Origin of the sequence: Desulfovibrio sp. Fe33 (genome assembly GCF_028532725.1) — a bacterium.
GTDB lineage: Bacteria > Desulfobacterota > Desulfovibrionia > Desulfovibrionales > Desulfovibrionaceae > Pseudodesulfovibrio.
This window is the reverse complement of the sequence record NZ_JAQKGU010000001.1, coordinates 226906-283508: the sequence shown is the minus strand read 5'-3', so window position 1 is coordinate 283508 and position 56603 is coordinate 226906. Positions and strand designations below refer to the sequence as shown.

General features: G+C 64.7%; 54 protein-coding genes (1 of these 54 running past the window's edge). 26 read left to right on the top strand and 28 right to left on the bottom strand.

Annotated features, from left to right (window positions below; genetic code table 11):
• On the top strand, positions 1-226 hold the final stretch of the coding sequence (locus tag PSN43_RS01390; protein WP_272698923.1) for a glycosyltransferase family 4 protein. Its footprint begins 905 nt before the window's first position; 226 of the gene's 1131 nt are visible here — the last part of the coding sequence; the start codon falls outside the window, past its left edge; its stop codon occupies positions 224-226.
• Here PSN43_RS01390 and PSN43_RS01385 read toward each other — a convergent pair.
• From PSN43_RS01385 to PSN43_RS01345, 9 genes are all read right to left on the bottom strand, one after another.
• Complete coding sequence (locus tag PSN43_RS01385; protein ID WP_272698922.1) at positions 223-1281, bottom strand: glycosyltransferase; 1059 nt, start codon at positions 1279-1281, stop codon at positions 223-225. The two genes, PSN43_RS01390 and PSN43_RS01385, sit on opposite strands and share 4 nt — an antisense overlap.
• A 13-nt stretch (positions 1282-1294) precedes the next feature.
• Complete coding sequence (locus PSN43_RS01380) at positions 1295-2446, bottom strand: class I SAM-dependent methyltransferase (RefSeq protein WP_272698921.1); 1152 nt, start codon at positions 2444-2446, stop codon at positions 1295-1297.
• A gap of 2 nt (positions 2447-2448) precedes the next feature.
• Positions 2449-3762: a radical SAM protein gene (locus tag PSN43_RS01375; protein ID WP_272698920.1), complete on the bottom strand. Its 1314-nt coding sequence runs from the start codon at positions 3760-3762 to the stop codon at positions 2449-2451.
• Between the two features lie 22 nt (positions 3763-3784).
• Complete coding sequence (locus tag PSN43_RS01370; RefSeq protein ID WP_272698919.1) at positions 3785-4849, bottom strand: ATP-grasp domain-containing protein; 1065 nt, start codon at positions 4847-4849, stop codon at positions 3785-3787.
• The gene (locus PSN43_RS01365) at positions 4836-5537 is read right to left on the bottom strand and encodes a metallophosphoesterase family protein (protein ID WP_272698918.1); all 702 of its coding nucleotides are present in this window, start codon (positions 5535-5537) and stop codon (positions 4836-4838) included. The genes PSN43_RS01370 and PSN43_RS01365 overlap by 14 nt, the downstream gene beginning before the upstream one ends.
• A 21-nt stretch (positions 5538-5558) precedes the next feature.
• Positions 5559-6389 (bottom strand): hypothetical protein, encoded by an 831-nt coding sequence (locus tag PSN43_RS01360; protein WP_272698917.1) that lies wholly within the window; start codon positions 6387-6389, stop codon positions 5559-5561.
• Complete coding sequence (locus PSN43_RS01355; protein ID WP_272698916.1) at positions 6386-7156, bottom strand: cytidylyltransferase domain-containing protein; 771 nt, start codon at positions 7154-7156, stop codon at positions 6386-6388. Before PSN43_RS01355 ends, PSN43_RS01360 begins: the two co-directional genes overlap by 4 nt.
• A gap of 288 nt (positions 7157-7444) precedes the next feature.
• Entirely contained in the window at positions 7445-8551 is a 1107-nt protein-coding gene (locus PSN43_RS01350) for a hypothetical protein (protein ID WP_272698915.1), read from the bottom strand.
• A 23-nt stretch (positions 8552-8574) separates the two neighbouring features.
• The gene (locus PSN43_RS01345; RefSeq protein ID WP_272698914.1) at positions 8575-9534 is read right to left on the bottom strand and encodes an NAD-dependent epimerase/dehydratase family protein; all 960 of its coding nucleotides are present in this window, start codon (positions 9532-9534) and stop codon (positions 8575-8577) included.
• Positions 9535-9753: 219 nt separating this feature from the next.
• Here PSN43_RS01345 and PSN43_RS01340 point away from each other — a divergent pair, with 219 nt between their 5' ends.
• From PSN43_RS01340 to PSN43_RS01330, 3 genes are read left to right on the top strand one after another with little or no spacing between them, the layout of a single operon-like run.
• Entirely contained in the window at positions 9754-10866 is a 1113-nt protein-coding gene (locus PSN43_RS01340; RefSeq protein WP_272698913.1) for a DegT/DnrJ/EryC1/StrS family aminotransferase, read from the top strand.
• Positions 10867-10877: 11 nt separating this feature from the next.
• Positions 10878-11657, top strand: a complete 780-nt coding sequence (locus PSN43_RS01335; protein WP_272698912.1) for a class I SAM-dependent methyltransferase — start codon at positions 10878-10880, stop codon at positions 11655-11657.
• Positions 11658-11680: 23 nt separating this feature from the next.
• Positions 11681-13081, top strand: coding sequence for a hypothetical protein (locus PSN43_RS01330; RefSeq protein WP_272698911.1), 1401 nt, complete (start codon positions 11681-11683; stop codon positions 13079-13081).
• Positions 13082-13190: 109 nt separating this feature from the next.
• On the opposite strand, the gene PSN43_RS01325 is transcribed toward PSN43_RS01330, so the two are convergent.
• The 5 genes from PSN43_RS01325 to PSN43_RS01305 all read right to left on the bottom strand — a co-directional run bounded on the left by PSN43_RS01325 (position 13191) and on the right by PSN43_RS01305 (position 18714).
• Positions 13191-13916, bottom strand: a complete 726-nt coding sequence (locus PSN43_RS01325; protein ID WP_272698910.1) for a polysaccharide deacetylase WbmS family protein — start codon at positions 13914-13916, stop codon at positions 13191-13193.
• Positions 13913-14710: a glycosyltransferase family 2 protein gene (locus PSN43_RS01320; RefSeq protein WP_272698909.1), complete on the bottom strand. Its 798-nt coding sequence runs from the start codon at positions 14708-14710 to the stop codon at positions 13913-13915. The genes PSN43_RS01325 and PSN43_RS01320 overlap by 4 nt, the downstream gene beginning before the upstream one ends.
• Before the next feature lie 28 nt (positions 14711-14738).
• Entirely contained in the window at positions 14739-15851 is a 1113-nt protein-coding gene (gene wecB / locus PSN43_RS01315) for a non-hydrolyzing UDP-N-acetylglucosamine 2-epimerase (RefSeq protein WP_272698908.1), read from the bottom strand.
• Between the two features lie 109 nt (positions 15852-15960).
• The gene (locus PSN43_RS01310; protein ID WP_272698907.1) at positions 15961-17529 is read right to left on the bottom strand and encodes a Gfo/Idh/MocA family oxidoreductase; all 1569 of its coding nucleotides are present in this window, start codon (positions 17527-17529) and stop codon (positions 15961-15963) included.
• A gap of 156 nt (positions 17530-17685) precedes the next feature.
• Complete coding sequence (locus PSN43_RS01305) at positions 17686-18714, bottom strand: elongator complex protein 3 (protein ID WP_272698906.1); 1029 nt, start codon at positions 18712-18714, stop codon at positions 17686-17688.
• A 101-nt stretch (positions 18715-18815) separates the two neighbouring features.
• Between PSN43_RS01305 and PSN43_RS01300 the strand changes: the two genes are divergently transcribed.
• On the top strand, positions 18816-20474 hold the full coding sequence (locus tag PSN43_RS01300) for an NAD+ synthase (RefSeq protein ID WP_272698905.1): 1659 nt from the start codon (positions 18816-18818) through the stop codon (positions 20472-20474).
• Here the strand turns inward: PSN43_RS01300 and PSN43_RS01295 are convergent.
• Complete coding sequence (locus tag PSN43_RS01295; RefSeq protein ID WP_272698904.1) at positions 20471-22252, bottom strand: motility associated factor glycosyltransferase family protein; 1782 nt, start codon at positions 22250-22252, stop codon at positions 20471-20473. The genes PSN43_RS01300 and PSN43_RS01295 overlap by 4 nt on opposite strands.
• 149 nt (positions 22253-22401) lie before the next feature.
• On the opposite strand from PSN43_RS01295, the gene PSN43_RS01290 reads away from it, so the two are divergent.
• From PSN43_RS01290 to PSN43_RS01260, 7 genes are all read left to right on the top strand, one after another.
• Positions 22402-22887, top strand: coding sequence for a hypothetical protein (locus PSN43_RS01290; protein ID WP_272698903.1), 486 nt, complete (start codon positions 22402-22404; stop codon positions 22885-22887).
• Between the two features lie 25 nt (positions 22888-22912).
• Positions 22913-24076 (top strand): NAD(P)/FAD-dependent oxidoreductase, encoded by a 1164-nt coding sequence (locus PSN43_RS01285; protein ID WP_272698902.1) that lies wholly within the window; start codon positions 22913-22915, stop codon positions 24074-24076.
• An 87-nt stretch (positions 24077-24163) separates the two neighbouring features.
• A complete protein-coding gene (locus PSN43_RS01280; protein ID WP_272698901.1) occupies positions 24164-25567 on the top strand; it encodes a sigma-54-dependent transcriptional regulator in 1404 nt (467 codons plus the stop codon).
• A gap of 209 nt (positions 25568-25776) precedes the next feature.
• Positions 25777-26280 carry a hypothetical protein gene (locus tag PSN43_RS01275; protein WP_272698900.1) on the top strand — a complete coding sequence of 168 codons (504 nt, stop codon included), beginning with the start codon at positions 25777-25779 and terminating at the stop codon, positions 26278-26280.
• A gap of 1 nt (position 26281) precedes the next feature.
• Complete coding sequence (locus PSN43_RS01270) at positions 26282-26818, top strand: MarR family winged helix-turn-helix transcriptional regulator (RefSeq protein ID WP_272698899.1); 537 nt, start codon at positions 26282-26284, stop codon at positions 26816-26818.
• A 107-nt stretch (positions 26819-26925) separates the two neighbouring features.
• On the top strand, positions 26926-27690 hold the full coding sequence (locus tag PSN43_RS01265) for a class I SAM-dependent methyltransferase (RefSeq protein WP_272698898.1): 765 nt from the start codon (positions 26926-26928) through the stop codon (positions 27688-27690).
• A 7-nt stretch (positions 27691-27697) separates the two neighbouring features.
• Entirely contained in the window at positions 27698-28930 is a 1233-nt protein-coding gene (locus tag PSN43_RS01260; RefSeq protein WP_272698897.1) for a glycosyltransferase, read from the top strand.
• Positions 28931-29177: 247 nt separating this feature from the next.
• On the opposite strand, the gene PSN43_RS01255 is transcribed toward PSN43_RS01260, so the two are convergent.
• Positions 29178-32081 carry an insulinase family protein gene (locus PSN43_RS01255; protein ID WP_272698896.1) on the bottom strand — a complete coding sequence of 968 codons (2904 nt, stop codon included), beginning with the start codon at positions 32079-32081 and terminating at the stop codon, positions 29178-29180.
• A 220-nt stretch (positions 32082-32301) separates the two neighbouring features.
• On the opposite strand from PSN43_RS01255, the gene PSN43_RS01250 reads away from it, so the two are divergent.
• A complete protein-coding gene (locus PSN43_RS01250; RefSeq protein WP_272698895.1) occupies positions 32302-32940 on the top strand; it encodes a peroxiredoxin in 639 nt (212 codons plus the stop codon).
• 109 nt (positions 32941-33049) lie between these two features.
• Here PSN43_RS01250 and PSN43_RS01245 read toward each other — a convergent pair whose 3' ends face one another.
• A complete protein-coding gene (locus PSN43_RS01245; RefSeq protein ID WP_272698894.1) occupies positions 33050-33934 on the bottom strand; it encodes a universal stress protein in 885 nt (294 codons plus the stop codon).
• Between the two features lie 114 nt (positions 33935-34048).
• Between PSN43_RS01245 and PSN43_RS01240 the strand changes: the two genes are divergently transcribed.
• The 4 genes from PSN43_RS01240 to PSN43_RS01225 all read left to right on the top strand — a co-directional run bounded on the left by PSN43_RS01240 (position 34049) and on the right by PSN43_RS01225 (position 39020).
• Positions 34049-34624: a DUF4390 domain-containing protein gene (locus PSN43_RS01240; RefSeq protein WP_272698893.1), complete on the top strand. Its 576-nt coding sequence runs from the start codon at positions 34049-34051 to the stop codon at positions 34622-34624.
• A gap of 12 nt (positions 34625-34636) precedes the next feature.
• Complete coding sequence (locus PSN43_RS01235; protein ID WP_272698892.1) at positions 34637-36829, top strand: sensor histidine kinase; 2193 nt, start codon at positions 34637-34639, stop codon at positions 36827-36829.
• Between the two features lie 147 nt (positions 36830-36976).
• On the top strand, positions 36977-37972 hold the full coding sequence (locus PSN43_RS01230; protein WP_272698891.1) for an ABC transporter substrate-binding protein: 996 nt from the start codon (positions 36977-36979) through the stop codon (positions 37970-37972).
• A gap of 127 nt (positions 37973-38099) precedes the next feature.
• On the top strand, positions 38100-39020 hold the full coding sequence (locus tag PSN43_RS01225) for a TIGR01777 family oxidoreductase (RefSeq protein WP_272698890.1): 921 nt from the start codon (positions 38100-38102) through the stop codon (positions 39018-39020).
• Between the two features lie 57 nt (positions 39021-39077).
• Here the strand turns inward: PSN43_RS01225 and PSN43_RS01220 are convergent, their stop codons facing one another.
• From PSN43_RS01220 to zupT, 5 genes are all read right to left on the bottom strand, one after another.
• On the bottom strand, positions 39078-40190 hold the full coding sequence (locus PSN43_RS01220; protein WP_272698889.1) for a DUF362 domain-containing protein: 1113 nt from the start codon (positions 40188-40190) through the stop codon (positions 39078-39080).
• Positions 40191-40394: 204 nt separating this feature from the next.
• On the bottom strand, positions 40395-41063 hold the full coding sequence (locus PSN43_RS01215; protein WP_272698888.1) for an HAD family hydrolase: 669 nt from the start codon (positions 41061-41063) through the stop codon (positions 40395-40397).
• Between the two features lie 101 nt (positions 41064-41164).
• Positions 41165-42010: a deoxyribonuclease IV gene (locus PSN43_RS01210; RefSeq protein ID WP_272698887.1), complete on the bottom strand. Its 846-nt coding sequence runs from the start codon at positions 42008-42010 to the stop codon at positions 41165-41167.
• 14 nt (positions 42011-42024) lie between these two features.
• A complete protein-coding gene (locus PSN43_RS01205) occupies positions 42025-42306 on the bottom strand; it encodes a hypothetical protein (RefSeq protein WP_269940751.1) in 282 nt (93 codons plus the stop codon).
• 134 nt (positions 42307-42440) lie between these two features.
• Positions 42441-43271 (bottom strand): zinc transporter ZupT, encoded by an 831-nt coding sequence (zupT, locus tag PSN43_RS01200; RefSeq protein ID WP_272698886.1) that lies wholly within the window; start codon positions 43269-43271, stop codon positions 42441-42443.
• A 139-nt stretch (positions 43272-43410) separates the two neighbouring features.
• Between zupT and PSN43_RS01195 the strand changes: the two genes are divergently transcribed.
• Entirely contained in the window at positions 43411-44187 is a 777-nt protein-coding gene (locus PSN43_RS01195; protein ID WP_272698885.1) for a hypothetical protein, read from the top strand.
• A gap of 8 nt (positions 44188-44195) precedes the next feature.
• Here PSN43_RS01195 and rlmN read toward each other — a convergent pair whose 3' ends face one another.
• Positions 44196-45236 (bottom strand): 23S rRNA (adenine(2503)-C(2))-methyltransferase RlmN, encoded by a 1041-nt coding sequence (gene rlmN, locus PSN43_RS01190; RefSeq protein ID WP_272698884.1) that lies wholly within the window; start codon positions 45234-45236, stop codon positions 44196-44198.
• A gap of 173 nt (positions 45237-45409) precedes the next feature.
• On the opposite strand from rlmN, the gene PSN43_RS01185 reads away from it, so the two are divergent.
• The 7 genes from PSN43_RS01185 to PSN43_RS01155 all read left to right on the top strand — a co-directional run bounded on the left by PSN43_RS01185 (position 45410) and on the right by PSN43_RS01155 (position 49822).
• Positions 45410-45778, top strand: coding sequence for a PA2779 family protein (locus PSN43_RS01185; RefSeq protein ID WP_272698883.1), 369 nt, complete (start codon positions 45410-45412; stop codon positions 45776-45778).
• A 9-nt stretch (positions 45779-45787) separates the two neighbouring features.
• The gene (locus PSN43_RS01180) at positions 45788-46732 is read left to right on the top strand and encodes a PA2778 family cysteine peptidase (protein WP_272698882.1); all 945 of its coding nucleotides are present in this window, start codon (positions 45788-45790) and stop codon (positions 46730-46732) included.
• Between the two features lie 162 nt (positions 46733-46894).
• The gene (gene yedE / locus PSN43_RS01175) at positions 46895-47980 is read left to right on the top strand and encodes a YedE family putative selenium transporter (RefSeq protein WP_272698881.1); all 1086 of its coding nucleotides are present in this window, start codon (positions 46895-46897) and stop codon (positions 47978-47980) included.
• Positions 47981-47989: 9 nt separating this feature from the next.
• Positions 47990-48208, top strand: a complete 219-nt coding sequence (locus PSN43_RS01170) for a sulfurtransferase TusA family protein (protein WP_272698880.1) — start codon at positions 47990-47992, stop codon at positions 48206-48208.
• A gap of 2 nt (positions 48209-48210) precedes the next feature.
• Positions 48211-48762 (top strand): DUF3343 domain-containing protein, encoded by a 552-nt coding sequence (locus PSN43_RS01165; protein ID WP_272698879.1) that lies wholly within the window; start codon positions 48211-48213, stop codon positions 48760-48762.
• Positions 48750-49613 carry an NAD(P)H-hydrate dehydratase gene (locus tag PSN43_RS01160; protein ID WP_272698878.1) on the top strand — a complete coding sequence of 288 codons (864 nt, stop codon included), beginning with the start codon at positions 48750-48752 and terminating at the stop codon, positions 49611-49613. The genes PSN43_RS01165 and PSN43_RS01160 overlap by 13 nt, the downstream gene beginning before the upstream one ends.
• Positions 49610-49822: a hypothetical protein gene (locus tag PSN43_RS01155; RefSeq protein ID WP_272698877.1), complete on the top strand. Its 213-nt coding sequence runs from the start codon at positions 49610-49612 to the stop codon at positions 49820-49822. Before PSN43_RS01160 ends, PSN43_RS01155 begins: the two co-directional genes overlap by 4 nt.
• A gap of 96 nt (positions 49823-49918) precedes the next feature.
• Here PSN43_RS01155 and PSN43_RS01150 read toward each other — a convergent pair whose 3' ends face one another.
• The 5 genes from PSN43_RS01150 to PSN43_RS01130 all read right to left on the bottom strand — a co-directional run bounded on the left by PSN43_RS01150 (position 49919) and on the right by PSN43_RS01130 (position 54726).
• Entirely contained in the window at positions 49919-50755 is an 837-nt protein-coding gene (locus tag PSN43_RS01150; RefSeq protein ID WP_272698876.1) for a hypothetical protein, read from the bottom strand.
• The gene (locus PSN43_RS01145; protein WP_272698875.1) at positions 50752-50982 is read right to left on the bottom strand and encodes a Bbp19 family protein; all 231 of its coding nucleotides are present in this window, start codon (positions 50980-50982) and stop codon (positions 50752-50754) included. Before PSN43_RS01145 ends, PSN43_RS01150 begins: the two co-directional genes overlap by 4 nt.
• Positions 50975-52705, bottom strand: coding sequence for a portal protein (locus tag PSN43_RS01140; protein ID WP_272698874.1), 1731 nt, complete (start codon positions 52703-52705; stop codon positions 50975-50977). The genes PSN43_RS01145 and PSN43_RS01140 overlap by 8 nt, the downstream gene beginning before the upstream one ends.
• Before the next feature lies 1 nt (position 52706).
• On the bottom strand, positions 52707-52943 hold the full coding sequence (locus PSN43_RS01135) for a hypothetical protein (RefSeq protein WP_272698873.1): 237 nt from the start codon (positions 52941-52943) through the stop codon (positions 52707-52709).
• A gap of 286 nt (positions 52944-53229) precedes the next feature.
• Positions 53230-54726 (bottom strand): sensor domain-containing diguanylate cyclase, encoded by a 1497-nt coding sequence (locus PSN43_RS01130; protein WP_272698872.1) that lies wholly within the window; start codon positions 54724-54726, stop codon positions 53230-53232.
• A gap of 250 nt (positions 54727-54976) precedes the next feature.
• Here PSN43_RS01130 and PSN43_RS01125 point away from each other — a divergent pair, with 250 nt between their 5' ends.
• On the top strand, positions 54977-56599 hold the full coding sequence (locus PSN43_RS01125; protein WP_272698871.1) for a glycosyltransferase family 4 protein: 1623 nt from the start codon (positions 54977-54979) through the stop codon (positions 56597-56599).
• The last annotated feature ends 4 nt before the right edge of the window (positions 56600-56603 follow it).

Sequence of the window (56603 nt, the reverse complement as noted above, 5' to 3'; positions counted from 1 at the left end):
CGTGCTGGCTGCGGGAGAGAGCGAAGTCTTCATCAAGCCCGGCAAAACCGGGGAACTGGTGAAGCCAGGCGACGCCGAAGCCCTGGCCTCGGCCATGGCGGCCCTGGCAGATCGGGAACGGCTGACGCGCATGGGCGAGAACGCCCACCGTTTCGCGGCCGCCCGCTTCGACCCGGACGAACACGCCCGGCGCGTCCTCGCGGTCCTCGAACGGGCCGCAGGCTAGGCCAACAGTTCCCGGTACAATCCTTCCAGCTTGCCGACCTGTTCGAGCATGTCCACCCGGCCGAAATCGGACAGGGGGGGCTTGGGCGTTTCATGGAGGACGATGTCCACCATCTGCTCCGCGTCGGCCGCATGGTAGCCGAGACCGTGCTCCACGGCCCATCGCCCGGACGTCTCGCAGTTGACCACCACCGGACAGACCCCGCCCAGCAGGTAGTCGAAGAGCTTGTTGGGCAGAGCGTTATTCAGGAAAAGCAACGTGTTCGGGTCCTTGATGTCCATGAAGTTGAACCCGGACAGCCCCCACTGGTAGCGGCTGATCTCGCGCAGCAGCTCCGCATAGGGCAGCTTGGGATGCAGATGAAAGAATTCGTTCTCCCGGTCCAGGGCCAGGTAGGTGCCCAGGTTCTTGGGATTGAAGTCCGCCGGATAGGCGTGGACATGGACCCCGGCCGCAGTCAGCTTCTCGAAAAACGGCAGGTAGTTGCGGTATTCGTAGTGCACGGAGCCCCGGTCGCGCAGGCCGCCCAGGTAGACCAGATGGTTGCCGTCGAGCTTGGGCAGGTGTTCGGCGGGAGCGGCCGTGAGCATGGGGTAGCTCGGCAGGACCAGCACCTTGTCCGAGGCGTACCGTCCGGCGGCCGCCTCGGCCATGCCCCGGCTGACATGGACCACGGCTGCCGTGTCCTCGAAGCAGCGCCGCTCGGTCTCGGCCTCGGCTCCGGCGAGCGTCTGGCGGAGTCCCCGGAAATCGTGGCAGTCGTAGACCACGGGCCTGTCCGTGTTGTCCAGCGCGGCCACGGTGGGCTCATTGGGCTCGTTGTGGCAGTGGACCACGTCGAAATCGTCCCTTTTCCGAATCAGCGCGCCCAGCTCGGCCAGGTCGGCGTAATGCGTCACAGAGGCGCAAATGTCGCGCATGTTCGGCTGGAAGTTCAACCCCTGGCAGAGCAGATGCACACGGTGGCCCCGGTTGGCGAGGGCAAAGGCCTCCTTCTCGGCCCGGATGCAGGGATCGATGTGGACGAAGAGTATGTCGAGGGTGTCGGCGCTCATAAGATTCCCCGGATCAGTTAAGTTGCGGGACGTGCACGGTTACGCCGAAGGGGCGCATCTTTTCGGCCACGGTCTCCCAATAAAGGGGGCTGATGGCCAGGGCCAGATCGGTCACGCCGAGCCCGCCCATGTCTTCCGGCCCGACCACGGGCAGGCCGTCGATATCCCGGCCCCAGGCGTTCCTGTTCTCATCCACGAAGCAGGCGATATCGTCCCCGCACTCCAGGAGCAGGTGAGCCATGGACCCGATGGGCGAGGTTCCGAAGACCGCGGCCCGCCCGCCCGCCGCTTGGGCGGATTCCACGCAGGCGCGCACGGCCTCGATGGTCGCCCGGGCCACCTTCTCGGCTCGGCGAGCGATGGCCGAGTTCTCTTCGAAACGGGAGGGCACGGGCCCTGTCGCGGGCGTCCCCTTGCGAAGGACCAGATAAAACATGACCAGGGCCGTGTCCGCGCCCACCTCCTCGAATCCGGCGTACTCCGCGAGCATACGCGTATGCGGCACGGTCATCTTGTTGACGTGGTCCGCGCAGACAAGGTCGCCGGGCAGCTTCTCGAAATCGGGCAGTTGCAGCAGGAGCAGCCCGCCCGGCTTGAGACGCGCGAGCATCCAGCGCAGGGCGTGCAGCGGATTGTCCAGGTGCTCCAGCACGGACAGGGAGATGACGCAATCGAAGGTCTCGTCCAGGGCCAGGGTGTCATAGGCCTGATTGTGGGCCGACTTGAGGGGCACGCGGCGACACATCTCGTCGAATCCGCCGCCCGGCTCGATGGCGTGCAGCTCCCAGCCGGGCCGGTCGCGGTGCACGCATTCGAGAAACGCCCCGGTGCCGCCGCCCACGTCCAGGACGGTCCCGGCCTCCGGCAGGTCCACCAGACCTTGAAAGGCTTCCCAAGCCTTCTGGTGGGAAGTCTTCACTTCCTTGGAATAGCACATGATCTGCGGCTTGGGTTTCCAGACGGCGTTGTTGTAGACCTCCGCGCCCAGCCCGCGTGTCCCGGCGGCGTTGTAAATGAACCCGCAGTCCCGGCAGCAGCGGTTCTCCAGCCCAAGGCCGTCGATGAAGAACATCTGCGACGTGACGCACCGGCCCCGATAGTCCGGAAACAGGGCGTCGTATCGCCCGGAGCCGCACACAGGACAGGTCTTGGTCGTGTCGGTCACGGCTACTCCCCGGTCCCGGAGGGCGGGAAACTCTTCCAACTGCCCTGCAAGTCCTCGATGTTGTTGTAGATGGACCAGCAACGCATACATCCGTAGTAGGCCCCGTACTCACGCAGGAGTTTGCGCTGCTCGCGCATCTTCTCGCCATTCCAGATGTCCAGGAAGGTATCGTCGTGGACGTTGCCCACCGGGTCGAGGATGCACTGCGGCAGGGACTTGATCTCGCCGTCGGGATTGATGAACAGGGTGTGCCATTGCGTCTCGCAACGGCTGCCCGGGAACTCGCCCGCCGCGTCGGACACGCAGAAATCCAGGTTGGACTCGGTGAAGTCCGGCCGGAAATGGATGCGCGTGCGGTGCGCGAACCGTTCCTCGATCTCCTTGCGCTGCGCAAGCAGGCTGTCCACGTCGATTTTCGAAATATCGATGTACTGGGCGCTGGTCTCCTCCACCGTGGCCCCGCACACGGCCGCGTGATGCGTGTTGTGGGCCTCGACCATGTTCTTGGAGATGTAGTTGAACATGAAGAAGCCGATGAACATCTCCTCGAGAAGCCCGACCTCATCCAGCGATTCGAGCAACGGCACCAATTGGTCGCAGTTCTTGTCGTTGACCGTGAAGTAGCAGCCTATCTGGAGATCGATGCCGCGTTTTTTGCGTTCCTCCACCAGGATCTGCAACCCTTCGATAATCTTGGAGTAGGCTCCCTTGACCCCGCACAGCTCTTCGTGAACAGCCGCCGGCCCGTCCAGGGAAACGCGCAGCGCGTCCACGCCCGCGTCCACCAACTGCCTGGCGTACTTGGGAAGGAGCAGGCCGTTGGTCAGCATGGAGAATTGCAGCCCCTTGCTCTTGGTATACTCGATGAACGGAATCAGGTCCCGATAGAGCAGCGGCTCCATCCACGGGATGCGGATGGTCGGCCTGAACCAGGCTACTTCGTCGATGATTCGTTTGCACAGGTCCAGAGGCAGCTCATGGCGCACCTTGGGGTCGATGACGTTGTGCTTCATCTTGGTGTTCAGATGATCCCACTCCTGACGGCCGTGGTTCAGGTCGCAATAGGAGCACTTGAAGTTGCACACGTTGTTGACGCAAAAATTGATGGTGTGCGGCGGCAGGGCGAACCCGTCGGCTGAGGTGTCGTAATAGTTGGACTGGAGCAGGTGAAGGGCCCGGCTGACCCGATAGGTGGACACGGGGAGGTCCATCAGTCCCGACACGAACTTGGCGTAGGTCCTGCGGGCCTGCCGCCCCTGATCGGTCAGTCCGCCGTCGGTCAGCCATTCACCGGGCTCTGCGTATTTGGGGATCATTGCCTCACTCCTTGGGTTGCGTTCACTTCGACTCGACCAGGCTTTCTTCCAGCCTGCGCAGAATCACGCCGCTCCCGAAGGGGAACCGCGACTCGATGGTTTCGCCGAGAACGTGTTTTCTGATTAACGTGTCCGCTTCATTGAACCCCACCATGGCTCTGAGGGACGTGGTCCCCGAGAACCTGGGGTTGATTTCGAAAAGATGCACCTCGCCGTCCACCAGCCGCAATTGGATGTTGCACGGTCCCTGCGAACCGAGCGCGGCAGCGATTTTCTCGCACGGTCCGCAGACCTCGGGGAAGGGGCCGATGTCCCCCTGGGATATGCCGCTGCTGATGACCAGGGTATCGCCCAGCTCGGCCCGGCCCGTCCGGTTGGGAACCCGCATCCGGCAGCCCAGCGAGGTCCAGGTGTGCCGCCTGAGCGCGATGGAATTGATAAAATTGCCGTCCATGTCCGAAAGCACGCCCACGGTGTATTCCTGGTCGTACCGGCCCACGTATTCCTGGGCGATGAACTCCGCACGGAAGGCGCACAGGTATTCGGCGATGGTCCGCGCCTCCTCCGGGGTCTGGACGATGAAGGTATCCACCGATCCGCCCGCGCCCGTGGACGGTTTGAAGACCATGGGGAAAACCGGCAAGTCGCGCACGTCCGCCGGGCTGGTCACGCGCACGTAGCGCGGCCCCTTGACGCCCAATTCCTCGAGCGTACGGAAGAGTTCGAGCTTGTCCATGCACCGCTCGATCACGGGCCGGGAGTTGATGGGCAGGAAAAGCCCGGCTGCCGCCACCTCCTCGCGCCGCGCGCTGAGAACCTTGAGCTCCGCCTCGGAACCGGGCAGGACCACTTCGGCGCCGTGCCTGCGGCAGGCCGCGAGGAGCGCGTCCAGGTAATCGTCCGCCCCGGCGGGAGGCAGGATGACGCTGTCGTCGCCGCGCGCCGGGCCGGTGCTCAGCCGGGTGATGTCGGCGGCCACCACGCGATAGGGAGTCCCGGCCAGGCGCAAAGCCTTGACCAACTGCTCTCCCAAGCCGCCGCCGCCCGTGCCGGTGACGAGTACGCAGGGACCGCTAGGCTTGCTCATATGGCCTCCATATCTTGCCGATAACGTCTTCGGTCGTGCGTTCGAAGCACTGCGCCACCCTCGGGTGGACCTGTTGCAGCATGGACTCGGGCGGCGTGAAAGGCAACCTGTGGACCTGGGCGTCCATGGTCTCGGGATCAAGGATGGCCAGGGAAAGCAGATCCCCGTAATCCCTTGGCATTCCACAGGAGCCGGGATTGATGATGAGCCGCCCTTGATGGCGGACCACGTAGGGCCGGTGAGTGTGGCCCATGAGCATGATGTCGCCGTCGAAATCGATGTCTGCGGCCTGGTCGGCGTTCACGTAGCGGGTAAACGGTTCCCCCGGCACGCCGTGGGTGCAGAATATCCTGCGTCCCCCGATCTCCACCGTCTTCTCCAGGCCGTTGGCCTTGACCATGTCGCCCCATCCCTTGGGCAACTCGTCCCAGGTTTTCGGCAGGCGGACTATGTCCACGGCCCACTCGGGCATATGATCCAGGCCCAGGAGCATGGCCTCGTGATTGCCCATGAGGCAATCCGCTCCGGACCGTTCCAGTTTCTCGCAGGTCTCCCGATTGTAGGGACAATAGCCTATGGCGTCGCCCAGAAACAGGAGGCGGTCCACTCCCTGCCTCTTGAGAAACGACAGGACCAGGTCCAGGCCCGGCCCGTTGCCGTGGGCGTCGCTGATGATTCCTATGCGCACCGCAAATCTCCCGCCGCGCGCCTAGCAGTGCAGCCTGTTCGACGCCGGGCCCGCGGGCCTGGCGCGAAAGGGCTCGTCCCCGGCCGCGGCCAGCTTTTCCAGCAGGATTTCCAAGCGGCTCGCATCGAGGGCCTGGCGTCTGCTCATTTGAAAGAGCGGCAGCCGCGCCAGAATGCCGTCCCCGGCTCCGGGGTCGGCCTGGCAAATAACGGCTTCCGTGGGAGAGGGAACTACCCCGTCGGCGGGTATCATGTCCATCCTGGCCGCGTAGAGCGCCCCGTCGTCCTGGTACAGGCTGTCCAGGTACTGAGAGCCGTGGGCCAACCCCTTGACCTTGGCCCGGTTCCAGAGCTCCGGGCAAACACGCTCCAGGGGCGCGACGCGGAGAGTGCCGTAACGCGGCTGGCGGATGGCCCCGTCGCAGTGGAAGCGGCTGTCCGCCACCCGGATGTTCCACAAGGGATGGGACAGGGAGGAAAAACGGATGGCCGAGACCACCAGGGGGGACGGCACGGGACGCACGCTCTCGCAGAACTGGGCGAGCCGGTCCGCGAAGATGGCCCCCTGGGCGGGCCGGATGACGACAACCTCGTTGTCCCCGTCCCCCGCCGCTCCGGCGATGGCCGTCAGCTCGGCCCGGGTGCGCTCGGCCGAGGTCATGCGCAGCTCGGGCACTCCCGGAGGCAGACTCGCGGGCAACTCCTGGGTACGCAGCACGCCGCCCAGCCGCACGCCGGGGCAATGCTCCAGGCAACGCAGGGTGTCTTTCAGGAGATGGCGCAGGATCACGGGCGAGCCGACAAGCTGCTGCTCCCTGATGTCGTAATATCCGAAAGAAATGAATGCCCTCACAATGCCACCCCGAAATCATAGAGGTTGTTGGCCGTGATGTACTCGGCCAGGGCGAAATCCTCCGGCGTGTCGATGTCCACCAGCTCCACGGGGTCGTCGATAAGCGCGTAATGAAACCAGCGCATCTGGGAGGAAAGCAGCTTCATGCCCAGGAAGCCCGCCAACAGCTTGAAGTTGACGTTGCCCCGCTCGCAGCGGATTTCCTCAGGGGACAGCAGCACGCCGTCCCGGGCGCGCACCCGCTCCAGCTCCATGTTGGGCAGGAACGCGGTGGCGCAATATCCCGCGCGGGAAAGGGCGTCCACATACCGGGCCATCTTGGCCGCGTTGCGGAAGGGCGAGGTGGGATACATCTCGATGGTCGCGTCCAGGGGATACCCCTCGCTCAGCAGGAACCGCTCGGCGTAGAACAGGGCGAAACCCGGCGACACGTCGTCGGCGCTCAGCTCGGCGGGCCGCAGGAACGGGACCTCGGCCCCGAGCTTCTCGGCGATGTCCGCTATCTCGCGGCTGTCCGTGTTGACGATGACCCGGTCCACGGGCATCGCGCGGGCCACGGCGATGGTATAGGCGATGAGCGGCAGGCCGCTGAGTTCGCGGATATTCTTGTTTTCGATGCGCGTGGACCCGGAACGGGCGGGGATGTGCACCACGGTCCGGTCCCTGGGCCCTTCCACCATGTCGGTGAAGTGCTCGATGTCGATGCCGGAGTAGCCAAAATAGGTCTCCGCTATCTCACGCTTCTGCCGGTTAACCTGTTCGCTCATGCTTCGTGCCGCCTCGTCTTTCCCGCCGCGCACGGCGTCCGGCCGTCGGGATTCGATGCTTCGTTAAATATTTTGCCGCCTTGCGAGCCACTCGGCAGCAATAATTCAAGCAAGTTGCGTGCCACCCTCCCAGGGCCGAACCGGAGCCCCGGAGAAACTGTTCATACAGTGAATGATCGTCTGCAACTCCAGCGGGTTGCGCCTTGACCGCCGGATCGGGCCGCCCGGACCGCGCCGGACGATTTTTCCGCCCCCGTGTCCAAGGGCGCGTCGAAAACCCGGCGGGGATCAGCCCCGCTCCACGATCCAGCTCGACCCGTCCCTATACGCGGTCGAAAAACCGGTTTCCGCCACCCGCGCCTCCAAAGCAGCCGGCACGGTCCCCTTGCCCGTGTGTCCGAGGAGCAGCTTGCCGCCCTCGGGGATGTGCGGGGCCAACCGCTCGAACTCATCGGCCACAAACGGCTCTGCGCATGGGCGGTGCAACAGGCAGGCGAAATGTATATCCCCCAGGCCGTCCAGCCTCTGCTCGATGAATTCCCCGCTTGTGCCGAGGAAATAGTCCACGTGCGGATATGCCCGGCACACGGACCGCGCGGCCCGAAGCGACCCCTCGTCCAGGTTGACCGTGGTGAAGGCGTCCTCGCCGGAGAGGACCTCGGCCATGGCCAGGGTGGAATAATTGCCGCCGCCCACCGTGAAAATGCTGCCGAACTCAAGCACGGTCAGCCTGCCGAAGCGCTGTTTCAGGCCGAGAACGGTGTTGTGCAGCCGCGCCCGGAGCCCGGCGTTGCACAGGGGAGCCGCGGCCAACGGGGTATCGTTGAAGAATTCCAGCACGTGCCCGTTGCCGTACTCGGCCAGGTACACGCCGTCCACCGCGGCCGGGTCCAAGTCGGCATATCCCAGGATACGTCCCCGGTCGGCCTGGTCCCGCAGGTAGGAGTTCCACAGGGACAGCGTCCAGGACGGGTCCAGGTGCGCCGCCAGGACCTCGGCCTCCCCGGCCAGGGGCAGGTTGAAGAAATTCATCAGCGCGGCCTGGGAGGCGCGGGTGGTGGCCACGGCCAAGCGGCCCCCGCGCAGTTCCCGCAGGTCCAGCGGGGGAGCCACCGGATCGTAACTCACGGTCCTGGGCAGGACTGCTTCGGGCAGGGCCGAGACGATCTTGTCGGCATAGGCCGAGGCTATTATCAGAAGATCGAGGCCGTCGGGCAGCTCGTCAGGACCGAAGACGGGATGGTCCCCGAGCCTTCCGCGTTTGAATGTGTCGGCATAGCCGAGCACGGTCACGTCGGGACGACGCTCATTGAGGGTGTATTCGAGCAGTCGGCCCCGGCCTCCGGCCCCGTAGATGACGACCCGTGCCCCCTGGGGCAGCGCGGCGACGAGCATGGCTTTCCCTCCGTCCGGCGGCGTCAGCAGTCCGGGTTCGCCCGGTAGAACTCGGCGGTGCGCAGAATGCCCTCTTCGAGGTCGACCTTGGCCTCGAAGCCGAGCAGTTCCCTGGCCTTGTCCACGCACGGCACGCGCAGTTCGATGTCCGCGCTGCGGGCCTCGCCGTAGACCACTTCGGACTTGGAACCCAGAACCCGGGTCACGGTGTTGGCCAGGCCGTAGATGGTCTGCACGCTGCGGATATTGCCGATGTTGAACGCTTCGCCGACGGCTTCGTCCTTTTCCAGACAGAGCAGGGTACCGTCGAGCATGTCGTCCACGAAGCACCAGGCGCGGATCTGGGTGCCGTCGCCGAAGATGGTGATGGGCTCATTCTTGAGCGCCTTGTTGATGAAGATTTTCATGGCTCCCTCGCCTACCTGGCCGGGGCCGTAGATGTTGAACGGCCGGACAACGGTGGCGGGCAGCCCCTGCTCGCGATGGAAGGCCGAGGCCAGATGCTCTTCCGCCAGCTTGCTGACCGCGTAGGTCCAGCGGGCCTGGCCAGCCGCGCCGATGACCGTGCGGTCGGTCTCGCGGGAAACAAAGGCCAGGGAGCCCATGACCTCGCTGGTGGAGAAGCAGACGATGCGTTTGCACCGGCCGCTTTCGGCCGCGGCGCGCAGGGTGTTGAGCGAGCCGACCATGTTCACTTCAAGCGTCTTGACCGTGTTGCGGACCACGGTGAAGATACCCGCGATGCCCGCGCAGTGGATGACATAGTCGGCATCCGAGACAGCCTTGGTCAATTCTTTGACGTCCAGTATGTCTCCCTGCACCAGGTTCAGGTTGGGATGGTCGGCAAAGGCGCATGACTTGAGCGAATTGCGGGACAAATTGTCGAAAATGGTGACCTTGTTGTCCGCCACCAGCCGCCCGGCCAGCCGGGAGCCGATGAAACCCGCGCCGCCGGTGATGCAGATGTGTTGACCCTGGATCATTGATTCACTTCCTTAATGAATGAACATTGAAACGTATCCGGATGCCAAGCATGATCCATGCCAACAAGCCGGAATCCGGCCCGAATCTTGCTGTACCTTCCGGGCGGGGCAAGGAAGCGACGCGCGTCGCCCGCTCCTTCGGCCCGGCCGGAAGCCCTCCCGTCTCGGGGAGGCATCCGCTTGAATGAATTGCAACTTGGGGATACCGTCCAAAGCACCATGCGTAAACAGGAAACCCTGATGCGGCTTATCCGCCCGTATATCGCCTTCGCCGACGTGGAGGCCGACATCCGCGCCGTGTTCGACTCGGGCATGTTCACCCGGGGAACGAACGTGGCAACATTTGCCGGGGACCTGGCCCGCTACACCGGGGCCGCCCACGCCTTTCCCACCACATCGGCCACAACCGCCCTTTCCTTGACCCTGGCCGCGCTGAAAATCGGACCGGGCCACGAAGTGGCCGTCTCGGACTACTCCTTCCCTGCCACGGCCAACGTGGTCGAGACGGCCGGAGCCACGCCGGTTTTCTGCGACGTGGACCCGGAAACCTGGAACATGGACCCGGACCGCCTTGCCGAGCGGCTGACCCCCCGGACCAGGGCCGTGATCTTCGTGGACGGTCTGGGCAATCCCACCGGCCTGCACCGGGTGCGGGAGCTCTGCCGCGAACGCGGCCTGCCGCTCATCGAGGACGCGGCCTGCGCCCTGGGCAGCTCCGAACACGGCGAGCAGTGCGGCCGGGTGTCCGACATGACCTGCTTCAGCTTCCACCCGCGCAAGCTTTTGACCACGGGCGAGGGAGGAGCCGTGACCACCGACGACTCCGGCCTGGCGAAAACCCTGGGACTGCTCCTCAACCACGGCGGCGAGATGGTGGACGGCCGCCCGGACTTCACCGCGCCCGGATTCAACTACCGCATGAGCGAAATCCAGGCTCTCATGGGCCGGGCCCAACTGCCCAGGCTCGACGCCATCATCAAGCGGCGGCAGGCGTTGCGCGACGCCTGCGCCGAGGCCTTCGCCCCCATGGGGTTGCGGCCCCAGGCCATCGGCCCGGACGTGGTCTTCAACGTCCAATCCATGGCCTTCGCCGTGCCCGACGGCATGGACCGGGACGGGCTCATCCGCCACCTGGCCGAACTCAATGTGGAAAGCACCATCGGCACCTACTGCCTGAGCGGAACGAAATTCTATCGGGGAAAATACCGGGACGTGCAGCCCGTCGCCCACCGGCTGCAAGAAACGACCATCACCCTGCCCTGCCACGACGAGGTGGACGCGGACCGGCTCATCGACGCCGTGACTTCCTTCGCCGGAACGAAACAGGGTTAGCGAGGAAAACCATGACCAACGATGACGCCACGGCCCGGAGCGTGGCCCGCTGCCTCCGGGAATTCGCCGACCGTCTCAACCCGCGCGACCAGGCCCTGTTCGAACGGGTCTACACCCCGCCCCTGTCCCGCTACGGCGACCGGCTCAAGGCCATCGGCTTCACCGGGCTGGACCGCGTCCTGGACGCCTGCTGCGGCTTCGGACAGTGGACCTTGCGCCTGGCGGAACTGAACCGCCGGGTGGACGGCTGCGACATCGCCCAGGTGCGCGCGGACATCGTCAACGCCATGGCCGACGACCTGGGCGCGGACAACATCAAGGCCGTGCAGTCGCGGCTCGAATCCTTACCCTTCGAGGCCGACACCTTCGACGGCGTGTTCTGCTACGTCTCCCTGCCCTGCACTCCATGGAAGCAGAGCCTCGCCGAGATATACCGGGTGCTCAAGCCCGGCGGACGGGTCTACTTCACGGCCAACGGGCTGGGCTACTTCATCCAGCAATGGGTGGAGGAGCCGCACAAGACCGTGCACCGCTCACCCCGCTTTTTCACCGCCCTGACCCTGCAAAACACCCTGGAGTACGAGAAGACCGGCAAAGCGCCGGAAATGGGCCAGATCGTCATCGAACAGGATGAAATGCGCAGCCATCTTGAATCCCTCGGCTTCACGGTCACGGCCATGGAGGACGAGGGACGCATAGACCTGTCCGGAGGCGCGCACCCGCCGGTCAGCTTCTTCCCCGGCGAATACCACGGCCTGACCTGCTGCTACGAGGTCGTGGCCACCAAATAAGCCTCCCTCACAGGACCCCCCACATGAGCCAACGCATCCTCATCGGCACGGCGGAAATCGCCCGGAGCACCTACAACCTGACCCTGGGGTTCCGGGAACTGGGCTGTCAGGTGGACAGTCTGGTCTACCATAAGTCCCGTCTTTACGCCGACCTGGACTACACCATGTCCGAGGTCGACTTCTTGGAGGAGACCACCTACCCGGTCAACGAATCCGGCGAGGTGGAGGCCCGCCCGCCGCAGTCCTTCTACGATTTCGTGGAGCCTTACGATATCTTCATCTGTGTATCCGGCACCTCACTGCTCCCCCGGATGACCGACCTGCCCATCCTCAAGAGGCTGGGCAAGACCGTGCTTGCCCGGCACTGCGGGACCGAGGTCCGCGACTACGAGCTGGCCAAGATATTCTGGACCGACTACGACCGGTTCTACCCCTACTACCAAAGCGACGTGGATACCCCGAGGATCGAATGCGCCTCCGAGGCGGACCTGCTCTCCCTGAGCCGTTACCACCCCGCCCTGGCCAACAAGCTGCACAACGTGCGCACCTCCGAACGGTTTGCGGACGCGGTCTTCAGCGGCCCGCCCAGCCACACCCTGGGGCTGCGCCCCTATTTCCAATCCGGCCCGCTCATCGACGTCTCCCACATCCAATGCAAGATACCGGGCCGGACAGTGCCGGTCATCCTGCACGCCCCGTCCAGCACCTTGTACAAGCAGACCGACGCCATCGTGGCCATGCTCGACGAGTTGGCCGACGAAGGACTGCGCTTCGAGCTGCGGATTCTCCAGGAAGTGCCCAACCACGAGGTCTGCCGGGCTATTACCGAGGCGGACATAATCATCGACGAGCTGTCCTGCGGCTCCGGGTTGTTCGCCTTCGAGGGCATGGCCGGAGGATGCGCCGTGCTCGGCGGCCACGACGGGATATCCTCGCCCCTGCCGCGCAACCGGCCGGTGCTGAACATCGACAAGCGCAATTTCAAGAACGCCGTGCGTAAGGTGGTCACGGACGTGCGCTTCCGCACGGACCTGGCCGAGATGGGCCGGGCCTACATCGACGCGGGCTATTCCTCGCCGCCGTCCATCGCCCAGTACATGCTCGACGCCGTCGAACGGGACCGGCAAGGACGGTGCGACCTCTACCCCACACTTTTCACGGACCGGGGGACCATTCCCGAGGGCGAGCCAATGCCCGGCTACCTGCCCAAGCGCAACCTGGAAATCCTGCTCCGTCACGGCGCGCACCCGGACACGGACCTGCACCGTCTGCTGGCTGCCGGGCTGCTGCCCGCCAACGCGGGGGAACGGTTGAACGACATCCCGCGCTGGGACATCTCCCACTTGAAAGAGGAAGGCCCGTGGGTGCTCATGCCCGAGGACGCCGACTTCGGCTCCCCGAGAAAGGTTCCCGTGGTGGAGTAGCTCCTAAAGGACGCGCGACCCGGCCGCAACGGGACGGGCGCACGCGACCTTCCGCCCGCTGAAAGCGGAACAATCGAATCCAGACCGCGAAAACGGCCTTTGTGCGGAGCTAGCCGACCAGTTCGCCCAGCGTCGCGAATCCGTCCTGAATTTCGGGGATGCGCCGGACCGCCTGTTCGAGCCATGTGCCTATGCCCGCGCCGGGGTGGCGCAGAGGCGCGACGATTTCCTCCGTCAGCTCCAGGAGCGGCGGCAATCCGGCCATGGTCGCGCGGAACCAGTCCGGGTCCGGCGTATTCAGGCAGACATGGACGGGATGGATGTCGAGAATCTTGAGCCCGGGCGCGGTCAGGCCGGGCGGGTCGAAGAAGGCCGGGTCGAGCCCGTGGCGCAGGTGCATGTTGTCGCTCCACCAGGTGGCCCCGCGCTTGAGGCCCAGGTGTTCGGCCAGCCCCAGATGCGACTGGCCGGGCATGATCTGCGAACAGTCGTAGCGCAGGCCGTGGCGCAGGAGCACCGGCCGAAGCCCCACATGCCAGAAATAACGGTGTGAACGGGTACCGATGGCTTCAGGATACAGCGACTTGAGCCAGGAGACGACGGATTCCGGGTCCGCGCCCTGGGTAGAATCCGGCAGGAAGTTCGGATGCAGGGCCGTCTCGATCCGATCCAAGCCCCGGAAATCATACGGCCCGGTACAGAAGAACGTGGCTCCGGCCCCGCCTTCCGAGAGAATGTCCAGGCAACGGTCGACCATGAACTGGGGCGCCCAGTCCGTGTCAAAGGTCAGGACCGCCTGCGGTCCGGCCGCCCATCCGTCTGTTCCGCCGCTCATCGGTTTTCCTCCCGCCACCGCCTCGCCTCGAGACAAAGCGACTTGGAGTGCTCCAACAGGGCGTTGAACCTCTCGGAGCCGTGCAGCCCCACCTGGCGGTGGTCGTGGGTCCGGGCCGAGTACAGGGTCTTGGGCACGTGTTTGAAGCGCGCCCCGTTCATGGCGAATCGCAGGTAACACTCATGGTCGTCGGCCATGGCCGTCTCGTCATAGTACCCGAACCGCTCGTGCAGGGAGCGGCGGTACAGGGTGGCCACCCCGCACAGATACCAGTCGCAGAAACAGGTGTCGAAGTCGTAGTCCGGCAACCGGAATTCGCGCTGAACGCGCATGGCGTCGTCCACGATGAACAGGTCCGAGTAGACGAAATCCGCCTCGTCCGCGTCCAACGGCGCGGCCAGGGTGGAAAACATCTGCGGGTGGCAGATGTCGTCCGAGACCACAAAGGCGCAGTATTCGCCCGTGGCCGCCCGAAAGCCCCGGTTATAGGTGGCCGTGGAGCCCCGGTTCTCCGGGTTTTGCAAATACACCACCGTTCGGCCGCGCCCGTACCGCTTGTGCTCTCGCCGCAGGATGGCGTCGGCCTCCGCGTCGTAGCGGACCGCGTGGGAGGTCATGTCCCGGTCCAGGCCGTCCATCCAGTTGCGGATGATATCCCCGGACCCGTCCGTGGAGCAGTCGTCCACGATAATCATCTCCAGGTCTTCGTAATCCTGGAAATAGACCGAGTCCAGACAGGCCTCGACATAGGGGGCGTGGTTGTAGCTGGGAATGACCACCGAAATGCGCTTCATGAAACTTCGCCTCGCGCCTGAACCGGGATCAGCCCCGGCGGAAATGATTGACCAGAATTTCGACCATGCGTTCGGCCGCCCGCCCGTCGCCGTAGGGACGGGCGTCCACGGGAACCGCCCTCTCCCCCCGGGCCAGGGATTCGAGCCACCCAGCCATGGCCTCGCGGTCCGCCCCGGCCAGGGTGTTGGCCCCAAGCTCCACGGTCTCGGGCCACTCGGTCTCCCCGCGCAGGGTCAGGCACGGCCTGCCCAGGAAAAACGCTTCCTTCTGCATACCGCCGCTGTCCGTGACCACGCCCATGGCCTCGGCCTGGAGCCGGACCATGGCCAGGTATGGCAGGGGCGGCGCGACCCGCACACCGTCCGGCGCGGCCAGGCCGAACGACTCCATGGCCCCCCTGGTGCGCGGGTGCAGAACCAGCACCACGGGCGCGGTCCGGGCCATGTCGCCCAGGCCGGCCAGGATGGCCCCCAGCCGCTCGCGCCCGCCGGTGTTGGCCGCGCGGTGCACCGTGGCCAGGAGATACTCACCCGGCGCAAGGCCGGACAAGGGCGCTTCCCCCGCCATGGCCCGCTCCCGGTAGTACAGAATGGAGTCGTACATGACGTCGCCCGCCAGGGACACGCCCCCGGCCAGGGACTCGCGCCGCAGGTTCTCCACGGCGGTTCGCGTGGGACAGAAGAGCAACGTCGAAAGATGATCGGTCAGGACGCGGTTGATCTCCTCCGGCATGGCCTTGTCGAAGCTTCGCAGCCCGGCCTCCACATGGACCACCGGGAGACGCAGCTTGGCCGCGGCCAGCGCACCCGCCAGGGTGGAGTTTGTGTCGCCGTAGACCACCACCGCGTCCGGGCGGCGCTCGGCCAGGACCCGCTCCAGCCCTTCGAGCATACGCGCGGTCTGCGACCCGTGCGGGCCGGAGCCCACGCCGAGATTCACGTCCGGTTCGGCTATCTCCAGCTCGTCGAAAAAGGCCTGGCTCATGGCGTGATCGTAGTGCTGGCCGGTGTGCACCAGGAACTCGGAGATTCCGGGTCCCCGGCCCGCCGCGTTGTGCGCGGCGAACGCGCGGGACAAGGCGGCTCCCTTGATGAACTGGGGGCGGGCCCCCACCACGGTCACGAGCTTGAGCGCGTCCATGCGGTCCGCCTACGCCTTCCGCTCCGGCCGGGCCGCGCGCGCTTCAGCTTTGATGCGGACGCGCCGCGCCTTGAAATCGATGAAGGGAATCATGCCCATTCCCTCCCGGTCACGCCTCGGGGGTTTCGGGAAAGTCGTACCGCTTGCCGCACTCGGGGCAATGGTTGTCCTCAAGCTTCACGCCGCAGTCGCAGACCCATCCGGCGAACCGGGCCGGGTTGCCCCTGACCAGGGCGTGGGCCGGGACCGGCCGCGTGACCACCGCGCCCGCGCCGACCAGGGCGTAGGGACCGATGTCGTTGCCGCAGACGATGACGCAGTTGGCCCCGAGGGTCGCCCCCCTGCCCACGCGGGTGGGCCGGGCCTGGCTCATGCGGCTGATGTCGGCGCGCGGATTAAAGACGTTGGTGAAGACCATGGACGGCCCGCAGAAGACGTTCTCCTCCAGGGTCACGCCCGAGTAGACCGAGACGTTGTTCTGAATCTTGCAGCCGTCGCCGATGCTCACATTGGGCCCCACGCTGACGTTCTGGCCCACGTTGACCTTCCGGCCGATCACCGAGCCGGGCATGATGTGAGAAAAATGCCAGACCCTGGTGCCCGGGCCGAGCCTCACGTTGTCGTCCACCACCGCCGTCTCGTGCACGAAGGGTTCGCTCTCGGGAGCGTCATCGCCGGTCTTCGCGCCCATGCTGACCAGACCGCCGTGGCGATCCAGGGAACGCTGGCTGGCGTTGAGCACCTTGAGCACGCGCAATCCCTCCTGCCCGTCGGTGTTCGGGGTCAGACCGTTCTCCAGGCACTCCAGGAAATGCTCGCACTCGAGCTTGAGGGGCTCGGAGTCCGACAGCTTCACCGGGAATCCGTTGGCCTTGTGGGGAATCGGGGTGTTGTTCTCCCAGCGCACCTCGTGGGGATAGAGAACCAGCTTCTCGGGCCACGGCTTGGTGTCGTCGAACACGGCCATCTTCTTCTCGCCGACCACGACGAGCTTTTGCTCCTTGAAGGGGTGCAGCCAGGAGACGAATATGTGCGCCTTGAGGCCCGAGGGAAATTCCAGGTGGGTGGTGGTCACGTCCGCGATGTGCTCATGCAGGTAGTTGGCTCCCACGGCCATGACCGACTCGGGCTCCTCGCCCGCCAGGGAGAGGATCATGGAGATGTCGTGGGGGGCGAAGGACCAGAGGATGTTCTCCTCGCGCCGGATCTTGCCCAGGTTGAGGCGATGGGAGCAGATATAATTGATCCGCCCCAGGTCGCCCGCCGCGGCCAGGGCCTTGATGGCCAGAAACGCCGGGTGGTATTGCAGCAGGTGGCCGACCATCAGCACCCGGTTGCGGCTCTCGGCCAGATGGATCAGCTCCCGGGCGTGGTCCTCGTTCAGAACCAGCGGTTTCTCCACATAGACGTGCCGGCCGGCCAAAAGCGCCGCCTTGGCCTGCTTGTAGTGCATCTCGGCCGGGGTGGCGATGACCACGCCGTTTACATCTTCGCGGGCCAGGCCCTCGGCCAGGTCCGTACAGGTCTCCACTCCCGGATACTGCTTGCGGAACGCAGCCAGGGTGACCTCGTTGTTGTCGCAGATGCAGGCGAGCGCGCCCAGGGCATGGAAATTGCGGATGAGGTTCTTACCCCAGTAACCGGCGCCGACGACCAGGACCTTCTGTGAATTTGACATCTGACTCCCCACTTCAGCGTGTGGCTGCACCTTTGCCCCCAAGGGCAAATTTTACCTGTTTTCCCGATGTATTGAGCGCTCCGCTTCGTTGGGAAGCCAAAACGGCCGCAATCGATTGTTCAGCGAGTAACCGATTCCCGGCGAAGTTTGCAACACTCATGCCAGGGAAAAATACTCCGTATCGGCGAAACGCACAGCCGTCCGGGGCAGCCCCAGGGCGGCATAGGCCGGGGCCAGCTCGTTGGCCTGGCCGAAGAACTCGCCCTGGTAGCGGCGGGGCGCGACCAGGGATGAAGGCGCGCGGCCCAGGGCGGCGGCCTTTTCCCGGATGATCCCGAGGAGAGCCAGGGAGCGGGCAGACTGGCCCAGGGCCGGGTGCCACGGTCCGGCCAGAAAGGATTCCGCCAAAGTTCCCTCCGGCGCGAGGCCGAGACGGATGACCCGCACGCCGCGCCCCCACAGGACCGGCAGCGCCGAGGCCAGTTCGGCCTTGGCCCGGTCCACGGTCCAGGGGACATAGCCGCCCCGCCGCCAGACCTCGGCCAGGGCCGTGCCCTCGATGACCAGGCAGGGATAGAGGCGGGCGGTCTCGGGCCGAAACGCGGCGGCCTCCCGAACATCCTGCTGAAAGAGTCCCTCGCGGTCGCCGGGCAGGCCGGGCAGAAGCTGCACGCCGAGAGCCAGCCCGCTCTCCGCGACCCGCTCGCACCCGCGCCGGGCCGCGTCGCCGTCATAGCCCCGGCCGGAGGCGGCAAGCGCCGCGTCGTCAAAGGACTGAATGCCCAGCTCCACCAGGTCGAGCCCCAGGGCGCGGCAGCGGTCGAGAACGTCGGGAGCCGTGCAGTCGGGCCGGGTGGAGCAGCGCACGCGGGTAATCAGGCCGCGTTCCCTGTACCGGGCGGCCAGGGCGAGAAAGGTTTCCGGCCACGGCGCGGGCAGGGCCGTGAAGGTCCCGCCGTAGAAGGCGAGTTCGTAGGGACCGCGTCCGGCGGCCAGAGCCGCGTCCAGGTCGCGATCGAGCTCGGACAGGACCCGGGACAGGGCCGCGCCGTCCCGGCCGGTCTGGCGGTCCTGGGCGCAGAACAGGCAGCGGTGCGGGCAGCCCGCAAAGGGCAGGAACACGGGCCAGACCCGCGTGGACGCGGGCGCGGGCTCGGGGTGGGCGAAGACAAGCGGCTCAGGCATGGCCGCACCGTACACCACAACCGTCCGGCAGACCACTGGTTACCCGCGCTCCCGGCCGGTAAACGGTTGCCCGGAGTCCGGCTTTGGCGTATCACGGCCCCATGAAAATAGGCGTCCTGCAACTCAATCCCATTGTCGGCGACATCGACGGCAACGCCGTCAAAATCCTGGCCGCAGCGCGAAGCGCGAAGGACCTCGGCGCGGAAATCTGCCTGACCTCGGAACTGGCCCTGACCGGCTATCCGCCGCGCGACCTTCTGCTCTACGGAGGATTCGTGGACCGCGCCCGCGAACGGGCCGACAAGCTGGCCGCGGAGCTGCGGGACTGCCCCCCCCTGCTCCTCGGATCGGTGGAGCGCAACCGCACGGGCCAGGGCAAGCCAGTCTTCAACTGCGCCCTGTGGTGCGAAGGCGGCACGATCAGGCAGACGGTTCGCAAGACCCTCCTGCCCACCTACGACGTATTCGACGAGGCGCGCTATTTCGAGCCCGCGCCAGCAGGAGACCCGGAGGCCAATCTCATCCGGCACAACGGCCTGACCCTGGCCGTGACCATCTGCGAGGACGCCTGGAACGACAAGGACTACTGGGACGCCCGCACCTACGCCCGCGACCCCCTTGAGGAAGCGGCCGCAGGCGCGCCCGACGTCATCCTCAACCTGTCCGCCTCGCCCCTTTTCCTGGGCAAGCAGCAGCTCCGCGAGGACATGCTCGGCGCGGTGGCCCGCAAATACGCCGTGCCCCTGATCTACGCCAACCAGACGGGCGGCGACGACGACCTGGTCTTCGACGGCCGGTCCTGCGCCTTCGCCCCGGACGGCGCGCTCCTGGCCCGGGCCGCCGGATTCGAGGAGGACGTGCTCCTCGTGGACACCGCCGATCCGTCGGCCAACACCGTTTCTAAAGACGATTTCCGCCGCGAGGCCGAGACCTGGCGCGCCCTGGTCATGGGCACCCGCGACTATGTGCGCAAGAGCTGCTTCTCCACCGCCCTGGTGGGGCTTTCCGGCGGCATCGACTCGGCCGTGACCGCAGTGGTCGCCGCCGAAGCCCTGGGCGCGGAAAACGTGACCTGCGTGCTCATGCCCTCGCCCTATTCAAGCCGGGGCTCCATCGACGACTCGCTGGAACTGGCGAAAAATCTCGGGGTGAAGACCCTGACCCTGCCCATCGAGCCCATCATGCGGGCGTTCGACGAGACCCTGGCCGGACCGTTCGCGGGGTATGGGGAGGACACGACCGAAGAGAACATCCAGTCGCGAATCCGGGGCAACCTGCTCATGGCCCTGTCCAACAAGTTCCGCGCCCTGCTCCTGACCACGGGCAACAAGTCCGAACTGGCCGTGGGATACTGCACCATTTACGGAGACATGTCCGGCGGATTCGCGGTCATCTCCGACGTGGACAAGACCGGGGTATTCAACCTGGCCAGATGGTACAACGCCGAGGTGGCCCCGCACATCCCCGGTGCGATCATCACCAAGCCGCCGTCCGCCGAGCTCAAGCCGGACCAGAAGGACCAGGACTCCCTGCCCGACTACGCGGTGCTGGACGGCATCCTGGCCCTGCACGTCGAACACCAGAAGTCCCGTCGGGAGATCATCGCCGAAGGCTATGACGAGGAAACGGTGAACAAGGTCCTCAACCTGGTGCGGATCGCCGAGTTCAAACGCCGCCAGGCCGCGCCCGGCATAAAACTCACCCCGCGCTCCTTCGGCACGGGCTGGCGTATGCCGCTGGCCTGCCGCCGCGACCTTTAGACTGATTCGAGAGCCTGCCGCAACAGGCCGAGGAACTCGCCGCTCATGGCGAAGACATTGCGGAAGTAGAGACGCAGCCCCTTGCGCCGGTCCGCCTCGTCCCCCTCGAAAACCAACCGGTAGAACAGATCGTTCCGAAACCCGTCGCGGCGTTCCGTCAGATAGGTGACGTTGTTGGCGTCCAGTTGGTCGAGGATGGCCATGCCCTTGGCCGTCATGGCCGGGCTGTCGTCGGCCAGCAAGGCCCGGGCGGCTTCCCGCACGCTGGACCACAGCCTGATCTCGCCGCGCAGCCAGCGGACCGCGCCCTCGCGGTCCACACGGGGCGGCTCCACCCGGAAGAAATCCTTCATGGACGGCGGCGCGCCCTGCGGCTCCGGCTCCTCCTCGTACTCGATGCCCTCGCCATAGAGGATGCTCGCCTTTGAGGTGTTCACGCAACGCACTCCTGACACCCGGATTTCCTCGGTCAGCCACAAGGCGGCGTCCAGGAAGTTCAGGGTGGTGTAGAGCCGTTCCCCGAAGGGCGTGTCCACGGGCACGAGTTGGGGAAATTCTCCGGTCAGCGGCCGCCCGCCCGCCTCGACCTCGTCTTTCAGCGTTCCCTTGGAATAGCCCAGGCCCCAGGGATTATCCGAGGCCAGTTGAGCCCCGATGAACACGCAACGCGCGCAGCCGAGATGCCTCGCCAGGGAAAAGGCCGTGGATATGACCGAGCCGTGCAGGCGCAAGTCATCCCGAGGGCCGAAGAGTTGCGGCAGAAACGAGCCGAACAGGTATTTCCGGCGGAACCTGTCGCCGCCCAGGTCGGAAAGGCTGTGGCCCACCAGAATGGTCTCGGGCAGCTTCGGGATGTGCCTGAAGACCTGTCCCGAGGCGATGGAGGTATCGTTGATGACGACGAAATGCGGCTTGATACCGGCCTCGACCAACGGCTTGACCGCGTTGTTCACGCAGATGATCGCGGCCCGGTCCCGGACGCGCCGGAGATAGTCGAACCGGGCGGGCAGGTCCGGCCCCGCGGCCACCAGGACCGCATCGACCCCGCATAGCCCCTTGCGCAGCGCAGAGATGGACGACGCGCTCAGATAATCGGGCACGTTTTCATAGATATGAACCTGCTGGTCGTACAAAAGCCCCCGATGAATGTTCCTCAGGGGGCGGGAACGGGACAGGGACTGGCCGGACAGGCCGTAAATGGCGTGGCGGTAGTGGAGGGTTTCCAGATATTCGACGACCCGGCGCGCCCAGTCGCCGTAAAGCTCGCGGACCCGCTCCGTCAGGAAGAAGGCCGGAACGCCCATGCGGAACATGTCGCCGGGCAACAATTCATGGAGAGGCGGATTGAAGGAACGCGGATCGCCGGTGAAACAAAAAAGATTGGGCCGGTTCAGTCCGGCCAGCTTAAACCGTTCCAGGAATTGGATGAGCACGCGCTCGTCCGGCTCGAAGATGACCACCACGGCGCCCCTGAAGGCCAGCGCCATGCGCAGCTCGGAAGAATCGGCCGCCCCGAGCAGAACAACCAGACGGGTGGCCTTGACGGCCGACTCCATGGTCGTGTCCGGCGGCAGGGGGGCGAAGGCCTCCCTCGAACGGTCGCCGAACGGGCGGCGGAAGGCGGGATTCTCGAAACGGCACAACTGGACATGATCCGAAAAACGGTGCGGGCCGGGATCGGCATGACCGGAACCAGCCGGAGGCACCTGCTCCCCTCGGCACAGGATGCCCAACTCCACCAGGGCGGCTATCTTGCTGTTCTCCATAGGTTCGGTCATGGTTTCACCACTGTGGAATTTGGCCCCGGCCCATGTTTTTGTCAAGGCGACCGGGCTTCTCCGGCTTCTCGACGCACGCAAGACTTTTTTCTTCCTGGATTTCATAGTATACCGTTTCACGCGAAACACGGCTTTGCAGGGGGGAACGCATGAACGGGAAGCGACGGCGCGACAAATCGACCGAATGGACCAGGAACATCCTCCTGATCCTGGCCGCGGCGGCCGTCATCTACGTCTTCTTCAACCTCGACATCGTCCGCAAGGGCGAATCCGTGTTTTCCAATACCGCCGCCAAGAAGCTCAAGTTTGCCGGTGGGCTGGGAGAAAGAGACTACTCCGAGCGGGAGATAGCGCGCATCCTGAAATACATCGACGCGCGCAACTCCATCTTCCGGGAGGTCAAGATCAGCGCCTCTCCCCAGGACAGCTACCGGGAGATCGCACCCGGAACCGACATCGTCTACGAGCTTCACGTGGCCCTGGCCGACGGGTTCACCTTTTCCACCCCGGCCCGCCGCGCCCAGCGGCGCGACCTGGTGGCCGCCCTGCTGAACAAGCTGGACAAGGACCTGCGCGCCTACCAGAAGATGAAGCAGGAGGGGCGCACCCCCTCATCCATGATTAATACCATGTGATCGCCCTTCCGGGTACGCGAACGACATGAACAAGACCTACGACACCATCGTCTGCGGCGGCTCTCTGGCGGGCAGCGCAGCGGCCCTGACACTGGCCCGGCAGGGCCGCACCGTGGCGGTTTTCGACAAGGCGGCCTTCCCCCGCTCCAAACTCTGCGGCGGGCTGCTCACGTGGAAGTCCGTGCAGATCCTGAACGCCCTGTTCGGCGAGACGCCCCGGTCGCTGGACGAGGCCGGAATCCTCCGGCACGTGTCGGACCGATACTCCATCCGCACCTTCTCCGCCGACCTGGCCGACGGGAAGCTGTCCTACCCGTTCCACTTCATCGACCGGACCGCGCTGGACGCAAGGCTGCTGGAACACGCGCGCCGCGCCGGAGCCACGGTGGTCGAGGAGGCCGAAGTGGCGGGCTGCAACCCGGACAGCGGCGAAGTGCTCCTCATGAACGGCGAGACCTTCCGGGGAAAATACGTCATCGGAGCTGACGGGGCGCACTCCGTGGTGCGCGCCTCCTTCCCGGAGGTGGACCAGCGGCGTATGCGGCGGCTCACGGCCGCGACCATCGAAGTCAAGATTTCGGCCCGGGACTTCCCGGTCCGGGTGAACGCCCCGATCCTGTACATCGGCTTTCTGGACGCGGGTTACGGCTGGGTCTTTCCCAACGGCGAAAACGTGCTCCTGGGCATCTGCGGGCTGCGCGACCGGGACACCCACTTCGCCAAACTGTTCCGGGCCTACCTCGACGCGCTCGGCGTGGCCCCGGCCGCGCTTTCCTGCCAGCGGGGCCATCCCCTGCCCTACGGCAGCTACCTTCACGATCCGGCGCACGGCCGCGCCCTGCTCGCGGGAGACGCGGGCGGGTTCGTGGAGCCGCTCTTCGGCGAAGGCATCTTCTACGCCATGTGTACGGGCATGTATGCGGGCCGGGCCGTGGCCGACGCGCTCGCCGACGGCGGCGACGCCAGCGCCGCCTACAGCGAAAGGCTTCACCGCATGATCCTTCCCGAACTCAACGGGTCCGACAGGCTGCGCTGGTGTCTTTTCCGGGCCATGAGATGGTTCGGGGCCGGGGTCATCAGCCGGTTCATCAAACTCGGCGCGGGCCCGCTCGGCGACATGGTCCACGGCAAACGCTCCTACAACTGGCTCGGAAAAAAGACCTGGGATTTTCCGACATCCCCCGTGTAACGCCGGGACCGGCTTGAATCATCGGGCCGGGTCATCTATACTCGGGAAGGCGCAACCGCGTCCCCACCACCTTGCAAGGGAGCAGCCATGGCCGCAAAGATCCTGATTATCGACGACGAGGAGTCCATCCGCCTCTCCCTGCGCGGCATTCTCGAAGACGAAGGTTTTTCCGTGGAGGAGGCCGACTCCGGCGAACAGGGCCTGGAGCTGCTCGGCACCGACATCCCGGACCTGGTATTCCTGGACATCTGGCTGCCCGGCATGGACGGCCTGGAATGCCTGGGGGTCATCTCCCGCGACTACGAGGGGCTGCCCGTGATAATGATCTCTGGCCACGGGACCATCGAAACCGCGGTCAAGGCGTTGAAGGAGGGGGCCTTCGACTTCATCGAAAAGCCGCTCTCCCTGGAAAAGGTCGTGGTCTCGGCGCGCAACGGGCTGGAATTCTCCCGGCTGCGCCAGGAAAACCAGGCGCTCAAGACGCGCATATCCTCGGAGCAGCCCGTCACCCTGACCGGCGAGTCCATGCCCATCTCCTCCCTCAGGGAGGTTATCGGCCGCGTCGCTCCCACCGAATCCTGGGTGCTCATCACCGGCGAGAACGGCACCGGCAAGGAGATCGTGGCCCGGTCCATCCACGAGCAGTCCTCCCGGGCCGAGCGCCCCATGGTGGCGGTCAACTGCGCGGCCATCCCCGAGGAACTCATCGAATCCGAACTGTTCGGCCATGAAAAAGGGGCCTTCACCGGCGCGAACAAGGCCCAGGAAGGCAAGTTCGAACTGGCCGACGGGTCCACCCTGTTCCTGGACGAGATCGGCGACATGAGCCTCAAGACCCAGGCCAAGATACTGCGCATCCTTCAGGAGCAGGCCTTCGAACATGTGGGCGGACGCAAGACCATCAAGGTGGACGTGCGCGTCATCGCGGCCACCAACAAGGACCTGGCCAGGGAAATCGAGGCCGGGAACTTCCGCGAGGACCTTTACTACCGCCTCAAGGTCTTTCCCCTGGAACTGCCGCCCCTGCGCGACCGCGTCGAGGACATCCCCCTGCTCATCAACGACTTCGTGAACACCCTGGTCCGCCAGCACGGGTTCAAACCCATCGCCTTCGCGCCCGAGGCCGTCGCCGTGCTCAAGCAGTACCCATGGCCGGGCAACGTCCGCGAACTCAAAAATTTCGTGGAGCGCATGTTCATCATGTACGCGGGGGAAACCGTCACCCCGGACCGGCTGCCCCCCGAGTTCAAGCCCGCCCCGGGCGCACCGGCGCAGGATACGCGCCCCGCCGCCGAATCCGCCGGCCTGGACGACCTCATCAACCAGGGACCGGCCGACCTCAAGCAGGCCCGCGCCGACTTCGAAGCCCGCTTCCTGGAAGCCAAGCTCAAAGAATTCGACGGCAACATATCCCAGCTCGCCAAGGCCATCGGACTCGAACGCAGCTCCCTCTACCGCAAGCTCAAGGCCTACAATATCCAAACGGATTGAGCCTCTTCCTCGGAAGCACCTGCGTGCCGCGCTTTTTTTCTTTGCGCATAACCAACTGATCTCATTAGAAATCACTGTCTAACCCCCTTCTTTTTAAAATAGGAAGGTACCTTTCCATCTTGACACGCCGGAACGGGACGCTATATTCGGGAGTAAAAGGAAGGTACCTACATAATCAGGTGCCTCACTCGCAAACAAAGGAGCAGACCATGTTTGGTTGGAACAACAATTTCGACGGCGGCAGAGGCAATGGACGAGGCAACCGCGGACAGGGCCGAGGCCAGCGCGGATGCGCCGGACCCGGCGGCGGATTCGGCGGCGGATTCGGCGGAGGGTTCGGCAACAGGCGGGGCAAAGGCTTCCGACGTTCCGGGCAGGACTTCGGCGGACAGAGCTATGGACCGGGCTATGGACAAGGCTATGGGCAAGGCTTCAGACAGGGCGGCGGACAGAATTACGGACAGGGATTCACCCAAGGCGGGCAGGGCTACGCGCAGGGATTCGGCCAGGGCCGGATGGGACGCGGGCCGTGCGGCATGGGGCTGAACAGGTTCCAGCCCGGCCGGGGCGGCGCGTTCAGGTCAGCCATGAACGAAGGTCCCGCCGACGGCTTCGGACCCGGCGCAGGGGTCTGCCCCCTGTGCGAGCAGCACTGCCCCCTGAGCGCTCCGGCCTGCCCGCGCGGAGAAGCCTACGCGGCGAGGATGGGCTAGCATGACCTCCCCCGCCAAACCCGTGAACAACGCCGAGCTGGCCGGGCTCTTCCGCCTGGCCTCCCGGCTTATGGCCCGGGCCTGCCACGGCCTCGACCAGGCGCAACACGCCCAGCACCGGGTCCTGTCCCTGTTGCTCGAAAACGGCCCCATGCCCCAGGGCGAACTGCTGGAAATCCTCGACGTGCGCTCCTCCTCCCTGAGCGAGCTGCTGCGCAAGCTCGAAGACCGGGGGCTCATTCTCCGGGAACGCAACGAGGACGACCGGCGCAGCTTCATCATCTCCCCCACGGACGCGGCAAAAGACCTCGGTCCCGACCGGGACGGCATGGACGGCCAATTCGACTGCCTGGACAACGAGGAGCGCGAACAGTTGCGCATCATCCTCGGCAAGCTTGTGGCCTCCCTCCGCGAAGACCCCATGACCGGCGGCCCCGGGCGCGGCTTCGGACGAGGCGGGCGCGGCGGACGAGGCAACGGGTTCGGACGCGGGCGCGGCTTCGGCAACGGGCCGGGAGGACGGCGCGGAAGGAGCTAGTCGCGGACAGCAGGACCGGCGGAGGGAGAATTTTCCCCCGGGTGCCGAAGCCGCGCTTTTGTTCGTATCGTTCAACTTTCCCCAACCCTCTATTTACAGAGGGGGCCATGATGGTCATACTTTTAGGGAAGGACGAAACGAACAAGGACGCCGTTATGACCTGGGACCCGGACAGATACGAAGCATGGTTCGACACCCCGGAGGGGAGCTACGCCCTGGACCGGGAGGTGCAACTGTTGCAGGCGATGCTGGCGGGATGGCCCCGGCGCAAGCGCAAGCTCCTGGAGATAGGCTGCGGCACCGGGCTGTTCCTGGAGCCGCTGTATCAGATGGGCCTGGACGTGACCGGCATCGACAAGTCGCAGGAAATGATCCGGGCAGCGCGCAAGCGGCTGGGCAACCGGGCCACGTTGAGCGTGGGCCGCGGCGAGCACATGGGCTATTCCGACAACGAGTTCGACTACGCCCTGGTTTGGTCCGTGCTTGAATTCACCGAGGACCCGGAAGCCATGCTGGTCGAAGCGGCCCGCGTGGCCGAAAAGGGGCTGCTCGTCGGCTTCCTGAACAAGAATTCCCTGTATTACTGCATGAACGTCCGCGGCTCCGGCTCCTCCCTGAGCAAGGCGCACTGGTTCACATGGTGCGAGATGCAGGACCTCATCCACAAGGCCACGGACTTTCGGCCCACCCTGGCCCGCTCGGTCCTGGCCGGTCCCATGAAGACCTGGAAGCCCGTCGGCATGTCCAATCAGATCAACGCCCGCCTCCTGCCCCCGGCTCTGGGCGCGTTCGTGGCCGTGCGCGTGGATTTCGTCAACATGAAGCCGCTCACTCCGCTCTTCGCCTGGAAGTCTGAGCCCGAAATGGGCTAAACCGCATATGGCCGACTCCCGGTTCACCCTGTCCATCGTCATCCCCGCCTGGAATGGCTGGAGCCTAACCGAAAGTTGCCTCCGCTCCCTGGCCGAGCATACCCCCGGCGACGGATTCCAGGTCATCCTGGCCGACAACGGGTCCACCGACGCCACTGCCGAGGCCGCGCCAGTCCTGGGACGGACGCTGTTCGGCGAGCGCTTCGTCCACCACCGGCTGAGCCAAAACCTCGGCTTCGCCAAGGCCTGCAACGCAGGCGCTGCGGCCAGTTCCGCCGACCTGCTCCTCTTTCTGAACAACGACACCACGGTCACGGGGAACTGGCTCCCGCCCCTGCTCGACGCCCTCAAGTCCGACACGAGGCTGGCCGGGGTCGGCCCCCTGCTCCTTTTCCCGGAAGACGGCGGCGTGCGTTCGGCCCGGGTCCAGCACCTGGGCATCGCGACCTCCATGAACATGGAGTTCCGGCACCTCTACGAATATTTCCCCCGCACCCACCCGGCGGTCATGAAACGGCGCAAACTCGGCGTCGTCACGGCGGCGGCCCTGCTCATGCCCGCCCCGCTCTTCAGGGCCGAAAACGGTTTCTTCGAAGGTTTCGTCAACGGCATGGAGGATGTGGACCTCTGCTGCCGCATCAACCGCCGCGGCGGCCATTTCTCGGTCATCCCGGAAAGCGTGGTCCACCACAGCGCCCACGGCACGGAGGGACGTTTCGACCACGAATCCGCCAACCTCCGCCTGCTCCGGTCCCGTTGCCGCGACGTCGGGGAAGACCTCTGCGGCCTGATTCTGGAGGACGGGTTCGAACCGGGTTTCACCCCGTGGCTCGACCTCATCGTCCGCCTTCCCGAATCCCGCGCCCGCGAACTGGACCACGAGTTCGGCGACGCGAACGAATCCCGCCTGCGCGATCTGCTCGAACGCGAGCCCCTGTGGGACACCGGCTATAAAACCCTCGTCCGCCGCCTCGAAACCGAGGGAAGACCGGCCGAGGCCGCGCCCGTGGCCTACCTCCGCACCCTTCTCTGTCCCGGGCCCGACGCCTACCGGGACTGCGAACGCGTCCTGCGCAGGGCAGGGTCCGCACCCATGGCGGACCGCTACAAGACCCTGCTCGCCAATGTCGGGCGGACCCTCGCCGACCGCGACGCACTGGCCAGCAAGGCCTGCGCCATGGCCAAGACCACGCGTCACCCGGCGGTTCTGGCCGCACTGCGCGCGCATCTCGCAAAATAACAAAACCCACCCCGCCCATTCCTCTTGCCCACCGGTCCCCTTCCCTTTTCCCCCAATTATCGAACAGCACCCCTCCCCAACTAAAAAAAAACGCCGCAAACGCGACGTTTCCAACGACCTTCCTTCCCGCTTGCCGCAGGCACACAAAAAGTTTGGGAAAAGAGAGGGATGGGGGTCCGGGGGAAGGGAGGGAAACAACCCTTTTCAAAGGGTTTTTCCCTCCCTTCCCCCGGCCGCCGGAGGCGCGCTACAACACCTGCCTGATAACCAGATCGAGACCGCTGTTCTCCATGGCGAGGCTGTCGCCGAGCACGCAGATGCGGCCCTTTTCGGCCACGACCCGCACCGCTTCGCCAAGTTGCCGGAAGTCGTCTTCGGAAGCGGCCAGAGCCTGCTCGCGAACGGTTTGCAGGTACTCGTCGTCCTGGTTGGTCAGATAACGTCCGATGGCGGTGAAGCCCTTGGCATCGGGCAGTTGATAGGCGTCGATTTCGCCGATCGCGCCGATGATGGACTTTTCCAGCTCGTCGGCGTCGATGTGCACGGTTTCGAGATAACCCGCCAGGTCGTCGAAGGCCTTGACCGTATCGGCGACGTTGGGGTCGCGGTAGGAGACGAAGGCCAGCGCCCCGGCAAGACGGTCCATGATGCAGAACGCGCCGTAGGCACCGCCCTGAACCCGGACCTTTTCCCAGAGGTAGCCGGTGCGGATGAGCTTGTTGACCACCTGCGCCGCGCCGGTGAGCTGAACGCCCTCAAGGCCGCATCCCTTGCCCACATAGTTGACCTGGGCCGGAATGGCGAGGCCTTCGCGGGCCGGGAGATCGGGAAGCACGCGCTCGACGCGGACCGGGCCATTGTCCGGCAGGGCGTCGATGACGGCGGCAGCCTCGGGCTCGGCCAGGGTGAAGAGGTCGGCGTCCATGGTGGCGTTGACGATCAACGTATCGCGGTTGAGAAGCAGTCGGCGGAACCGTTCCAGGTCCTTGGCAACATTCCGGAAGTCCTCTTCGACGCGCTTTTCCAGATCGCGGAGGAACAGGAGATTGGTCAGGCCGGTCATGGCCTCGTCCATGGCGTGGGCCGCGTGGGTCCCGGCGCGCAGACGGGTTGCCACGACCATATGGCCGGACGGCACGAGCCGCTGTTCGGCCCTGGCGCGGGCCTCGGCCACGATGCGCGAGATGCGCTCCTTGTTGTCGAGCTGCGCCGAGGTCAGGATTTCGGCGACGATCCCGCAGGTGGGCGCGATGCGGTCGCCGGTGGCCTTGGTGCGCAGGAACAGCCATGCCGCGGCCTCGGCCGAATCGCGTACGGGCGAGGCGAAGGGCTGAGCCCAGATGCCGCCGGACGTCCGGGCGATGCGCTGGGACAGGTCCACATAATCGCGCTTGGCCGTGCCGGACTCGGTCAGGCCCCGGCCGAAGACGCCCGCATAGGGCAGCAGGTCGTCGGGAATGACGGACAGGTCGAAACCGAAGTCGAGGTAGGCTATGCCGTTGGTCGGCAGGTCGTGGAAAAGCAGCTTGCGGCCGTTGAGCTCACGGACCTCGGTGGGAATGGGCCGGTTCTCGGCGGGCAGGTCGGCCACGGAAAGCCGGGGGATGGTCCTGAGGGCTTCGGGCGAATCGGGCGCTCCCTGAAGCCGCTTGAGTTCGGCAGCCTCGTCCATGACCGCCTGAATCTGCTCCGGGGTCATGGCTTCCTTGGCCGCCTTGAGCCGGTCGGATTCGGCCTTGGCCTGGGTACGGGCGAGCTTGTGGTCCGGCTCCAGGAGCACGGTCGTGCGGTGCGGGTTGTGCAGGAACAGCCGGGCCAGCAGCTCCTCGAATATCTTGTCGCCGTTGGCGATCCACGTCTTGATGTTTTCAAGCGGCTTCTCGAAGGGCAGCAGGGCCAGGGGGTCGCCTTCGCCCTCGCCGTCGTCATAGAGCCAGGTGGACAGGGCCTGGAACATGAGGGACAGGCCGCGCGGATACGAGCCGGTGTTGTTCTCGCGCAGGGAAAACTCCACGGAATTCACGGCGGCTTCTATGTCGCGGGCGTCGATGCCGTTCTCCACCAACTCCTTGATGGTGTGGAAGACGATGGACTCCACCTTGATGGCGTTGGACGGATGCATACCCTTGAGACCGACGGAAAAGGACATCTGGCGCATGTCGGCCTCAAGTCCCACGCCCGCAAGGTCATCGCCCAGGCCGGAATCGGTCAGGGCCTTCTTGAGGGGCGAACTGGGCAGGCCGATGAGGATGTGCTCGAGGATGTGCAGAGCCAGGTTCAGGTTGGCGTCCGAGGTCTCGGCCAGCAACCAGTTCACCGTGAACATGCCCTTGGCCAGCCTGTCCGATGCCGGATATCCTGTGCGCACCGCCCGGGCCTCGGTGAACCGCTCCTGAAGGGGGATGCGGGTGGAGGCCACGTCGATGGGTTCATATTCGGAGAAGACCTTGTCCAGAATCTCCAGCCGCTTTTCCGGGTCGTCGTCGCCGTAGAAGAAGGCGTAGGCGTTGGACGGATGATAGTGGTCGCGATGGAAGGCCATGAACCGCTCGAAGGTCAGGTCCGGGATGACCGCCGGATCGCCGCCCGAATCCAGGCCGTAGGTGATGTCCGGGAACAGGGAGTGCTGGGACTGCTCATAGAGCACGGAATCAGGCGAGGAATACGCGCCCTTCATCTCGTTGAAGACCACGCCCTTGTACGTCATGTCCCGATCGGGAGATTCCAGCTCGTAGTGCCACCCCTCCTGCTTGAGGGTGTTCTCGGTCAGCCGGGGATGAAAGACCGCGTCGAGATAGACGTCGATGAGGTTGTAGAAGTCCTGCACGTTGGCCGAGGCCACGGGGTAACAGGTCTTGTCCGGGAAGGTCAGGGCGTTCAGGAAGGTCTGGAGCGAGCCCTTGAGCAGCTCCACGAACGGCTCCTTCACCGGATACTTGTCCGAACCGCAGAGAACCGAATGCTCCAGGATGTGCGCCACGCCCGTGGAATCCTCGGGCGGCGTGCGGAACGAAATGCCGAAGACCTTGTTCTCGTCGTCGTTCATCATGGACAGGACGCGCGCCCCGGTCTTGTCGTGGCGATAGACCACGGCGGTGCTGGCCAGCTCCGCGATTTCCATTTCCCGTATCTTGGTGAAGCCGAAAGTCATATGCGCTCTCTTTTTCTTGTTTTGTCGTTCATGCGCAGGACGCCCGAACCTGGAGGCCCCGCGGGAAGTCCCGGTATACACTACCCCGCCCCGCCGGGCCAAGCGGAGAAAAAGGCAAAAAAATTCTTGACGCAGGCGCGGGACGAATCTAGTTTATTGAAAACGGTAATCATTCCTACAACAATATCAAGCCCCGCAAAAGAATGAGAGGAATGTCAATATGAGCAATGAATTCGATACCAACGACACCATGCCTGATTTCGCCAAAGTGGGCCAGCCCGTGCCCGAATTCAAGATGGAGGCCTTCGATCCTGCCGAGGGCGGCTTCACCGAGGTCGATCTCGGCGCCCTGCGCAAGGAAGGCAAATGGACCATCCTGTTCTTCTACCCGGCGGACTTCACCTTTGTCTGCCCCACCGAACTCGCCGACCTGGCCACCCGCCACGAAGACCTGAAAAAACTCGGCGCTGAGGTGGTCTCCGTATCCACGGACACCAAATTCACCCACATGGCCTGGAGAGCCGACGAGCGGATGCTGGAAAACGTCAGGTTCAAGATGGCCGCCGATCCCACCGGCGAGGTCTCCCGCTTCTTCGACGTCTGGGATTACGACACCGGCCTGGCCCTGCGCGGCACCTTCGTCATCAATCCCGACGGCGTGCTGGTCTCCTCCGAGATCAATTTCTACAACGTGGGCCGCAACGCCGACGAGCTGGTCCGCAAGGTCGAGGCCAACACCTATCTCATCGACCACCCCGCGGAAGTCTGCCCGGCCAAGTGGACCCCGGGCGGCAAGACCCTGACCCCCAACGACGCTATGGTCGGCAAGGTCTACGAGGCTCTTATCGACATCGACTAAACGGCGGCGATCTCACACTCTCGCTACGCCTGTTGCATGAAACGCCCCCGCCGGACGGTCCGGCGGGGGCGCATTTTTTCCCATGCGGAAGCGTCGGCTCCAGCCTTCCCTATTTGCTGATCCACAGGGCGGTCTCCTGCAACTGGCGCAGAAGATTGACGCACACGGTGCTGGGGAAAAGATGCTCCATGCGGGTTTGGCTGCCCACGCCGCGCCGCCCCACCGCCACGGCGGCGTATCGGCCCGCTCTCGCCTCCTTGAGAATGGCCTTCACGGGGTTGCTCCCGGTGACCATCTTTATCTCGATACGCTCGTCAGGCACGCCGTGTTCGGCCAGGATAGCCAGCGCCTCGTCGAAGATGCGCGCGGCCCTGGCGTCGCCGTACCCCTTCTGGGCCACGTGGAAAAGCGTGAAGGAGTGGCGGGGCTCGTCGGCGAGCATGTAGCCGACGTGATCGGCCATGCGCAGGGAGGGGTCCGAGCCGTCCAGGCAGAGAAGAACATTGCCGCGCGGCGGCTGGGACGGACGCTTGCAGACCCAGATGGGAAAATCGATATCCTGCCAGAGAAGCTCATGGCACACGGAGTTTTCGAACACCTCCTCAAACCAGGTGAACCCCTTGCGGCCGAGAACAAGGGCGTCGTACATCCCTTCGCGCGCCTCGGCCACCAGTTCGCAGGCCGTGCCCTTCCGCGAATGAACGACCTTGGTGCGCACGTTGCCCCCGTCGCATCCGGCTATTTCGGCGATCCACCGTTCGGCGTCCTGCAACGCCTTCTTGCCCTTGCCCTTCTTGTGGGCCACGAGCTCTTCCACCGCCGCATCCGAGGGAGGCATCCCGGCGTCCTGCAAGTCCCACAGGGCGGAACGCGGCGCGGCATAGAACAAGGTCAGCTTGAGATCGCAGAACGATTCGAAAACATCCTTGAGAAACCGGAGATTGTAAGAGGCGGCGCGGTCGTCGCCGATGGCGAGGAGCAGTTCTTTCTGCACGGGAGACTCCTTTGGCGAATGGATTCCTGTCCAAGCCATAACGCGCCCGCACGGGGAAAGACAAGACTTGAACACTTGTTCTTTAAAACGGGTGCTGATACATCCTCAAGGATAATGCGCACCCATGACTGTTCCCGGACCGGATTGCTCCCGGCCTTCATCCTCCTGACCGCCCTCCTCATGGCGGGCGACGCCCTCGCCCAGAGCCTGAGCCTGGTGGCGCCGACCCTGGCCAACGTGCACGGGCGGCTCACCGCGCAATTCGGCATCGTGGTCGAGGAAAAGCCGATCCTCAAGGGCGAGCTGGAGGAAGGGGCCGTGCTGGTGCTCCAATGCGAGGTCAACCTGCTGGAACCGAGCGACTACTGGCTGAACCGGAAGATTTCCGAGGTCCACTTCAAGAGCCGGTTGAGCTTCGACTCGCTGACCAGGGAATTCGTCATGACCCTGCCGGGCAGGGAAAATCCCCTGCGCAACAGGGACCTGGGCAAGCTGCTGGACGAGGGATGGGGAACCATCGAGGCCACCCTGGGCTCTTGGGCGTTGCTCGACAAAGGCAAAAAGTACTCCCTGCGCCTGCACACCTCCATGAACGAGGAAGGAGCTCCCGAAGGGTTCATGCGCTTCATTTATTTCTGGTCCTGGGACGCCGGGGCCGACAACGCCTTCCAGCTGGACTTCACCTTCTAGGAGGGCCGACCCGTGACGCCCGACCCGATCCGCATCAGTTCCACAAGCCGCAGGGACCAGAGGCGGCACCGGCGCGAGTACATCATCGCCCTCGTCTTCATCGTGCTCATCGCCGGGCTGACCTGGGCCGAGCTCAAGTATCTGAGCGGCGATTACTATCTCATTCTCAACCTGCTCATCCTGAACGTGGTCTTCCTGCTGGCCATGCTCTTCTACGTGGCCCGCAACGCGGTGCGGCTGATTCTCGAACGCCGACGCAGGGTGCTGGGCTCCAAGCTGCGTACACGGCTGGTGCTCGCCTTCATCTCCCTCTCGCTCATCCCCACCGCGCTCATCTACCTGGTTTCGGTCAAGTTCGTGCAAACCTCCGTGGACTACTGGTTCAAGGGCCAGGTGGAGGAGTCCATGGAGCAGGCCCTGGAACTCGGACGCGCCTTCTACGGCTCTGCCCAAGACCGTCTCGAACGGCGCGGCGCGGTCATGATAAAGGACATCATAGACTCCCAGTTCGCCTGGGGCGGCAAGGCCATGGACCGCTACCTGAACCGGAAGTTCGACGAATACGACCTGAGCCTGGTGGGCGTCATCACTCCCGAGGGCAACGAGCAGAACACCCACGCCACCGCCCAATGGAGCCAGGCCTGGCCCGAAATCAAGGAGAAGATCGACTGGCAGTCCCTGCGCGCCGACCCGCGCTCCTGGACGACCATCATTCCCAAGCCCGGCTCGGACCTCGTCCTGGGCGTGACCCCGGTCGACGAGGGCAAAACGGGCTATCTGGTCGTCGGCGAAACCGTGGGCCAGGGCCTGCTGCACCGGCTCGACCAGATCGTGCGCGGCCTGGACGAATACAAGAAACTCAAGACCCGCAAGTACCCCTGGAAGATGAACCTCTACCTGACCCTCGGGGTCATGGCCCTGCTCATCATCCTGGGGGCCATCTGGTTCGGGTTCCGGCTGGCCAAGGAGCTTTCCGCGCCGGTCCAGGCGCTGGCCGCGGGCACGGAGCGCATCGGGCGGGGCGACCTGTCGGTGCGCCTTGAGGACCGCTCGGACGACGAGCTAGGCTTCCTGGTCCAGTCCTTCAACCGGATGGCCGAAGACCTGGAGCAAAGCCAGTACTCCGTGCGGCAGGCCAATGAACGGCTGGCACAACAGAATCAGGAACTGGAACGGCGCGGCCAATACATCGAGACCGTACTCAACAACATCACTTCCGGCGTCATCTCCATGGACGCCGAAGGCCGCATCGGCACGGTCAACACCGCGGCCGAGGACATCCTCGGCATTCCCGGCGAATTTCTCATCGGCAAGGTTCCGTTCCGCCTCCTGTCCGACGACTTTTCCAACATGGTCGAGGAGGCCATGACCCAGCTTTCCAACAAGCCCGGCGGGGTCTGGCAGCGCCAGCTCGACCTGCCCGTGCGGGGCAAGCTCATCAAGGTCCTGGTCAGCGTGGTCTCGCTCAAGAACGTGGGCGGCCGCAACGCGGGCCACGTGGCCGTGTTCGAGGACATCACCGAGCTCGAAAAAATCCAGCGGCTCGCCGCCTGGCGCGAAGTGGCCCGGCGCATCGCCCACGAGATCAAGAACCCGCTCACGCCCATCAAGCTGTCGGCCCAGCGGTTACAGCGCAAGTATGGCAAACGCATCGGCGAAGGCACCTTTGACGAATGCACCGGCCTGATAGTCAACCAGGTGGAGCGGCTCCAGAACATGGTCACCGAATTCTCGGCCTACGCCAAGCTGCCCGAAGTCCAGCCCCGGCCCGACCAGCTCGCCCCGCTCCTGGAGGAGGTCACGGCCATGTTCGCCAACACCCACCGGCGGATACGCTGGGACCTCTCCTTCTCCACGCCCATAGGCGAATTTCCCTTCGACCGCGAAGGCATCCGCAAGGTGCTCATCAACCTCTTCACCAATGCGGCGGAGGCCCTGAAGGACACCCGTGGCGCGGAAGTCCAGATCACCGCGACGCACGATACGGACGCGGGCACCGTAACCATCTCCGTGGCCGACAACGGCCCGGGGCTGCCCAAGGACTCCTCGCGCATGTTCGAGCCGTACTACACCGAGAAAAAAGGCGGCACAGGCCTGGGACTGACCATCGTCAGGTCCATCATCTCGGACCACGGCGGCATGGTCCGCGCCGCCTCCAACCACCCCAAGGGGACGGTCTTCATCGTCGAGCTGCACGACGCCTGATGCCGGAGAGCCGCGCCGGGCGGGCCGCTGCCCCCAGGGGGGATGCTCCGATCCGCCCCGGATATTGTTCAGACAATCAAGGTATGATAATGGTGTCCTCAAGGACCCGCATAATGCGCGCCCCCCGGAAACCGACAAGGACTGCCCGTGCGTTTCATCCTTGCTGCCTTTTGCTGCATACTGTTTCTGACACCGCGCCCGGCAGAGGCGGGCAGGCCCCTGGTGACGGTGGTCAACAGCTATCACGCAGACTATCTCTGGGTCCAAGGACACAACGACGCCCTGCGGGACAGGCTTGAGGGAACGGCACAGCTCGCCTTCTTCTATCTCGACACGAAACGGACGCCGCCCGAAACGCACCAGGCGGCCGCTGAACTGGTTTGGCGGGAAATCGACGCCGAACGCCCGGACGTCCTTGTCCTGGCGGACGACAACGCGGTCAAATTCCTGGGGCGGCGGGCCATGGACAACGGCATCCCGGTGGTCTTCCTGGGCGTGAACCAGAACCCAAGGGAATACCTCGGCGGACTTGAGTCGGCGACCGGCGTCCTGGAACGCCCGCTGTACAAGCGGTCCCTCATGTTCCTCAAGGAAATCCTGGGACCGTCGCTCAAGCGGAGCCTGCTGCTTTTCGACTCCGGACAGACCGCGAGGGTGATCCTGGATTCGGTCTTCAAGGACAGGACCTCACTGCATGTCGGAGACGTGGTCGCCGACGTCAGGCTCCTCTGCTCCTTCGCGCAATGGCGTGAAGCGATCCTCCAATCCAGAAAACAGGGCTACGACATCATCCTGATGGGGCTCTACCACAACCTGACCGACGAGCAAGGACACTACGTCCCGAGCGAGGAAGTCATGGCCTGGACATCGGCCAACACGCCGCTGCCGATCTTCGGGTACTGGGATTTCGCCGTGGGCCGGGGCAAGGCCGTGGGCGGGCTGGTCAATTCCGCCAGGCCGCAGGGCGAGGCGGCGGCCGACCTGATCCTGAAAATACTCGCGGGCGCGAAGCCGGGCAGCCTCTATCCGGTGACTCCCACGGCTGGACAATTCATATTCAGCCGCCACGAATTGCGGCGATGGGGCATCAAGCTGCCGGAAAGCCTCATGGAAACCGACACGCCGATCCTGCTCGTGGAGTGACATCCTTCACGCGGGCTTCTCCAACCACCTAATATTTTTTAGTGTCTGGCAAAAACGGCCGACAAGTGATATCCTGCTCAGCGGATAGGTCCGACTGTAGGCCAATTGCCATCAAAGCGAGGAAAACGTGCGCGCTATCATCGCCGGGGGAACCGGCTTCATCGGCAGGGAACTGGTCCGGGAACTGCGGGAACACGGATGGGAAATACTCATCCTGTCGCGCAATCCGGGCAAGGTCGCCGCCGTATTCGAAAACGGGGGCGTCATCGGTATGCCCTGGGACAATGGCGGCTGGACCGACGTGCTGGGTCCCGACACGGCCGTCGTCAATCTGGCGGGGGAAAACATCGCCGCCGGACGCTGGACCGCCAAGCGCAAGCGACGCATCCTCGAAAGCAGGCTCAAGGCCGGGGAGCGCATCAATCAGGCAGTGGAGCGGGCGGGTTCCGCGCCCGGCGTGCTTATCCAGGCCTCGGCCGTGGGCTATTACGGACCGCGCGGCTCCACGCCCGTCGATGAATACGCCGAGTCCGGCACCGGCTTCCTGGCCGATGTCGCCCGCCAATGGGAGGCGTCCACGGCGGGCCTCGAAAAGAAAGGCGTCCGCCGCTGCGTCATCCGCACCGGCATGGTGCTCGGCAACGGAGGCGCGCTGCCACGTATGCTCCCGTCATTCAGATATTATCTCGGCGGCCCCCCCGGAACGGGCCTCCAGGGCGTCTCCTGGATACACCTCCGGGACGAGGTCAGAGCCATCCGCTTCCTCCTGGAAAACCCCGAGGCAAACGGCCCCTACAACCTCTGCGCCCCGGTTCCGGTCAACTTCCGCAAGTTCGCCCACATCCTCGGCACGATCCTCGACCGGCCCTACAAGGCCCCCGTCCCCGCCTTCGCCCTGCGGCTCCTCTTCGGAGAAATGGCCGACGAGCTGCTGCTTTCCGGCCAGTTCGCCCTGCCCGACCGGCTGACCAGGGCGGGCTTCGAGTTCGAATTTCCGGAGCTGGAAGACGCCTTGCGCGACGTGCTCCGCCAGTTTCCCCGGCCATAACGCAAAAAGCCCCGGTTCGGCATTCACGCCGGACCGGGGCTTTTCATATGCGGTTTCCTAAAGGCTTATCAGCTCGTACTCGCGGGAGCCCAGGCCGAGTTCCTCGGCATAGGCCAGCCCGAAGTCTTCGGGCACGTGTTGATGGATGGCCAGGAACTTGTTCTGTCCGGGCATGACGCCAAAGGGAAGCTGGCTCGGATAGAGAGGCGGAGCCTCGTTGACAAGGTCCATGGAGGCCTGGTCCACGGCCACCGGGTCGAAACTCACGAGCACACCGATGTCCGGGCAGATGGGAGCGTCGGTGAATCCCACGCAGTCACAGTCCGGCACCACGTCCATGACGAAATTGACATGCAGGCACGGGGTGCGCTTGGTGGCGAACACGCCCTTGCAGTACTCCATCATCCGCTCCAGGAAGTCCTGCACGCCCACCTTCCAGTCCACGGCAAGCCCGCCATGGCGGCAGGCCACGAAACAGCCGCCGCAGCCCACGCACTTTTCCGGGTCCAAAGCCACCTTGCCGGTGGTCTCGTCCATGTAGAGCGCGCCGGTCTTGCAGGCGCGGAGGCACGCCTCGCAGGCCTGGCAGTTGTCCGGGTTGATGATCGGGCCGGTGGAGAAATGCTGCTGCATCTTGCCCTTCTTGGAGGCCGCGCCCATGCCGATATTCTTGAGCGCGCCGCCGTACCCGGCCAGCTCGTGCCCCTTGAAATGATTGACCGAGACCAGGAAATCCGCCTCGGCAACGGCCCCGGCGATGTAGACCTCGTCCAGGTGTCTGCCCTTGATGGGCACGGCGGTCTCGAATTCCCCGCGCAGGCCGTCGGCGATGACCACGGGCGCGCCGAGCACCAGCGGGTCCCAGCCGTGCCGCGCCGCACACATGGAGTGGGACACGGCCTCGCCGCGCTGGCCCACGTACAGGGTCGAGGCGTCGGTCAGAAACGGCTTGCCCCCGGCTTCGCCTATGAAATCAAGAATGGGCTTGACCCACAAGGGGCGCAGAAAGCCGGTCACGCCCTCCTCGCCGAAATGCAGCTTGACGGCGGCCAGGTCTCCCTCGCCGATCATCCTGTCGGCCTTGGCGGCCTTGAGCAGGCTGCGCATCCTCTTGCCGAACGGGGCCTTGGACGAGGCCCGCAAATTCCAGAAATAGACCTTCGAAGCCATGGAAAGACATCCTTGTTGCAGGTTCAACAAACTGCACCCTAGCACGACGGGGCGAAGTTTAGAAAGGGGACTGTTTCTTTTGTTTCCTGAAGAGAAAAATCAAGCGTTGAAAGCCGGTTCGCGGCATTGATCGGGCGATTTCGCCTCCGGCGTGCAAGGATTCGCCCCCCGGCATCCCCTGTATGCGCCTTCGGAGCGGGCGGCTCAGATCAACCCGGCCCCTTTCAGCTCGCTCATGAGAGCGGCGACGTCCGTGGCCACGAAGTCCGGTTCGAGATACGCGAACCCCTCGGCCGCGATGCGCCCGGTGGTCACGCCGGCGGCCATGGCCCCGGCCCGTTTGCCCGTCTCCACATCCATGGGATGGTCGCCCACCATAAGGGCGTGCTCAGGGGCGACGCCGATGCGCTCAAGGGCCTGAAGCAAATGCGCCGGGTCCGGTTTGAGGCGGCCCGCGCTTTCCCTGGGGATGAACACCTGCAAGTGATCCTCGATGTCCGGGAACACCTTCTTGATCGCCGCCGAAATATTGCGCGAGATGACGCCGGGGGCCACACCGCGCGCCTTGAGGTCGTCGAGCACAGGCCGGGTGAACTCATAGAGGCAGCCGTCCCGGGCCGCGTCCAGCTCCATGGCCGCGATGACCAGCCGCCCGCGCGACAGGAATTCCATGCCCTCGTCCCGGTCGCGCTCCATGACCTGCGCCGACAGCCGGTCCAGCCATTCCAGGGCGGGCGTGCCGTCCGGAACCGGGCGCTCGTCCATGAACACCTCGCCCAGGGCCGCGATCTTGGTCTTCATGAAGTCGAAGTCCAGCGGCACGTCGGCCAGCGTTCCGTCGAAGTCGAATATGATGGCGTCGAGTCTGCGCAAGCGGATTGCCTCCATTGGATACCCGCCCCCTCGCACGGCCTGTCCGGGCCGCTTCGCGCGGAACGAAGCGCGGTCCGGGGCGGTATTGCGGGTATGAAAGACTATTTTGCCAATTCGCGCAACAGGGCCAGGTTGCGGATGTCGTCCTGGAGGTCCTCCGCCTTGGGGGTCTCCAGGGTCTTGGGAACGTCCGCAAAGCGCGGATCGCGCATGAGGTTGCGGAAGCCCTCGACGCCGATCTCGCCCTTGCCTATGTGCTCGTGCCGGTCCTTGCGGGAGCCGAATTCGTTCTTGGTGTCGTTCAGATGGAAGAACTTCAGGCGATCCAGGCCTATGATCCGGTCGAAGGCGTCGAAGGTGGCCGCATAGGTTTCCGGGGTCCGGATGTCGTACCCGGCGGCGAAGGTATGGCAGGTGTCGTAGCAGACCCCGAGCCGTTCGGAGTGTGCCGAGGCCTCGATGATGGCCGCCAGTTCCTCGAAGGTGGACCCCAGGTTGGTGCCCTGTCCGGCGGTGGTCTCCAGCAGGACCATGCCCTTTTCCGTGCCGGAACGCTCGATGGCCCGGTCGAGGTTGGCTGTGTAGCGCCGTATCCCGGCCTCGACGCCCGCGCCCAGGTGGGAGCCCGGATGCGTCACGAGGAACGGCACGGACAGGATCTCGATGCGCCTGAGTTCCTCGGCAAAGGCCAGGACCGAGCGGTTGAGCAGGTCCTCCTTGTCCGAGGCGAGATTGATGAGATAGGAGTCATGGGCCGCGACGGGATAATCGCCCCAGCGCGACCAGGCCGCCGCGAACAGTTTCGCGTCGTACTCGGTCAGCGCGGGGACCTTCCACTGCCGCTGGTTGCGGGTGAATATCTGGAGGGCCGTGCCCTCCACCCGCGTGATCCGCTCGAAGGCCATGTGCAGGCCCCCGGCGATGGACATATGCGCGCCCAGGAACATGAGACGGAAGGCCTCTACTCGATCCAGCCGCCCAGGGCCTCGACGATCTTCTGCGCCTGAGCCTGGGAGGAAATGTTGAACTTGGACTTGGGACGGTAGGTGCCGTCCACCTTCTGGTAGCGGCGGATGGTATACTTGTCCGGGCCGTATTCGCCCTTGGCCCGGTTGAGTTCCTGGTAACGGAACACGATGGTGGTCCAGGCGCCCTTGGAGAGGATGACCTTGTCCAGCTCCTTGACGATGAGCTGGTTGTCTTCGGAATAATTGATGGTAATTTCGTCCACGGTGGCTGCCATGATGCACTCCTGATATATGATTTCCGCAGCTTTTCGGCGGCTGGCGCTACCCATACATATGTAGTTGAGGGATGGCAACCCCCGGATTCCGGGCGTTCCCGGATGAAGCCAGGGACCGGCGAAACGCGGATTTTCTACAAAAAGAGCAGGAGCGACAGGGCCATGACGCCCATCCCGGCCACCAGTCCATAGATGGAATGGTGGTGCTCGCCGAATTCCTCGGCGGCCGGAAGGAGCTCGTCGAGAGAGATGAAAACCATGATCCCGGCCACGCCCGCGAACAGCACGCCGAAGACCACGGGGGTGAAGAAAGGCAGGAGAACCAGATAGCCGATAAGCGCGCCCACGGGTTCGGACAGGCCGGACAGGAAGGAATAGAAGAACGCCTTCCGGCGGTCGCCCGTGGCGTAGTACAGCGGAATGGAGACCGCTATGCCCTCGGGTATGTTGTGGATGGCGATGGCCACGGCGATGGCCAGGCCGAGCGCCGGATCGGTCAGGGCCGCGGTGAAGGTGGCCAGCCCCTCCGGGAAGTTGTGGATGGCGATGGCCACGGCCGCGAACACGCCCGTGCGCTTGAGCCGGTCGAAATCGTGCGCCTCGTTTTGGGGCAGATTCTCCAGCCCCTCCTCCATCTCCTCGATGGAGTGCATTTCATGCGGGTTCTCGTAACTCGGCACGAAATTGTCGATGAACGCGATGAAAGCGATGCCCCCGAAAAAGGACAGGGCCGTCACCCAGGCCGCGCCCACATCGCCCAACTCGGCGGCCAGGGCCGCACGCGCCTTGACCAGAATCTCCACGAAGGAAACGTAAATCATGACTCCGGCAGAGAACCCCAGGGCCAGGGAAAGGAACTTGGTGTTGGTCCGGCGGGCGAAAAAGGCGATGGCCGAGCCGATGCCCGTGGACAATCCGGCGAACAGGGTCAGCCCGAAGGCGTAGGCGATGGTTTGCGTATCCATGGCGGGTACATATACTGGAAGGGGAGCCATTGTCACCCGCCGGGTTTAAGGGTATCCCATACCCAAGCCTTGGCCGATCAAGAAACCCAAAATAGAACATATGCCCAGCCGTCCAGTCCCTCTCCCCGCCTCACGGGCCGTGTCCGAACGATTGAAAAGCGTTCCCTGCGGACGAACCGTCCTGCTTTTCTTCATCCTCTGTCTTCTGCTCCATCCCGCCGGGCCGGCGCAGGCCGAACGGCCCTGCCTGACCGTGGGCGTGGAGCGCATCGACTACCCTCCGTACGGCTCCTTCCAGCATGGCGACTACGAGGGTTTCGCCCGCGACATCCTGGACTCCTTCGCCATAGAGCGCGGCTACAACATGGTATACGTTCCACTGCCCGTGAAACGGCTCTACCAGGAGTTCCTGGACACCCGCACCCTGGACCTGAAATTCCCGGACTCCGAGGATTGGAACAAAGTCAGGCGCGAAGGAATCAAGATTTTCTATTCCGTGCCGGTCTGCGAATACACCGACGGCATTCTGGTGAGGCCCGAGAACCTGGGCAAGGGCATAAAGGCCATCAAGACCCTGGGAATCATCGCCGGGCTCAAGCCCTGGCTGGTCATTCCGCCCGACGTCAAAGATTCCCTGACGGTATCCGAGAACATTTCCGTTTCAGGCCTGCTGGGCAAAGGTCTCAGGAACCGGGTGGACGGCGTCTACACCAACCTGATGGTGGCGAGTCGGCTGCTGGAAGACATGGGATACAAGGACAAGCTGGTCTTTGACCCCGGCCTGCCGAGCGCAACGGGAGACTACCACCTGTCCACCATCGCTCACCCCAAGGTGCTCAGGGAATTCGACGAGTTCATGAAGACCCGCACCGAACTGGTGAATTCCATCCGCCGCAAGCACGGCCTGGACCGCTGACCGGGCGGCTAGCCCTTCCCGATGGTGTCGGCCTTGAGCTGGCCGCAGGCGGCCTTGATGTCCGCGCCCATGGAACGGCGGATGAAGGCGGTCAGACCGTGGTCCCACAGCCGCTTCTCGAACGCCTCGACCCGTTCCCGGTCCGGCGCGCCGTAGGGCATCCCTTCGGTGGCGTTGTAGGCGATAAGATTGATCTTCCCCTTCTTGCGGTCGATGAGCTTCGCCAACTGATCCGCGTGCTCCATGGAGTCGTTGACGTCCTTGAGCAGCAGGTATTCGAAGGTGATCCGCTCACGCGGCCGCATGGGATAGGCTTCGAGCGCGGCCATGAGGTCGTCGAGATGGACCTTGGCCGCCTTGGGCATGATCCTGGCCCGCAGCTCCTGGGTGGGAGCGTGCAGGGAAATGGCGGGCAGGGCTATCTCCAGATCGCCCAGGATCTTGAGCTTGTCCGGGAAGCCCACGGTGGAAACCATGGACCGCCGCCAGGACAGGGACAGGCCGCGCTCGCACGGCAGATCGGTCAGGACCCTGATGAGGGTGTCCAGGTTGAGCAGCGGCTCGCCCATGCCCATGAACACGAGGTTCTTGAGGGGGTTCATGCCGTGATCCTCAAGGTACTGGCGGCCCACCAGAATCTGACCCATGATTTCGCCGTAGGTCAGGTTGCGCTCGAAGCCGAGCTGTCCGGTGTTGCAGAAGGTGCAGGCCATGGCGCAGCCCACCTGCGTGGAAAGACACTGGGAATAGCGGTCCTGCATGGGGATGAGCACGGTCTCGATGAGCTTGCCGTCGCCGAGCCTGAGCAGGAATTTGATGGTCCCGTCACTGCTTTCGGCCACCCTGGCTATCTCGGGCCAGACAACCACCGCCATGGAAGCGAGCTTTTCGCGAAGCGGCTTGGACAGGTTGGTCATGGCTTCCACGTCGCGCACGCGCTTCTGCCAAAGCCACTGCCATATCTGTTCCGCCCGGTAGCGCGGTTCCTTCAGGTCCTCGGCCACGAAGGCCTCAAGGTCGTTCTTGTTCAGCTCTATGAGATTGTGCATGGCCGTTCCTTGCAGGAGATCGGCAAGCCGTGTCAAGAGCCGCGTACTCTCGCGGGATATCCTTGCAATTGCCAAAAACCACCTAATGCGGTAATTATTGAAAAGTCGCTGACACCCCACAAATTGGAGAGGTTTCCAAAATGTACAAAAAATTCAGCTCATTAGTATGTCTGATGGTAGTAGTTAGCCTGCTCACTCTGAACGTTGCTTCCGCCAGAGCGGGCCTCGTCTCCACCGAGGCGTCCATGGCCGCCACCCACAACGTGGAAAACCGCGCCTTCATCAAAGCGCAGTTGCAGCGCGACGACGTACGCCGCATCCTTGAAAACAAGGGGCTGACCGTGGCCGAAGTCGAGCAGCGCGTCGACGCCCTGTCCGACGCCGAGCTCAACCGCATCGCGGACCAGGTGGGCGACATGCCCGCAGGCGGCAGCTTCTTCGGGGTCCTCGTCGGAGCGGCTATCCTGGTCTTCATCATCCTGCTCATCACGGACATGGCGGGAGCCACGGACGTATTTCCGTTCGTAAAGAAGGCGAACTAGCCCGCCTCCATGCCTGACCGGACTTCGGGCGGCGGTCTTCCGGCCGCCGCCTGTCTCGCCTTGCTGCTCCTCTTGGGAACGGGATGCAGCCTCTACGGCGGCGTCATGCCCCCCTCGCCCTCGGGCGATCCCCTGACCCGCGTTCACGGCGTGCCTTTCTACGCCCAGGAAGAATACCAGTGCGGCCCCGCCGCCCTGGCCATGGCCATGACCTGGAGCGGCCTGCCCGCACACCCCGACGACCTGGCTTCACAGGTCTACACGCCGTCGCGCAAGGGCAGCATCCAGCCCGACATGATCACCGCGGCCCGCCGCCACGGGCGCATGGCCTACGTCATCCACGGCGCGGACGACCTGTCCGCGGAAATGGCCGAAGGCGTTCCTGTCGTCGTCCTGCAAAACCTCGGCCTTTCCTGGTATCCCGTCTGGCATTACGCCGTGGCCGTGGGCCTGGACCGGGAGACCGGCGAGGTCATCCTCAACTCCGGACTCACCCGCACGAAACGGACCCCCTGGCGGGTCTTCGAGAATACCTGGGGACCGGATTTCTGGGGGCTGCTCGTGCTGCCGCCGTCCCGGCTGCCCGCCGTGGCCGAAAAGAAACCGTGGCTCGAAGGAGCCGTGGGCCTCGAGCGGGCCGGACAACGCGCCGCCGCCGAGGAAGCCTATGCCGCGGCCACGGCCCGGTGGCCGCACAGCCACGACGCCTGGATCGGCCTGGGCAACACCCGCTACGCCGGGGGTGAGCCGCAGGATGCCGCCGACGCCTTCCGCAAGGCCGCCGAGGCCAATCCCGACAGCGGCATCGCCTTCAACAACCTGGCCTTCGTGCTCAACGAACTCGGCCGCCGCGACGAGGCGCTCCAGGCCGCGCGCAAAGCCGTTTCCCTGGGGGGGCCGCAGATCGAAACCTTCCGCGAGACCCTGTCCGGCATCGAACATCGGACACCCTGACCACCCTCCTCTCCGCCGTCTTTCCTCCTTCCAACTATCCATAAAATCTATAGCCCCGATTTTTTACACACATAGAAAGAATTGGTTCAAGCCGTCGTATTCCTCTATGTTTCATGTCGGAATTGGGGGAGTTTTTTCATTTACCTTATGCAAGGAGGAGGTATGACCAATTTTTTTGCCTCGCGGAAAGGCATCATTTCCGTCGGGCTCGTCATCGGGGGGCTTGCCGCTTTGCTGCAATACCTGGGCAACCCGGGCAACATGGGAATCTGCGTGGCCTGCTTTGAACGCGACATCGCCGGAGCCGTGGGGCTGCACAGGGCCGGCGTGGTCCAGTACATGCGCCCGGAAATCATCGGCTTCGTGCTCGGATCACTGGCCGCGGCCCTCGTGAGCAAGGACTTCCGGCCCAGGGCCGGTTCCGCGCCCATCGTCCGCTTCGTCCTCGGCGTGTTCGCCATGATCGGGGCCCTGGTTTTCCTGGGCTGCCCGTGGCGCGCCATCCTGCGCCTGGCGGGCGGCGACCTGAACGCCCTGCTCGGCCTGGCCGGACTCATTGTGGGCATCGGCATCGGCACCCTGTTCTTCCGCCAGGGATACAACCTGGGCCGAAGCCAGAAGACCTACGCATCCGTGGGGCTGCTCATGCCGATCATCATGGCCGGATTCCTGGTGCTGATGTTCCTCTACCCGCAGGTCGCCGAACAGCCGAAATCCGGGGTGCTTTTCTACAGCCTCAAGGGTCCCGGCGCCATGCACGCGCCCCTGTTCATCTCCCTGGCCGTCGGCCTGCTGGTGGGCATCCTGGCCCAGCGCAGCCGGTTCTGCACCATGGGGGCCTTCCGCGACCTGATCCTGTTCAAACAGGTGCATCTGCTCACGGGCGTCATCGCCCTGCTCGTCGCCGCCTTCGCGGTCAACCTGATCCTCGGGCAGTTCCACATGGGCTTCGCAAGCCAGCCCGTGGCCCACACCCAGGGATTGTGGAACTTCATGGGCATGGTCCTCGCGGGCCTGTGCTTCGCCCTGACGGGCGGCTGCCCCGGCAGACAGCTCTTCATGGCGGGCGAGGGTGACGGCGACGCCGCCGTGTTCGTGCTCGGCATGATCGTGGGTGCCGGTTTCGCCCACAACTTCGGCCTGGCCAGCTCGCCCAACGGCGTCGGCCCGCACGGCATCGCCGCCGTGTTCATCGGCCTGGCCGTCTGCCTGTTCATCGGTTTCACCATGCGCAAAAAAGCTGCTTAGGGGGATATCATGAGTGAAATACTCGACGCACGGGGCCTCTCCTGCCCCCAGCCGGTACTGGATACCCTGGCCAAGATAACGGCCATGGGCTCCGGCGAACTCGAAGTCCTAGTGGACACCGAGGCTTCCAAGGAAAACGTCGCCCGCGCCGCACAGGGCAAGGGCTGGAAGGTTGAATCCATCACCGAGAACGACGGCGAATACCGCCTCAAGCTGCTCGGGAGCTAGATTTGGCCCTGGCCGATCTGTTCAGAAAAAAGGGTTCCGGCCCGCGCCCCAAATCGCGCGCGGACCGGGGCCTGCTCGTTTTCGAGCACACCAGCGAGGTCATCCGGGCCGAAAAGCTGCTCAAGGAGTCGGGCCGGGAAATCCGCGTCATGGGGCCGCCGCCCGAGATTCAGAAAGGGTGCGACCTGGTGGTGGAATTCCCGCTCATGGAGAAGCTCGACATCCTGCGCACCCTGGCCGAAGCCGGAACCGTGCCGCTGGAGACCGTGCCCGTGACCGGGCCTCTGCTCGCCCCGGTGGACCTGTACCAGGTCAAGGATTTCGGCGATTACCTCATGGTCCGCGCCGCCAACATGAAACTGACTGTCGAGAAATCCACCCGGACCATCGTCAACGTGTCCGGCGGCGGCTGCCCGGACGTGCCGTACATCGCGGCCCGGCTCATCGGCCTAACCCTCGACGAAGCCCCGGCTCCCAGGGAAATCGGCCACACCCTGTGCGGCTACGCCCTGGAGCTGGCCCACGCGGAGATGCTGCGCTTATGCTCATCATAGTCGGCACAGTGCCCGATCCGGCCGTCCCCGTGCTTGACGCGCCCGCACTCCTGGCCAACGGCGCGCTCTCCGTGGGAGGACGCGCCCTGCCGCCCGACCGGGGCACGCCCGCGCTGCTGGCCGCAGCGGCTTCGGCCTGCGCCTTTCTCGGCACGGAACCGCCCCACGCCATGCTGGTGGGGGACGAAGGGCTCGGCCGGGGCAGCCGGGAACTATACCGCCATCTGACCGAGGTCCTGCCGTCGCGCGCCTGCTCCACGCTCGCCTTCCATTATCTGCAACCCGATGTGGACTGGCACAACAAGGTGCTCATGGCCGCCCAGGCCATGGCCGGGCCGCCCGCCCTCGTGGCCGACGCCGGATTCATGTACGCAGCCAAGATGAGCGGCTTTGCGGGCGAGTACGCCCTGTTCACGCCCGACGCCGGTGAGCTTGCCTTTCTCGCGGACGAGACGGCTCCGCACCCCTTCTACACGCGCGGATTCATCCTCCAGGACGAGAATCGCGCGCCCGAGCTGATCGAACGCGCGTACAGCCACGAAAACGCGGCGGCCTGCCTGCTGGTCAAGGGAGGAACGGACCGGATCGCGGACCGCACCGGCGTCCTGGCGGAAATCACCGGCCCGTCCGTCGAAGCCATGGAAGCCATGGGCGGCACGGGCGACACGGTCACGGGCATGGCCTGCGCCCTGATGGAATACGGCCTGCCCACGCCCAAGGCCGCGCAGGTGGCGGCTCAGGCCAACCGGTACGCGGGCGAAGCGGCCCGGCCCACCCCGGCCTCCCAAATCGGGGAACTGGTCCCCCATATCCCGGACGCCCTCAGGCGGGCCATGGAGGAACTCCCGTGACGCGCCGCATCTCCCCGGACATGACCCTTCTGGACGTGGTCCAGCATCATCCCGCCACGGACGCGGTCTTCCACTCCCGCGACGAACAGGCGGGCGAGTGCCTGCTCTGCCGGGCCCTGTTCGATACCGTGGCCGAAGCGGCCGAACGCTACGGCCTGGACCTCGACGCTTTGTTGAACGACCTGGAAGCGGCGGCAGACGAGGCGTAATCGGCCCGTTTTTCCCCCACCGGGTTCGGAAATTTTTCGGGCCGGAGGCTGTATGCCTCCGGCCCGTTGTTTTCTCCGGTTGAAAAAGGCCGGATTCTAGACCCTGCTTCCCGGCACGTAATCACCGGGATAAAGCAGCTCGAAGCCCTGGTTCACCTTCTTGACGAAGGAGGCGTCACGCTTGGTCGGGTCCTTGTAGCGCGGGTCCCGCATCATCTCGCGCAGCCGCTCGATGCTCAGGTCCTCGCCCCAGCCGCGAGCCGAGCCGCGCAGGCCGCTTTCCAGGACCAGGGGCGCGATCTTGGCGAAGGCGCTGATGACCGCCGCGCGGTTGCCTGCGCCGGTGGCGTCCAGAGCGGCGAGCAGCTCCTCGCCGCCCACGGCCTCGGCCGCGCGCAGTGCCGAATCGAGCAGGGACGGGGTGTCGCCCCGGTGCACGCTGCGCAGGGACTGCAACTCGGATTCGCGCAGCTTGGCCGCCTCGGCCTCCATGGAATGATGGGTGTCCAGGACCAGGGGCAGGAACCACTGGTACAGCCCGGCCACCTGCTTGGGGGTCAGCCCCAGCTCGAAGGCCTTTTCGCGCAAGCCGCCGAGCATGTCCTCGCGCAGTTGGAAACCGTCCGGCAGCTCCATGTCCGGGAACTCGTAGCCGTCCGGCTTGTCGGGCCTGCCCAGCGCCCCGTAAAAGGCGGCCAGGTCCTCGGGAGTGTCCCCTTCTCCGGGCACGCGCACGTATCCTTCCGGCGTCTTGCCGAGCATCCGCTGGGCATGGACCAGGGCCTTCACGGCCTCGTCCTTGGTGGCGTACTTGGCGAGCGCCGGATGGTCGCGCAGGGGGATATCGGCCTCGACGCCGTCCTCGCCCATCTGGCGGACGGTCCATTCCTCGGGCAGCGTCATCTGCCATTTCTTCACGTTCTTTTCGATCATCGGTTGTTCTCCTTCTCGATGAAGTTGTCGGGTTCAAGCATGTGTTTCATGTGCAGGACCAGGGACCTGCGGCCTTCGTTGAATTCGGTCCGCCCCCGGTCCGTGGAATACGTGGACCGCATGAAGCAGCCCCGCCGCTCCAGATCGGCCATGACCACGCGCCCGTCGGCGGAATCGAAAAGCCGCATGTAGGCCCGATGCAGTTCAAGCGGGCTGGCCTCAGGCATGGGGAGCCTCCTGCGCGTCGGAACCGGCCCCGGGGCCGGGGGCGGCCGAAGGCGGGGCAGCGACGCCGGTTGAGCCCATGAGCAGGGACCACAGGCCGGACAGCACGCTGGGATTGTCCATGCGGATCTCGGACAGCGTCTTGGCGATGGCCGCCGCGTCGGCCACGGTGGCCGTGATCTGCGCCGAACTCGCGGCCTGCGTCTTCTGCGCCCGCCCCTCGGCCACACGCTCCTCGGACTTGAGGTAGTCGGAAGGAGTGTTGAACAGCTCGGCGACATGCCGGGCCACCCGGTCCGTGTCGAAGTTGTCCATGATCCCGAAGGCGTCCTGCCCGCCCACCAGCGGCGAAAGGTATTCCATGACCTGGGAAAGTCCCTGGGCCTCGTACTGTTTTTGGGCGCGGGTCACGGGCGATGTGTAGCGGACTTCGAGATCATCCGCGGACAGCCCCTCGGGGAAGGACGGCAACGCCCCGGCGCGCAGCATGATGCGAAAGACCCGCCGAATCAGCGGGCTGAGAAGCTCGGTCTGCAACCTGCCCAGCACAGGGCCGAGCACGCGCATCTTCTCCGCCTGGCGGATGACCGCTTCGGTGGCCGTGACCGCCGGGCCTTCCGGCGCGATCTGATCCGACAGGAATATGCGGCGGATCGACTCCCTGCGGCCGTTCATCATCTCCTCGGCGGCCCGTAAATCCACATTCACAGGCAGGGCCTCGATGCGGTCCGTTGACCCGGCCCGATAGTAGGACAGCCCGCCCGGACCGGAACGAACCGGGCCGAGGAAACCGTCGTCCGGGACCATCAGCGGCGGATCGGACATCTTTTCCGCGGCCATGAGCGCGGTCCGGGCCATGGCGTTGAGGACCCGGGTGTCGGACAACGCCGTCTGCCCCGGCCCCCGGCCGTAGGTTTCGCCGGCGGCCTTGGCCCAGCGCGGGACCATGTACGGCATCTCCAGATAGCCGCTCTCCTCAAGCACATGGCTGCTCTTCACCTCCAGGTACACGCTGGCGTAAGGGAAATGCGCCGAGCCGAATCCCCCCGGATCGCGATCCATCCGGGGAAAGACCGCGTGCAGGATTTCCACGGGCTCCTCGGGCCTGTCCTCGCCCTTGCGCAACGTCTCGTCCGAGCAGGCCGCGCCCCACTCCTGGACCGCCTGGCGGGCCGTGAGCTCGTAGCGGCGGTACACGGTGTCCACCTGACCGCGCGCGGACTCGGCCACGAAGACCTCGCCCAGCGGCCTGGACGAGAAGCGGACCACGGTGGTGGGGTCCGCCTCGACGTACATGACCGCCGTGCCGAGCAGGGCGACGTCCAGATAAAGCTCATGCACGTGCGCCTGGAACCCGGTATCCTCGCTGTTGAACAACGCCACCATCCGTTCGCGGGACTCCTGCATGAAAGCGCGGACCTCGTCCGCGTCGCCCGCTGCCCGGTCCTTCACCGAGATGTCGAACCAGGGCAGCGAAGGGTTGGTCAGCAGCCCGCCCAGTGACGAGGCCAGCAGCTCAAGGGCGTGCATGGGCGTGGAGTCGAAGATGCGCTCGTCCCCCGCGCGTCCCTGCCACGCCGCGCCCGAACCGGACGCGACAAAGCTGTTCTTGCGGGGCAGCATGTATTCCGACAGCTCCTGCCACGCCCCCGCCCACGGACGGCGGGCCTCCTCCAAACCGGAGAAGCGTTTCAGCAGGGAGCGGGCCAATTCTGTTCTGTCCATGCTACTCCCCCAGCTTGGTCTTCAGGGTCTTGGCGGATACTTCGGGATCGCCCTTGAGCGACGCCGAACCGAGGGTGAGCGAGCTTTCGGCCTCGCGCCGGGATTCCAACTGCCGCGCTTCCAGAACCTTTTCCCGGTCCCGGCGGCGTTCGTCGGCTTCCTGTTGTTTCTGCTCGTTCTCCCGGGCCCGGCGCTCCTCTTCCAACGAATCCGAATTGTCGGAGGCATCGGCTGCCATTATGCTGCTCAGCCCTCCGAAAATGCTTCCGATCAAACTTACGGTTCCTCCCATAACGATAAATCCTCCTGTTGAAGTGTTTGGGAGGAGTATAGGCCCGGTTTTTCCACCGCCCCCGAAATGTCGACGAATGTATGGGAAAAGCGCTTGAGAGGTATAAATAATCAACTTGACAGGGGGACGGGAAATGCGGCCGCGCCATGCTTTTCCCGCTCCGCCGAAGACAATGAAAAAGCCCCGCCCGGAGAAACTCCGGACGGGGCCGTCATGGCGTTTTCAGGCCGCCCTACTGCACGGCGTTGCGGGCGGTCGGCTGTTTGTGCCCAGAGACGACGACCATGTTCCGGCCGTTGTTCTTCGCCTGGTACAGAGCCTTGTCGGCCTTGAGAACGAGATCGTCGTCCGTGGAGGAAAGGGAAGCGCCCTCCACGGAGGCGACGCCGATGGAGGCGGTGACGGCGAAGCCCCTGCCCTCGAAACAGAAGGAACAGCTCTCGATGGCGGAGCGCACGCGCTCGGCGAGCTTCCAGGCGCACTCCTCGCTGGTATGGGGAAGAAGAACCACAAACTCCTCGCCGCCGTAACGGGCCGCGAGGTCGGTCGTGCGGAACTCGGTGGACAGGATTTCACCGACCTTGCGCAGGACCATGTCACCCGCCTTGTGGCCGTAGGTGTCGTTGACCACCTTGAAATGATCGAGATCGACCATGAGCAGAGAAAGATCGTGATGATAACGCGAGCGGCGCTTGATCTCGTAGACCAGACGCTCGTCGAAGGAACGGCGATTGTAGAGCCGCGTCAGGCCGTCGCGGTCCGCCTTGAGCTTGACCTCCTTGAAGGCCAGCGCGTTGCGCAGGGCGAGCCCGATATGGTTGACGGCCGACCGCAGGGTCTCGACCTGATCCTTGCCGAGCCTGTATCCGGACTCGCAAAGCAGGGCGAGGCAGCCGAAGGTCTGCTGCCCGGCGGCGAGCGGCATGGTCACGAGCCTGCCCTGATCGGGGGCCAGCGAGAACTCCTGCCTGCGGGCCGGGTCCACGAGAGAGACCTGGAAGCCGTTGACCGCGCCCGCCCCCATGGAGCCGACGGAAGCCATTATCTGTTCGATCCAGGCGGACTCCACGGCCGGAGGCATCTTCCCGTTGAGAAATATTTCCACATCCGCGCCCTCGTTCGCGCCGGTGCTCCAGAAGGCGGCGTTGAGCATCTTCACAGGCAGGATCAGGCCGAGGGACTCCTTGGCGTTGGCCAGGATGGTGCCCGCGTCGAGGCTTTCGGTGGCCGAGGTCATGAGCTTGTTGAGAAACATGAGCTGATCGGTCTTCCGGGCCAGAAGCTCACGCTCGAGCAGGATTTCCTCGGTCATCCGGTAGATGTCGGAATAGAGGCTTTTGACCTCCCGGGCGCGGAACATGACGTCCTGAACCTTGGGCCGCGTCAGGGGCAGATCCACCACGGTGAGAAACCCTTCGGCCAGGACCTTGTCCATTTCGAGGTCCGCCCCGTTGTCGCGGATAAGGATACGCTGGGTCTCGTCCTGATCGCGATATTCCTGCCTGCGGGCCTCGGGAAAGCCCGACCAGACAGACCAGGGAATCCAGGCGGCGGAAGGCTTTTCCTCCTGCTCCAGCTCACGGGTCACGGGATAGGCCCCATCCGCGAAGTTGCGCACATGAAAGCCGGGTCCCACCCCCTCCTCGATCTGTCGGACGACCGATTCGGGAAGCCCGAGGCCCCACATGAGTTCAGGCCGCCTGCCGCGTTTCATCGACTGTCTAGGCATATCTGCGTCACGCTCCTTTGCGACGTCAAAACTTTGGCGGACTCTTCCGCCGCAAAAAAGTTTGAGCAAAAACGGGGCCATGCCATGTGTCGAAAAGGAAAAGGTCTTCCGTAGACAATACAACCGCACGATATAACAGCTTAAATTTTCGTATGTGATGACAAAGTCCGCAATCGGGACGGCAAAGTCTGCCCGCCGACGGATGCGACCGGCCATTGACAAACCCACCGGGAACGGTTTTGACCTAGACATGACAGGAACAAAACGCATCTGGGGAACGCTCGACCCCTTTTTCGAGGGCGGCCCGATCCTGGGCCGAACCGTGGCCAATACGGCCTTTCTGGACGCGCTGCTCCGAGCCGACCCTTACGACGAGTACCATTTCTTCCTACCCGGCGACCGCGCCCTGGCCCCGCTGAAGAAGCACCTGGAAGCGACCGCGCCCGGCCTGGTGCAGGACGCGCGCGTGCGCCTCATGCTCCGCGACGAACTGCCCGGCAGACTGGCAAACGCGCATTACCACTGTTTTCACCTGTCGGACTGCATCACCAGCCAGCCGTACCTGGCGCGTATGCGCAACCGGCTGAGCGAACGGATATTCCCGATCACCGGCCCCATCCACTCCCTGAGCTACGCGGGCTATCCCAAGGCGTTCCTGCAACACCTGTGGCCCGGCGCCACCCGCCGTGACGCCATCGTCTGCACTTCCGAGGCGGGCAAACGGGTCGTGGAGGGCTACTTCCGCCAACTGCGCGAGGGGTTCGGCATCGACGAGACCACGCACCCGGGTCCGGCCCTTGCCCGCATCCCGCTGGCCGTGGACGCCGACGCCTGTTCCCCCGGCAACAAGCCGGAGGAAGGCCCGGTGCGCATCCTGGTCTTCGGGCGCATCTCCCACCACTCCAAAATGGACCTGGTGCCGCTGGTGCGCGCCCTGCACCGACTGGTGAGTGACGGTCTGGACCCGCAATCCGTGGAGCTGATTCTGGCGGGATGGGCCGAACGGGAAACCCATGTCCTGGACACCCTGACCAACCTGGCCGCCAACGCGGGCATTCCGACAAGCGTGGTGCTCCGGCCCGGGGAAGCACGCAAGCGCGAGCTGTTCCGCAAGGCCGACATTTTCGTGTCCATCGCGGACAATCCGCAGGAGACCTTCGGCATCACCCTGGCGGAGGCCGGTGCCTTCGGACTGCCCGTGGCGGCCTCCGACTACGACGGCTACCGGGACATCGTCGAGGACGGCGTGACCGGCCTGCTCGTCCCGACCATGGGGCCGAGACGCACGCCCGACGTGGACCTGTCCGCCCCGCTGAATTTCGACAACCATTACCATCTGGCCCTGGCCCAAGCCACGGCGGTGGACGTTCCGGCCCTGGCCGACGCGCTGAATCGGCTCATCCGCGACCCGGAACTCAGGCGTTCCCTGGGAATGGCCGGACGCGAACGGGTGCGCCGCCTGTTCGACTGGCCGGTCGTCATCGCCCAATACGCGGCCCTGTGGGACGGCCTGTGGGCTGAACCCGTCGAAGCCGCGCCGCTGCGCGATCTGGCGCATCCCCTGGCCCCCGAATACGGCGAGCTTTTCGCAGGCTACCCCACGCGCACCCTGGAGGACGGCGTGAAGCTGGTCATCGGGCGAACGGGCGAAGCATTTTACAGAAACCGTGATTTTCCCAACCTCTACGCCGGACTGAAGACCGCCATCGACCTCGAAACGATCCGCAGGCTGGCCTTTTTCGCCCGCAAGCCGGTTGACACCGCAACCCTGATACGCAAGGTTTCAGAGGCGGCGCCCCACTTGGATTCCGGCCGAATCGAAAATCATATTCTGTGGGCGCTCAAACAGGATATTCTGCAAACCACGGAGTGATTCC

What these genes read in the sequence shown, in the direction of transcription:
- PSN43_RS01385 (WP_272698922.1), bottom strand. Translation starts at nt 1,281, where the DNA reads ATGAGCGCCGACACCCTCGACATACTCTTCGTCCACATCGATCCCTGC.
- PSN43_RS01375 (WP_272698920.1), bottom strand. Translation starts at nt 3,762, where the DNA reads ATGATCCCCAAATACGCAGAGCCCGGTGAATGGCTGACCGACGGCGGA.
- PSN43_RS01370 (WP_272698919.1), bottom strand. Translation starts at nt 4,849, where the DNA reads ATGAGCAAGCCTAGCGGTCCCTGCGTACTCGTCACCGGCACGGGCGGC.
- PSN43_RS01355 (WP_272698916.1), bottom strand. Translation starts at nt 7,156, where the DNA reads ATGAGCGAACAGGTTAACCGGCAGAAGCGTGAGATAGCGGAGACCTAT.
- PSN43_RS01350 (WP_272698915.1), bottom strand. Translation starts at nt 8,551, where the DNA reads ATGCTCGTCGCCGCGCTGCCCCAGGGGGCACGGGTCGTCATCTACGGG.
- PSN43_RS01345 (WP_272698914.1), bottom strand. Translation starts at nt 9,534, where the DNA reads ATGATCCAGGGTCAACACATCTGCATCACCGGCGGCGCGGGTTTCATC.
- PSN43_RS01340 (WP_272698913.1), top strand. Translation starts at nt 9,754, where the DNA reads ATGCGTAAACAGGAAACCCTGATGCGGCTTATCCGCCCGTATATCGCC.
- PSN43_RS01335 (WP_272698912.1), top strand. Translation starts at nt 10,878, where the DNA reads ATGACCAACGATGACGCCACGGCCCGGAGCGTGGCCCGCTGCCTCCGG.
- PSN43_RS01330 (WP_272698911.1), top strand. Translation starts at nt 11,681, where the DNA reads ATGAGCCAACGCATCCTCATCGGCACGGCGGAAATCGCCCGGAGCACC.
- PSN43_RS01325 (WP_272698910.1), bottom strand. Translation starts at nt 13,916, where the DNA reads ATGAGCGGCGGAACAGACGGATGGGCGGCCGGACCGCAGGCGGTCCTG.
- PSN43_RS01320 (WP_272698909.1), bottom strand. Translation starts at nt 14,710, where the DNA reads ATGAAGCGCATTTCGGTGGTCATTCCCAGCTACAACCACGCCCCCTAT.
- wecB (WP_272698908.1), bottom strand. Translation starts at nt 15,851, where the DNA reads ATGGACGCGCTCAAGCTCGTGACCGTGGTGGGGGCCCGCCCCCAGTTC.
- PSN43_RS01310 (WP_272698907.1), bottom strand. Translation starts at nt 17,529, where the DNA reads ATGTCAAATTCACAGAAGGTCCTGGTCGTCGGCGCCGGTTACTGGGGT.
- PSN43_RS01305 (WP_272698906.1), bottom strand. Translation starts at nt 18,714, where the DNA reads ATGCCTGAGCCGCTTGTCTTCGCCCACCCCGAGCCCGCGCCCGCGTCC.
- PSN43_RS01300 (WP_272698905.1), top strand. Translation starts at nt 18,816, where the DNA reads ATGAAAATAGGCGTCCTGCAACTCAATCCCATTGTCGGCGACATCGAC.
- PSN43_RS01295 (WP_272698904.1), bottom strand. Translation starts at nt 22,252, where the DNA reads ATGACCGAACCTATGGAGAACAGCAAGATAGCCGCCCTGGTGGAGTTG.
- PSN43_RS01290 (WP_272698903.1), top strand. Translation starts at nt 22,402, where the DNA reads ATGAACGGGAAGCGACGGCGCGACAAATCGACCGAATGGACCAGGAAC.
- PSN43_RS01285 (WP_272698902.1), top strand. Translation starts at nt 22,913, where the DNA reads ATGAACAAGACCTACGACACCATCGTCTGCGGCGGCTCTCTGGCGGGC.
- PSN43_RS01280 (WP_272698901.1), top strand. Translation starts at nt 24,164, where the DNA reads ATGGCCGCAAAGATCCTGATTATCGACGACGAGGAGTCCATCCGCCTC.
- PSN43_RS01275 (WP_272698900.1), top strand. Translation starts at nt 25,777, where the DNA reads ATGTTTGGTTGGAACAACAATTTCGACGGCGGCAGAGGCAATGGACGA.
- PSN43_RS01270 (WP_272698899.1), top strand. Translation starts at nt 26,282, where the DNA reads ATGACCTCCCCCGCCAAACCCGTGAACAACGCCGAGCTGGCCGGGCTC.
- PSN43_RS01265 (WP_272698898.1), top strand. Translation starts at nt 26,926, where the DNA reads ATGATGGTCATACTTTTAGGGAAGGACGAAACGAACAAGGACGCCGTT.
- PSN43_RS01260 (WP_272698897.1), top strand. Translation starts at nt 27,698, where the DNA reads ATGGCCGACTCCCGGTTCACCCTGTCCATCGTCATCCCCGCCTGGAAT.
- PSN43_RS01255 (WP_272698896.1), bottom strand. Translation starts at nt 32,081, where the DNA reads ATGACTTTCGGCTTCACCAAGATACGGGAAATGGAAATCGCGGAGCTG.
- PSN43_RS01250 (WP_272698895.1), top strand. Translation starts at nt 32,302, where the DNA reads ATGAGCAATGAATTCGATACCAACGACACCATGCCTGATTTCGCCAAA.
- PSN43_RS01240 (WP_272698893.1), top strand. Translation starts at nt 34,049, where the DNA reads ATGCGCACCCATGACTGTTCCCGGACCGGATTGCTCCCGGCCTTCATC.
- PSN43_RS01220 (WP_272698889.1), bottom strand. Translation starts at nt 40,190, where the DNA reads ATGGCTTCGAAGGTCTATTTCTGGAATTTGCGGGCCTCGTCCAAGGCC.
- PSN43_RS01210 (WP_272698887.1), bottom strand. Translation starts at nt 42,010, where the DNA reads ATGTTCCTGGGCGCGCATATGTCCATCGCCGGGGGCCTGCACATGGCC.
- PSN43_RS01205 (WP_269940751.1), bottom strand. Translation starts at nt 42,306, where the DNA reads ATGGCAGCCACCGTGGACGAAATTACCATCAATTATTCCGAAGACAAC.
- zupT (WP_272698886.1), bottom strand. Translation starts at nt 43,271, where the DNA reads ATGGATACGCAAACCATCGCCTACGCCTTCGGGCTGACCCTGTTCGCC.
- rlmN (WP_272698884.1), bottom strand. Translation starts at nt 45,236, where the DNA reads ATGCACAATCTCATAGAGCTGAACAAGAACGACCTTGAGGCCTTCGTG.
- PSN43_RS01185 (WP_272698883.1), top strand. Translation starts at nt 45,410, where the DNA reads ATGGTAGTAGTTAGCCTGCTCACTCTGAACGTTGCTTCCGCCAGAGCG.
- PSN43_RS01180 (WP_272698882.1), top strand. Translation starts at nt 45,788, where the DNA reads ATGCCTGACCGGACTTCGGGCGGCGGTCTTCCGGCCGCCGCCTGTCTC.
- yedE (WP_272698881.1), top strand. Translation starts at nt 46,895, where the DNA reads ATGACCAATTTTTTTGCCTCGCGGAAAGGCATCATTTCCGTCGGGCTC.
- PSN43_RS01170 (WP_272698880.1), top strand. Translation starts at nt 47,990, where the DNA reads ATGAGTGAAATACTCGACGCACGGGGCCTCTCCTGCCCCCAGCCGGTA.
- PSN43_RS01160 (WP_272698878.1), top strand. Translation starts at nt 48,750, where the DNA reads ATGCTCATCATAGTCGGCACAGTGCCCGATCCGGCCGTCCCCGTGCTT.
- PSN43_RS01150 (WP_272698876.1), bottom strand. Translation starts at nt 50,755, where the DNA reads ATGATCGAAAAGAACGTGAAGAAATGGCAGATGACGCTGCCCGAGGAA.
- PSN43_RS01145 (WP_272698875.1), bottom strand. Translation starts at nt 50,982, where the DNA reads ATGCCTGAGGCCAGCCCGCTTGAACTGCATCGGGCCTACATGCGGCTT.
- PSN43_RS01140 (WP_272698874.1), bottom strand. Translation starts at nt 52,705, where the DNA reads ATGGACAGAACAGAATTGGCCCGCTCCCTGCTGAAACGCTTCTCCGGT.
- PSN43_RS01135 (WP_272698873.1), bottom strand. Translation starts at nt 52,943, where the DNA reads ATGGCAGCCGATGCCTCCGACAATTCGGATTCGTTGGAAGAGGAGCGC.
- PSN43_RS01130 (WP_272698872.1), bottom strand. Translation starts at nt 54,726, where the DNA reads ATGCCTAGACAGTCGATGAAACGCGGCAGGCGGCCTGAACTCATGTGG.
- PSN43_RS01125 (WP_272698871.1), top strand. Translation starts at nt 54,977, where the DNA reads ATGACAGGAACAAAACGCATCTGGGGAACGCTCGACCCCTTTTTCGAG.